We start from the raw sequence: 57,671 nt of genomic DNA on the forward strand, positions 1-57,671 counted from the left end.
GAGGGGGCTTGCCCCCGTTGGAGCGCGAAGCGGTCCCCTACATTTCCAGTCATACCGAGGCGGCAGGTTTTGGGGCTGCTTCGCAACCCGACGGGGCGATGCGGCGTTCCGACAAGCCCCCTCGCCACAGAAGCCCACTCACCACAGATTCCTACTCACCACAAAAGGATCAGACCACGCTGGAGCTTTCGCTGCGGAACGCACTCGGGCTCATGCCGGTCCAGCGCTTGAACGCCCGGCGAAAGCTGCGTACGTCGCTGTAGCCGACTTCCTCGGTGATGCGTTCGATGGACATGTCCGGGTTGGCCAGCAGGCTCATGGTGCGGGCCTGGCGCACTTGTTCCAGCAGCGCTTCGAACGTCAGCGCGTGTTCGGTGAGGCGGCGACGCAAGGTGCGGCTGCTCATGTTCAGGTCGCTGGCGATTTTCTCGATGTGGCTGCCCTCGGTCAGGTCCCGGGCAATCGCCCGTTCCACCGCCTGGATCAGGTCCATTTTCTGGTGCACCTGCGCGGCTTCCAGTTCGAGCAGTTTCACGGCCTGACGCAGGGCCAGGGAATGGTGATTGGGCAATTGGACGTCCAACCAATGCCCATCGATCACCATGCGGTTTTGCAGGCAACCGAAACGCACATCCGGCCCCAACAGGCGCGAATATTCGCCGAGATAGTCCGGCGCCGCATGGATGAATTCCACGGCCATCGGCTTGAAATCCGCGCCGACCAGGGCCCGGCCGTACACCAGCAGGCTGGCGAAAAACTCCTCGACCGCGAACAACTGCACATCGGCGAACGGCAAGCGGCATTCGACGTCGACAAACACCCGGTCACCCGCCTCCTCCACACTGGACACGACAATGCCGCCCGAGGTGTGTTGATGGCGGATGCCCAGTTCAAAGGCATCGCGCAGGGTCTTGCACAGCGACAATACATGCCCCAACAGCCCCAGCGTGCCGAGCACGTTCTGCGCGCCGACCCACAGGCCCAGCCCCTGATTGGGCAAGGCCTTGAGCGCACGCTGAATCATGGCCACGGCCTGGCGATAGGAAATGCGCTGCGCCGGATCCTGAAGGTCTTCAAAGTCAAACCCCAACCCCCGGCACAGGCTCTGGGGGTTGATGCCTTTCTGCTCGGCGACTTCGGCCAGGGTTTGCAGGAGAAACGGCGACACCAGCGCCAGTTCAAAGGTGGGATCGATCACTATCATTTGCATGGGGCCATACATTCCGGGACGAGCATCATTCTTATTTTTGTAACCGGTTATGTCGAAGGAAGTTAGCACAGCGTTTAAAGGCTGTCCGCAGAAGTCCCCCTAAATGGCCGCCAATACCCTGCCTTGCAGGGCGCGGACAGCTTATTTCTATGGGGCGGCCCTCGTAGGGATGCCGGACAGCCCGCTAACAATAATAATGAGTACACCCATGATCGCGACTCGCACGACACTTCCCCTGATGGTCATCAGCCTGGCCGGCGTCTGCGCCCTGCAACCGGCCCTGGCCACCGAGGCTGGCGTGGACAACATCGGCCCCGGCACCGACGGCTTTTTCATGTTGCCGCTGTCGCCCGACAGCCTTCCGGACAACATGGTTGCGTTCAACCTCTACTACAACCACTACAAGGCCACGAAACTGAACATCAGCTCCCTCGGCGGCAAGGTGCCGAACGTCGAGATCGAATCCACGGCCGTCATCCCGCGCCTGGATTACCTCAGCCCGGTGCGGGTGTTTGGCGGCCGGCTGGCCGGCTACATCGCGCAGCCTTGGCTCAAGCAGGAAGTCTCGGTGTTCGGCCTGCCGCAGGACACCCGCGAAGGCATGGGCGACACCACCATCGCGCCGATCATTCTCTGGGACATGGGCCCGAACCTGACCCTCGGCGCCGCCATTGAAGTCACGGTGCCGACCGGCGAATACAGCGTCGATCGCCTGGCCAACACCAGCAACAACTTCTACACCTACAAACCGCTGTTCTCCTTCACCTGGCTGCCGACGGACAGAACCGAGGTGTCGATGAAGACCACCTACAGTTTCAACGAGAAAAACAAAGACACCGATTACAAGTCGGGGCAGATTTTCCACATCGACTATTCCGCCAGTTTCAAGATCACCGACGACCTGATGTTCGGGCTGAACGGCTACTACCTCAAGCAAACCACCGATGACAAACAGTTCGGCCACACCGTGCAGTTCAACGGCCAGGACGTGAACGACGGGGTGCGCGGCCAGGTGTTTGCGATTGGCCCGGCGCTGCACTGGACCTTTCTCAAGTACGCCAGCGCGGAGATTCGCTGGGCCAAGGAATTCGACGTGGAAAACCGGCCTGAAGGGGAAATGCTTTGGGCCAAGGTCAGTATTCCTTATGCGTTCTGACTGACCCCTTCGCGAGCAGGCTCGCTCCCACAGGGGAATGCATTTCCCTGTTGAAATGCATTCCCCTGTGGGAGCGAGCCTGCTCGCGAAGGCGCCGGAACAGTCACCCAACAAACATCAGGAATACACCGGCCAGCTATCCACAATCTTCCCACCCCGAACCGCCAGCAAATCCCCAAACTGCAACAACACCGCCTCCGTCTGGGCAGGCCGCAAGAACACCTGGTCCTCAACCCCAAGCCCCACCGCCGCCGAACCATTGACCATCTCCTGGTTCGAACTGCGGCCATACACACCATTGCTCTGCAACCCCGCTGGCGATTCGAGCTCCGCCATCCAGTTGCCGCCGTAGATAAAAAACGTCTCGCGCTGATTGGTGTCCCACCAGGAAAACAGCCTGGACTGGTCATCCAGCGCCGGAATGTTCACCGCCCCGGTGCTTTTCAGCACCGGCGTGGCGATGTAAGCGGCCGGCACATGCTCCACCAGTGACGGCAAGTCATAGTGAGTGGGCTTGAGCATCGCCGTCCCCACCGACACTTCGCTGCTGAGTTGCTCTTGCTCATGCAGGCGATAGCTCGGGCTGCCGGCCGTATTGAGGGTCAATCCTTCTCGCCATAAACCGGGATATTGCTCACGGGTGAAATCGACGCAGCGCTGGTAGATCACCATCACCTTGGCGAACAGCTCCTCGGGCGAGCCCAGAATCCCCGGCACGCCCATGCCCACGAACGGGTCGTAGCCCATGAACCCGGCGAACTCCAGATGCTGCGGGTGCTGGCTGATCAGCGTCAGCATCTGCCCAAGCACGCCAAGGTCGCTGATACCGCCGCGATGCAGCCCGACATCCAGTTCGATGTTCACCCGCACTCGCGTGCCCAGCCCCTGAGCCAGGGCGAGGTATTGCTGCAAACGCTCTGGCGTATCGAGCAGCCATTGAAGTTGCTTCGAAGGGTCGAAAGGCCCCTTGTGCGACTGATAGAACAACTGCGCCGAACGCACCGGCAGCGGCTTGCCCAACAGAATATCGGCCTCGGGAAACTGCATGGCGTCATGATTGAGAAAGGGTTGGTGAAACGACATCAGGCGTTGCGTGCCGGCGCGCTGGGCGATGTAGGCCAGGAGCCCCGGCGCCGACAGCGACTTTTCCACCAGCCGCAGGTGTTTGCCGCCACGCCTGACCGATTGCATCACCACGTCGATGTTGTGATCCAGCCGATCAAGGTCGATCAGCATCACCGGACGCATCGGCCCGTGGTCCTTGAGCTCGCGGTTGAGCAGGCGGAAATAGTCGCTGTAGGGCGCACCTCGGTCACCCGGCCGCAGCCACGCCCCGACACCCGCCAACAAGGCGCCGACGCCTGCGATGCCCAGTAGAAAACCACGTCGATTGACGGCCATCAGCTCACCCCCAGGATCGATGACAAATGCGCATTGAGGAATTTGCCGCTGGGGTCGAGTGCTTGCCGCACCTGGATGAACTCCTGCCAACGCGGGTACAGCGGCTGCAGGTTTTTCGCGTTCAGCGTGTGCAACTTGCCCCAATGCGGCCGGCCGTTGTACTTCCAGAAAATCGGCTCGATGGCGGCGAAGAAGTTGTGATGATCCATCTGGTAATGCTGGTGGACCGAAATCGAACAGCTGTCGCGGCCTTCGAACATGCTCAGGGGAATGTCATCGGCCTTGACGTAACGGTATTCGATCGGAAACCAGGTGCGCAGGTCTTTGTCCTGGATCAGCTTGAGGATCTCGCGCAAACAGGCCGGGCCGTATTCGGCCGGCACGGAGTATTCCATCTCGTTGAAGCGCACCGTGCGCACGTTGGCGTAGATGTCGAACGAGTCGCCCACCCGGTCATCGAAGCTGGCCAGGTGGCGCAGGTTATTGAGCATCGTGCGGCGCAGGTCCGGGAAGTCGCTGGCGTACTTGTCGATCTTCTCGATCAAGGTGACAAACTCGTTGCCGCCCTCCTCATCCGCCGGGACCGGCGGTGTGGCCGGGTCGGTGGTTTCGTTCAGGGCGATCGACAAGGCGTAGTCGGAATGGGTCACCACGAGCATTTCCCAGTGCTGGTTTTCCCGGGTGTTCTTGTCCAGGTCTTCGAGCAACTCTTCGGTTTTGGCGATCCACTGCCGCTCCCGTAAGCGATACGCCGGGCGGTTTTGCAGGCGCACCCGGGTCGCCACGCCCAACGCCCCCAGGGACACCCTGGCGGTGCTGAACACCTCGGGATGACGATTGGCATCGCAATCCAGCACCTCGCCGCCGGCGGTCACCAACTGCAAGCCGCAGACATGCGCCGAATAGGATTGAAAGTGCTTGCCGGTACCGTGGGTCGAGGTCGAGATCGCGCCGGCGAGGGTCTGGTAATCGATATCGGCCATGTTTTGCAGGGCCTGGCCGATATCCTTGAGCGGCGTGCCCATGCGCGACATCGGCGTGCCGGCGGCGAACTCGGCTTGCAGGGTTTTCGGATCGTGATCGAGCAACCCCGAGAAATAGCTCAGCGACAGCAAGGTGCCGTCGGTGGGCACCAGTGCGCTGAAGGAATGCGCCGACCCCACCGGACGGATCTTTCCGGGGGCCTGACGCACCACTTGGGTCAACTCATCCAGGTTCTTCGGCGCCAGCCGCGCCGCCGGCAGGCAGCTCTGGCCGCCCGACCAGTTGCGCCAGGGAATCAACCGTGGCGCGCGCAGCAACTCGGCCAGCGCCGGGGCTGAGCCGAGCGCGGTAAAGGCGCCGATGACGCTCGCCCGTTGCAACAACTGACGCCGTGTCAGGTCCATCGTCATGAATCGCACCCTGCCGTTCTTGTTATTGGATTTGCTGGCCGGACATAAAGGCAATCAGCGCCAGGAACTGTTCCTGCGAACACTGCATGCACATGCCCATTGGCGGCATGCCGTTGTAGCCGTTGATCGCGTGATCGAGCAGCGTGTCGGCGCCCTGCAGCACCCGTGGCGCCCAGGCCTTGATGTCGCCGGTCAGCGGCGCCCCGGCCGCCGGGTTGGCGTGGCAAAGCTTGCAGCTGTTGTCGTAGACCTGCGCCAGCTCGGCGTCGGCGGGCCTCGCGGCGCCTGCTTCGCTGCGGGTCGGCGGGTTGTTCGGCTCTTCGCACCCTGCAAGCAACGCAAAGGCACACCCCGCCAAGGCCAAACAAAGGCTAGGCTTTTCAGTTAATCGGCTTGCCCGCATGGCTGTCCTCTCATTGGCTGCCCGGTCGGCCGGGTGCAGCTTTTTTGTTGTGCTCAAGGAGAGCTCAACACTAAGGCACTCCACGCGGGCGGGTTGAGGGCATTGGGGGCCAACAAGGGGCGCTTCTGAGGCCATGACGGAGGGCGTCGATAAACCCGCGAACGGCAAAACGCTGAGATGAGTCATGACAAGGGTTGCTGAGGTCTGCTAAAACGATTCATCAGTGCATCACCCAATCCAGAGGGGTAGCGACATGACCACAGCCAATATTCTCCAGAACCTGTTCCCGAGCCCCGCCGACATCCCGGAAAAGTACCGCCTCGACGGCCAGACCGAACAGCGTGAGTACCTGGTCGATGGCGTACTGAGAACCTGGAACGGACCACTGGCCCAGGTCCGCAGCCCGGTGTACCTGACCGGTGCCGATGGCGACGAGCAAGTGATCCTCGGCAGCACGCCGCTGCTTGATGCCGATACCGCATTGACCGCCCTCGACGCTGCCGTGCGCGCCTACGACCGCGGCCAGGGTTTGTGGCCGACCATGCGCGTGGCCGAGCGCATCCAGCACGTCGAAACCTTCCTCGGGCGCATGCGCGAGCAGCGCGACGCCGTGGTCAAGCTACTGATGTGGGAAATCGGCAAGAACCTCAAGGACTCGGAAAAGGAATTCGACCGCACCTGCGACTACATCGTCGACACCATCAACGCGCTGAAAGAGCTCGATCGTCGCTCCAGCCGTTTCGAACTGGAACAGGACACCCTCGGCCAGATCCGCCGCGTGCCGCTGGGCGTCGCCCTGTGCATGGGGCCTTACAACTATCCGTTGAACGAAACCTTCACCACGCTGATCCCGGCGCTGATCATGGGCAACACCGTGGTGTTCAAACCGGCGAAACTCGGCGTGCTGCTGATTCGCCCGTTGCTGGAAGCCTTCCGCGACAGCTTCCCGGCCGGGGTGATCAACGTCATCTATGGCAGCGGCCGCGAGACGGTCAGTGCGCTGATGGCCAGCGGCAAGATCGACATCTTCGCCTTCATCGGCACCAACAAGGCCGCCAGCGACCTGAAAAAACTCCATCCCAAACCCCACCGCTTGCGCGCGGCGCTGGGCCTGGACGCGAAAAACCCGGGCATCGTCCTGCCGGAAGTGGACCTGGACAATGCGGTCAGTGAAGCGGTGACCGGGTCGCTGTCCTTCAATGGCCAGCGCTGTACGGCCCTGAAGATCCTGTTTGTCCACGAGGACGTGGTCGAGTCCTTCATCGACAAATTCAATGCCAGGCTCGCCAACCTCAAGCCCGGCATGCCCTGGGAAAGTGGCGTCGCCCTGACGCCCCTGCCGGAATCGGGCAAGGTCGACTACCTGCATGCACTGGTGGCGGATGCCGAGAGCAAAGGCGCCAGGGTGGTCAACCCCAACGGTGGCGAGGCCCGGGCGTCGTTCTTCTACCCGGCAGTGCTGTACCCGGTCACACCGCAGATGCGGGTTTATCAGGAAGAGCAGTTCGGCCCGGTCATCCCGATCGTGCCGTACCGTCATCTGGATACCGTGATCGACTACGTGCTGGAGTCGGATTTCGGCCAGCAGTTGAGCATCTTCGGCACCAATCCGGTGGCGGTCGGCCGGCTGGTGGACACCTTTGCCAACCAGGTCGGACGCATCAATCTCAATGCCCAATGCCAGCGTGGCCCCGACACCTACCCCTTCAATGGTCGCAAGAACTCGGCCGAAGGCACCCTGTCGGTGCATGACGCACTGCGGGTGTTTTCGATCCGCACGCTGGTGGCCACCAAGTTCCAGGAGACCAACAAGGACCTGATCAGCGAGATCATCAGTGGCCGCAGTTCGAGCTTCCTGACCACCGACTACATTTTCTGAGGAGAGCCAGCCTGAGTACATCCAGAGCCGATCGACTGCCACCGCTGCTGCGCCGATTGCTGCGTCCGTTGCTGGACCCGTACCGGCGCTACCGCCATGCGCGGGTGATCCATGCGGTGCGGGTGTCGCTCGGCTTGCTGGCGACGATCCTGCTGACCACCGGGATCAAACTGCCCCACGGTGAATGGGCGTCGGTGACCATGCTGGTGGTGATCGGCGGCTTGCAGCACCACGGCAACATCGGCAAGAAAGCCGCCGAACGTGCCATCGGCACCTTGATCGGCGCCGGTGTCGGCCTGGCGCTGGTGGCACAACAGGCCTGGCTCGGAATGCCCTGGCTGACCTATTTCGCAATGTCGGTGGTCTGCGGGTTCTTCTCGTATCACGCCATCGGCAAGGGCGGCTACACCGCGCTGCTGTCGGCGATTACCGTGTTCATCGTCGCGGGGCATGGCGACAACCCGGTCACCGATGGCTTGTGGCGCGGGGTGGATATCCTGATCGGTATTGCCCTGGCCCTGGCGTTTTCCTTCGCCCTGCCGCTGTACGCGGTGTATTCCTGGCGCTACAACCTGGCCGATGCCCTGCGTGATTGCGCAAAAATCTACGGGCGCATCATTGACGGCCAGGCCATCACCGCCGACGAACACCTCAAGCTCATGACGCGCCTGAATTCGGCGATGGTGCAACTGCGCTCACTGATGCCGTCGGTGTCCAAGGAAGTGAAGATTTCCATGACCGAGCTCGATGCCATCCAGCGCAACCTGCGCATGTGCGTCAGCACCCTGGAAATCCTTGGCAATACCCGACCGGACGCCAATGACCCCGATGCCATGACGCTCCTGCAAACGGCATTGAAAGCCGAACATCGACAGATCCGCGTGCAATTGATCGGCATGGCCCGGGCGTTGAAATCAGGCGCCGCCCAGCGCCTCGATCGGCCCATGGAGGTGCCGCTGGTCAGCCTCGATGCACCGGTCTACAACACACTGGACGGCTATCACTTGCTGACTCAACAACTGGCCGCCAACATCGGCGAGATGCGCCAGCGCCTGGCCAGGAACGCGCCGCGCTGGAACATCTGACGCCGGCGACGCGGGTTACGGCGTCACCGTGCGCCGAAACTTGAGTGACCAGCCTTGCTGCATACCGGCGGCGGCCAGCAGGATTGCCGCGACGCCGATCCATTGCAGCGGCTCCAGACGATGGCCGAAGGCAAACCAGTCGACGAAAATCGCCGCAATCGGATAGATGAAGGACAGCGCCCCCGTCAGCGCAGTCGGCAGTTTTTGAATGGCGCCGTACAGCAACACATACATTACACCGGTGTGCACCATGCCCAGTGTCACCAGGCTGGCCCACGCGCTCGGCGCCTGCGGCAGTACCGAAAGATTCGCGAATGGCGCGAGCAACAACACGCCGGTGCTGACCTGGATCAGCGCAATCAGGTGCGGTGGCGTACCCGTCAAACGCTTGATGATCAGCGCGGCAATCGCATAGAGAAACGCCGCGCCCAATGCCAGGGCAATGCCCGTCAGGTAATCGCTGCCGCTCTCGCCCTGGCTGCCATGGGCACTGACGATGGCCAGCATCCCGAGAAACGACACGCCCAGCCAGAGCATTTTCTGCGTGGTGATCTTTTCGTTGAGAAACAGCGCCGCCAGCCCGACCAGCATGAACGGCTGAACGTTATAGACGGCGGTGCCGATGGCAATCGACGCCCGGGAATAGGACGCGAACAACAACACCCAGTTGCCGACGATCGCCACCCCGCTGAGCACGGCGAGCAAAAACGTGGTGCGGGTCAGAATACCGGGGCGCAGAAAGCCGAAGGCGGCGCAAATCAGCAGCAAGGTGCCGGCACCGAACAGGCAGCGCCAGAACACCACATCCAGCACCGGTTGCCCGGACACCAGCACGAACCAACCGATGGTGCCGGAGATCAGCATGGCGGCCGTCATTTCAAACGAACCGCGGCGTAGGGATTTGTCCATCATCAGACTCCTGTGTTTGTGGCCAAAGTATGCCAATGCACCACAGCGCCACTCCATAGCAAAAAGCAGGCTAAACTCTGAATCAGCCTTTTTTATGAAGGCAGTTTTGAAAAAATGCCTAACAGAGGGTTTCGCCATGACCGATGACATCGACCAGGTACTGATCACGGCCCTGATGGAAGACTCGCGACGCTCGCTCAAGGCCCTGGCGCAAATCAGCGGCCTGTCCTCCCCCAGTGTTGCCGAGCGCCTGCGCCGCCTGGAAGAGCGTGGCGTGCTCAAGGGCTACACCGTTGAAATCGACCCAAAAAGCTTCGGTTATCAACTCCAGGCCATCGTGCGTATTCGCCCGTTGCCGGGCCAGTTGCAAGAGGTGGAACGGCAAATCATGGCCATTCCCGAATTCACCGAGTGCGACAAGGTGACCGGCGACGACTGTTTCATCGCACGCCTGCACGTGCGCTCGATGGAACAACTGGACACCCTGCTCGACCGCCTCAACACCCACGCTGAAACCAACACGGCCATCGTCAAGAAAACCCCGGTCAAGCGCCGATTGCCGCCCATGGCGTGAGTGATATTTGCTTCAGACTGAAGTAGATTGATGGTTTCCGGCGAAGGATTGACGGTATGAAAACTCAGGCAATGCTACTGGTGGCAATGATGCTTGCGGGTTGCGGCACGATTCAGACGGTTGTGCGCAGTGACGAAGTGGCCTCGAAAAGTCTCAAGGAACAAAAGAGTTACTGCGGTGCGGTACCGCGAATCTACAGCGGTGTGACCTACGACTTTTGCATGCTGAATGCCCCCCTCGAAGAGGGTCGGGATGCGCAGGTACATGGCCCCGCCCCCGCCGTCGTGCTGCTCGATGTGGTCGTCTCCGGCGCGATGGACACCTTACTGCTGCCCTACACCGTCTACCGCCAGCAAGCTGACGGCAGCATTGTCATTACCGAGTAGCCCTGGATTCCAGGCAATAAAAAACCCGCCTGAGCGGGTTTTTTACTTCAAGGCCGACGATCAGTCATCACGGCTCATGATGCCGAACAGCTGCAACAGGCTGACGAACAGGTTGTAGATCGATACATACAGGCTGATGGTGGCCATGATGTAGTTGCGCTCACCGCCATGAATGATGGCGCTGGTCTGGAACAGAATGCAGACCGAGGAGAACAGCACGAAACCTGCGCTGATCGCCAGTTGCAGACCGCTGATCTGGAAGAAGAAGCTCGCCAGCGTCGCACCCAGCAGCACAAAGAAGCCTGCCGTGATGAAACCGCCGAGGAAGCTCATGTCCTTGCGGGTGATCAGCACATAGGCCGACAGGCCGCCGAACACCAGCGCAGTCATCGCGAAGGCCGAGCTGACCACTTCAGCGCCGCCCTGCATACCCAGGTAACGGTTGAGGATCGGACCGAGCAGGAACCCCATGAAACCGGTCAGGGCAAATGCCGACACCAGGCCCCAGGCGGAATCACGGAGTTTGTTGGTGAGGAAGAAAAGACCGTAGAAGCCGATCAGCACCACGAAGATATTCGGGTAGCCAACACGCATCTGCTGGGCAACGTAGGCCGTCACACCGCTGAATGCGAGGGTCAGGGCGAGCAAGCCGTATGTGTTGCGCAGGACGCGGCTAACCTCTAGCTGCTCAGCCTGCACGCTGTTATTAACTGCGTAATCCTGTTCGCGCATGGCGACACTCCTGTTGGTTTGAAACGTTCAGTCGCAAAGATCATAACAGACGCTCTGTAACTAGCTATGCAGAGAGTTTGACAGTGTGTTTCATTCAGGTATTATGGCGCCCGCAACGCAAACGGAGGTGTGGCCGAGTGGTTTAAGGCAACGGTCTTGAAAACCGTCGACTGTAACAGGTCCATGAGTTCGAATCCCATCGCCTCCGCCATCTTTATACGACAAAGCCCTGATTATTCAGGGCTTTGTCGTTTCTGGAGCCTGTGAATCGGTGCAGCCTCTGGAGGTCGTTACAAAACTATTTGATAACCGTTACAAAACTTTCCTGATTTTCCCTCTCCCGGCGTCCTGCCAACGGTTAAAAATCCTTCATGAAACGCAGTGCTACGCTGACCTCATAACCGAGGATTCTCGATGCCAAACTCAGGCCTGCTCCCTTCCCTGCTCTTCAAAATCAACGAAAACCAGCTCGCCCTGTAAGCCGCCATCATGGAGCTTTCGAATTGGATCGAGCAGCGCGGATCGGCTGACGTCTCCGACAGCGTGCGCGGTGCCCTAGAAGCAATCGATAAGAATGAAGAGCTCATCAAAATGACGCTCGCGGTGATGATGGCACCGGAATGACTGCAATCGGCCAGAAGCGGCCGATCAGCAGCAAATAGATATTTCCCCTTTTCTGTCAGTCCAGCACTACTCACTGACCAGCCAGTAGGCTTTAGCTGCTCCGCCTTGCCGAGCGTAACCGATACAGAAAGCCATCAGGTCGCTAAGCCGCTCATCAACCATAGATCGGCGAATACCGGGCGCAGGTCAGCATCTGGCGCCACGCTTACTCGCAGCCTTCGGAGAACAACGTGAGCGTTTCCATGGCGCGGACGAACTGCAAAAGTACTCCGGCATTGCCCCGGTGACGGAACGGAGTGGTAAGAAGAGCTGGGTGCATTGGCGCTGGCAATGTCCGACGTTTCTTCGTCAGACCTTCGTGGAATGGGCGGGTCAGACCATTAATAAATCCTTTTGGGCTGGAGCTTACTACCGGCAGCAACGCGCCAAAGGGAGTACCTACCAGGCTGCGGTACGCGCACTCGCGTTTAAGTGGATTCGGATTCTGTACCGGTGCTGGCAGACCAGGACACTCTACGATGAAACCACCTATTTGAATGCCTTGAGGAAGCGTGGTTCACCGCTCCTCAAGAACCTCGATTTTGGTTGACTGACTTCCTCAGGGCGTGAAGCAGCAAGTCGCGAGTGATTGGGAAATTGCACTCCACTTGACCACCCATTTGCATTCGACTTGACCAGGCATTTGCGTTCGACTTGACCACTCGCCTAGCGAATGATGGGAAGGCTACAGCAGCGCTACGGGGGGCACTACCTGGGGTGTGCCATCAGCGATACACATCCAACCCCAAGTTCTGAGTGCTGACGTCTTCTTAAACTCCTCGACCAGCTCGGCCGAAATTTCCCCTAAGTCCGTCCGTAACTCGAACTGCGGGCGCATTGCGTGCAAAACGTCAATTCCCATATCCCCCGCAAGAAGCTTGCACATCAGCCTGGTACGAAGCTTCCAAGGCAAGGTTTTTTTACGCCTTTCCGGATGCTGGTAAACCATGGTGTTCAAATGGGCGGACGCGTGGATGAGGGCCTGTGAGAACTTGGCCCATCACTGCAAGCGCGGCGTCTGTTGCCCAAGGTGCACTTAGAGTGGAACGATACCCACGAGACGTGTACTCGTGCAGTGCCCAGTTGGGCAGGCAGCTGACGCCTCTGCCGGACGCCACCAATTGCATCATCACCGTCATCTCTGAGGTTCGGACGTTGAGTGGCTCGACGTCGGCTGGTCAAGGAAACAGGTGAAGATATTCAACCTGCCTCGTTCGATGGGATATTAAATCAACGCTAACTTACGGGTCATGAGATGCCTGTCTTGCGGATGTTATTTGACGTTTAAAGCCCTAACCAATATCCAGCGACCCTTAATCCCATCATAGCTACAAAAAGAAAAATACCTATAAGCATAGGAATTATTAATAACCGCTTATAACGAGCAGGTAATCTACGCATCTCATCGATATCGACAATGCCTTTTTTTGCGCAGAGATTTGGCATCATCATCACTATCGCAATTACGCCGCCTCGAATTACTTTCCCGAGCAAACCGCCACCGGACCATGCTTCTCTAATGGTTACTACAGAAGAACAATTTGGAAGCCGACCTTCGATAACCTCAACGTAGTTATGAGCAATTATAGCAATCGCAATCAAATTGACAATCATGGGAACCATTATAAAAATACCCAATAACCCTATAGGGATACTTGTCATTTTGTAACTGCCCCATAAATATATTCTCCAATTTTTTCACCGACCCACTGGCCTCCTTCCCCGCCCACCCATCCGCCAGCGGCACCTCCTATTACAGTGCAGGCCAATGCACCTGGGCCGGTTGTAACTCCTAGCGCTACCAAACATATTCCGCCCGCTATAGGGCCGCCTAAAGCCCCGCCTCCACTGGCCCCGGTTAAACTACCCACCAGGGAACTTCCCTCAACATACTTTGCCCTTCGACACTGCTCCTCGCGTCCCACAGCACAGGCGTTTCGAATTGAAAGTGCGGTGGAGCCTACTTCAAGCGCGGTCCCAATATAAGTTCCTCTTTTTATCCAGTTAGAAGCCTTAGCCACGCCAGATACCTTGTCGGCGTATCCCGCGATTTCTCCAGCATGCATATAGCTGTTGGTTGAGAGCCCGAGCATTCTTTTCATTGAACCTTCGTTGCGCAGTCCGGCCCCGTAGGACAGAAAATTACCCAATAATTTGTCAAGTTTCATGAACAATTCAGTTCGCTTGGCATAGAAAGCATCGCGCTGGGTCATGGTGCCAGAGCCCATGTGCTCTCGATATAATTTTTCAATGTCTTGAAGCGTTTTCTTGATCTCTTCCATATGCTTGGCCCAGCCATCACTTGCTGCACCTATACCCATGGACGTGTAGGATATCGCCTGTTTGAGCAGCTCAAAATTATCAAGAAAAAAATCATCAGCTTCCACCCCGTTAGCAAGCAACGCCGTATGCACCTCGGCAGCCTTTGCCATCAGGAAAGCTTCTTGAGCTGTAGACGACGGGGTTGAAGAATCCCCCACAATCACCAGTTCACCAGCAAGAACAACTGAGCCCGAAATGTGGGAGTTGAGGGCAACAAACTTGGCTTTGACATTCTTTGGCAGCGCAAGATTGGCTTTCAGAGAGTCGAAAGTCTGCGTTCTGGAATTGATAAAGGATCGTGCTTCGGGCATGGTCTTGCCTCATGAATACTTTTTATTATTGATGCGGTCCCAACCGCCAGCCACGTTACCGCCTGCGCTGCCATCGACACGTTTCTGCAGGGTGTAAGTGGTTTTAATGCGGCCGTAATTGAGCTGTACGATTTCGATGGGTATGCCTGCGCTGGCGCTTTGTGAGTAGTCGGCGATGATGACTTCCTCGAGCACCACTTCGTAGTATTTGAGCTTGTCAGCGCCGGCGCGGCACAGCACTAGCTTCACTTCCTTGAGGTGCTGGCCCGCGCAACTGGCTTCCATCAGCTTACAGCTGGCACTGTCGAGGTATTTGGTGAAGGTGAAGTTGGTCAGGGTGGTGCGACCGGATGAAGCACCGCCCGAGGAACTAGCGGTGGCGGAGGTGCTTTGGCTAACGCCGAAGTTGTAGCCGGTGATTTCGATCCACTTGCTGTACTTCTCGTCCAGCGCTTCGCCTGGGATGTCTGCTATTTGAATGAAAGCGTCGAACGCCATATGAACCCCTCCTTGGTAATAAGTGATGCTGCCTAGAAATTTTGCGATGAATGGTTGTGACAGCAAATTTTTACGTTAGTTTCAATGGCCGAACAGTGGTTTGAAACGCAACGTCGCTGCTGAAGTGACTTTATCCTGTGGGCCTACGCAGCGCTGATCCACTTGTGCGTGGAATGGGTGCTTCCTAGCCGCAGGGAAGTAGTAAATCAGTTTGAACAGCGAAGTTATCGTATTCATCCGGCCATCACGCCTTGCGTGATTAAACCGGCCGCCAATTTTGCGGCAGCAACTGATCGGTTTCGCTCGCCCGGTTCGTGAACTGGAAAACGAGCATTGTCCTGGGGCGCGCTCACCAGCGTGGCCGATGTTTCGACATGCGCTTTGAACGTACTGCCCTGTATGCCTTTGAACATGGTTTTAGCGTGATCACCAGCTCACTGGGTATTTCCCGTTGGAAAGACATGAAGCAGATCAGCGATAGAGGCAGTCGCAGCGCGCAAAAATATCCTGGCGTCAGCTATTGGGATTACAACTGGCGCAAAGGCGGCGGTTCGGCACGGATGATCGAGATCAGCAAGCGCGAACGTTTCTGTCAGCAAGAGTACTGCCGCTGTATCTACTCACTGCGAGACACCAATCATCATCGCAAGGATCAAGGCCGAGACATCATCCGTACGGTCATTGGCTTGAGATCCTAGTAGCCACCTGGCCGATTTTCGACGATTTCAGTTTGCCTTGACCGGCTGCAAAGGGTCGAATGCAGCCGCTGAATTACCTTTGCGAAGCCCACATAGGGGTAGGAATTCGAACGCCTTTTCGCATCCTCGAGGGATTTTAAGTCCCGAAGGAAAATCAATCAGACCGCGCCTTCTAATAGATTTTTCGAGCCACAATCATCTCCTCAGCAGTCGAGGCCACGTTCGCACTATCGCAATGTGTACAGTGCGCAGCCCTTACGAAGACTATGCCCGCAGGTCTTGAAAAACGTCGACTGTAACAGGTCCATGAGTTCGAATCCCATCGCCTCCGCCATCTTTATACGACAAAGCCCTGATTATTCAGGGCTTTGTCGTTTCTGGGGTTTGGCTTACTGAACACTGCGGTGATGCCAGCATTTCCGCATCTTTTCGACGATTTCCGCCACCCGTCAACTGAAACCTGATCGCTTCCTTGCTGCTCAAAATCAATGAACATCAGCTCCCGCAAGAAGCAGCCATCGAGTGGCAACCGTTTTTATCATTCATCTTCCATGAGCGCTTTGATCCGCCCGGATCTTTCCGCAGCCAGCAACACGGCATAATCTCTCGCATTTTGATCGGCATAGATCATGGCAAATTGGCCGAGTGCCTGGTCGAAGGTGTCCGATTTACCCAGGTAGCCGCTTATGAGAGCAGCGTCCCCTGACTTGGCGTGGGCACGGGCCAGAGTAAGACCGCACCATTGGGCATACAACTTCATGCGCGGCGCCGATATGCCTTCGATCGGCACTGACATTTTCATGTCGCGCAACTGGCGAACAAAGTAATCCCGACCGTTATCGCCGCGCGTCCAGCCAAGAAAGATGTCACTCGAGGACTGCATCAGTCGCTGCCCGGTGACCACGCGCTGCCCCTGATTCTCGTAGTCGCTCTTGCCCGCATAGGGCGCCAGTACCGAGGGGCAGGCTTCCTTGAACTGCAGGAGCAACGGATGGTTTTCTGCAGAAAAGAACAGGCCGACGAAGCAGTAGGTACCGACGCTACCGATCCCGACTGCCTTTATGGCAATGTCTTCAAGGCGATAACGATCGAAGAGCACACGTCGTTCATGGGGGAGTGACAGTCGATAATCCTGCAGCGCCTGACGGGCTCGCTGCAAAAAATCCTTCTCATCCGAGTGATAAAGTATGGGGGGCTGATCGACCAAGCGCCTGCGCCCGGCCACTTCGCTGCTGATTTTGGGGTAGAGGTAATCGCCGACACGCCCCTTTGCCTTGGCAACCACTTGCTCCCGAAATTTTTTGATCTCTGCCGTGGGCGCCATGTCGATAATCGTTTGGGCATCCAGACGGTCATACCAGACATTCAGCGGGCTCATCTTCGACAGTTTGCGCAGGCGCTCACGGTAAGCACGAATGCATTCGACAGCGATCGATTCAGCCGCCTTGTCGCTATGCCGGTTATCGCGTGACGCCACGACGAAACTGATCGCCAGACGTTTAACGTCCCACTCCCAGGGAGCGGGAAGCGTTTCGTCGAAATCGTTGATGTCAAAAATCAGATTGCGCTCAGGCGTCGCGAACAACCCGAAGTTCAACAGGTGGCAATCCCCGCAGGCTTGCACCTCAATACCAGTGGTTGGGGTTGTAGCCAAGTCATGCGCCATCAAGCCCGCAGAGCCGCGTAAAAATGTGAAGGGGCTACGCAGCATGCGCCCATAGCGCACAGGGACCAGATTGGGTAACCGGTAGCGGTTTGACTCTTCCAGCAGTTCAATGGGGTCACGATGTTTACGCGGCGGTTTCCAAACGGCGTGTAACGAATGCGGCAGGCTCTCTCTCAATCGCTCACCCGCGCTCATACGCTCCTTACGCGAGCGAAAAACGGGTTCATCCATTGTGGCGGTGAGTTTGTTACCTGTTACGTTGGCTGGCTTTTTCTTACGGGGCGACATATCCACTCCTTTGCAGCAGCAAACTGGCAGATGCCCAAGCGTATCGATACAAGCGTAGCACCCCTGACTCCCCCCCAAAAAAAGACGGCCCGAAGGCCGCCAAAGTACTGCATGGAGTTAGTTTGCGGATGGCTGCGCAGGTTGCTTGCCGGCGTGCACCGGCGGTAGCAGCCATGCCGCCAGTGCCGGTAGCAACAGGATGGCGCCCCAGACGTTGACCAGGAACATGAACGCCAACAGCACGCCCATGTCGGCCTGGAACTTGAGGGTGGAAAACACCCATGTGGACACGGACACCGTCATTGTTATTGCGGTGAACAACGAGGCAGTGCCACGCTGCTTCAGCGCTTCGACAAACGCCTGACGCAGGTCTGAATGACGTGAATGCATTTCGTGCTTGATCCGCTCGAACAGGTAAATGCCGTAATCCACGCCGACCCCGACGCCCAGTGCCACCACCGGTAGCGTGTTGACCTTGAGACCAATGCCCAGCCATGCCATCAACCCGTTGCACAGCACCGTGACCAGCGCCAGTGGAAGGATGATGCACAGGGTGATACGCAGCGAGCGAAAGCTCAGCAGGCAGAGTAAGGTCACCGAGCCGAAAAGCGCGAGATTCACCCACTTGTCCGCCGCCTCGACCGCCTCATTGGTCGCGGCCATTACCCCGACATTGCCACTGGCCAGTTGAAAACGAAGGTCATCGCCGTCGTGGGTTACCTTGAACGCCTTGATCCGTTCGATGATGTTGCTGATAGTCGAGGCCTGGTGATCTTCGGTATACAGCGAGATCGGCATCGCACTGCAGGTGGAGTTCATCAGTTCATTGCCAAGACGCGTGGCGAAACCCACGCCTTGGGCAATTTGCGCCTGCTCCTCGGGAATGGTGCGCCATTTGATGAAGGTTTCCGCGTAGCCCTGGGTGATCTGCCCGACATAACCCGCCAGCCCTCGCACCGTACCGACGCCCGGGGTCTGCTTCATCTCGAATTCGAAATCTTCGACTTTGCCCAGAATGTTGCGATCAACACAGGGCGACTCGTTGCCCTTTGCCTCAACCACCACCTGCAACAGATCAACGCCGATGGCGAAGTTACGGGTGACCATCGCCACGTCCTGGTTATAACGCGAATCGGCACGCAGCTCCGGGACACCCTGCCCCGTGTCTCCCACCTTCAACTTTCCCGCCTGCCACATGCCGACACCGAGCAGAACCACCGCAATCAGGATGACCGGCACACTGCCCTTGCGGGTTGCCAATCCCCCCAGGTGCTCCCACAACCAGTCCCCAGAGGTTTCCTTGCCCCGCAGGCGCTCGGCATCCTTGGCCGAAATACGCATGTAAGACAGCAGGATCGGCAACAGCAGTTTGTTGGTGAGGATCATCAGGCTGACCCCCAACGTCGCAGTGATGGCCAGTTCCCGCACCATCTCGATCTGCACGAAGGCGATTACCAGAAACCCCAGTGCATTGGCCAGCAGCGCCATGGCACCTGGAATGAAGAGTTTCTGGAAGCAATTGCGCGAAGCGGTAATGCTGTCGTGACCATGCAACACTTCCAGTTTCCAGGCGTTGGTCATCTGCACCGCATGGGAAACACCAATGGAGAAAATCAGGAACGGCACCAAAATCGACATCGGGTCGAGCGCCAACCCCAACAGCGGCAGAAGACCCAGTAGCCATACCACCGGGACCATGGCGCAAACCAACGCCCAGGACGTCAACATCAGCGAGCCGCAATACCAATAAAGCAACAGTGCGGTGATCACGAAGGCCACGGCGAAGAACAGCAGGACCCCGGCGGCACCGTCTGCGATATCCCCGGTCGACTTGGCGAAGCCAATGATGTGCACACTGACGCCATCTTTTTCGTGCTTGGCGCGAATCGCCTCCAGGGACTGGCTGACCGCTTGCAGATCCAGGCGCAAACCGGTCTCCGGGTCCACTTCCTGCAAGTTCGCCACCACCATGGCGGCGCTCAAGTCATTGGAGACGATACGGCCGACCCAATCGGACTTCAGCACATTTTCGCGCACCGCCTTCAGTTGATCTGGAGTACCGGAGAAGTCGGCCGCAACAATATTGCCGCCCCTGAAGCCGTCTTCTACGACCTCGTTGTAGCGTACATTGGAGGTGAACAGCGAAGTGACCGAGCTACGCTCGACGCCCTTGATGTAGAAAACTTCCTCGGTGACCTGATGCAAGCTCTCCATGAATCCGGGGTCGAAGATCTCGCCCTTTTCGTTCTTCAACGCCAGCAATACTTTGTTGGCGCCGCCGAAAACCGACTGATACTTGAGAAAGGACTGCATGTACTCATGCTGCAGCGGGATCATCTTGGAAAAGCCCGCCTCCACACGCAGCCGTGTGGCGGTGAAGGTAAACAGCAGCGTCAATAGAATGAAAAAAATCAGAAGCGGGCGACGCAAGTGAAAAATCCACCAGGACACCCGACCGACCAGACTACGGGAGAAGTGGTGGCGGTCGAGCACCTGAACGTCGCCCACAAGCTCGAGCCCCTGATTGTCGTGGTACTTACTCATAGAAACCTCAATTGGCTGTCGCTTGCGTCAAGCTCAGAGACTGAACACCGGCATCGCCCACGGCCAGGGCACCGCCGGTCACCGCAACTATCTGCGAGAGCCCGCCACGGGCGGCGTGACTCAGCTCAAAGCTTTTGCCATCGTCGTTACTCAGTGCCAGCAGTCCGGCATTGCCGACCAGGGCGATACGCCCGTCAGGCAAAACCTGCCCCCCTTGCAGTGCAACCTTGGCGTCCAGGGGAATCAGCTGCCAGGTATCTCCCCGGTCGTTTGAGCGATACAGATTGCCGCGCATGCCGAAAGCCAACAGCGCACCACTTGGCGTCTGCAGTCCGCCAAAAAAAGAACCCTCGTAAGGGGATTGCAACGCTTCCCAGTTCAGCCCCAGGTCACGCGAGCGCAGCAGGGTGCCGGATTCGCCGAAAAGGAACAGGTCACCATCGACCTTCAGCACTTTGGCGATGTGCCGATCAAAGTCCTCCCCCATCACCGTTTTCTTGCTCCAGCTCAAGCCAGCGTCGACGGATTCCAGATAGTGACCGAATGCGCCATAGGCGACGAAATGCTGGCCGCCCAGGTAGGTGACACCGAGCAGCGAATCATGACCGATACCGTCCACCCCTACGGCTGTCCATTGCTGACCGCCGTCGGTGGTGCGCAACAGGGTCGCGCCATGTCCAACGGCGATACCCAGTCGGTCGTTGGCGAAAGCAAGCCCGGTCAGCGTTCGATCGGCTGGCGTATGAATGCCCTGCCAATGTTGCCCATCATCCGCGGAACGAAGGATCCAGCCGCGCTCGCCGGCACTGAACAGTTGACTGCCCACACGCTGGATATCGAGCAGGATGATTCGCTGTGAATTGATCCCGGTCTGGATCGAGCCAGGCGTCTCGGCATGTACAGCAGATGCCGCGATGAGTGCCGCCCACAACACCCTGTGAACGGACTTGCCCAAAATAGCCATTGGCCGCTCCTCTCTTGTATTTGTAATCGACGACCCGCAATCGGGTCGCCTTGAGACTGCCTGAGGGCTTAGTGACCAGCGCGACGCAGGGCATCCGGTTGGAAGTCGGCCTGACGCCCCTTGACGCCGAACTTCCAGGGTTGCTTGACCTCATTGTCCAGGCCCGAGACCATGTAGTTGCCGTTGCTCAGGTCATGGAAGATGTTGGCGCGGTACCACGGCACACCGACGTCATAGAACTGGATCGTCGGGTGCACGCCAATGCGCCATAGCTGGCCGCGAGTGTCGTAGGCGTCTTCGAGCAACACGGTCCAGCTGTCCTCGTCGAGATACATCACGCGCTTGCCGTAGATATGCTTCTGCCCGGCCTTGAGCGTGCCCTCGACGACCCACGTACGGTGGAGTTCGTAGCGCATCAGGTCGGCATTGACGGTGCCTTTTTGCAGGATGTTTTCGTATTTCAGCGACTTATCGGACAGCTTGTAGTCGTTGTACGGAACATAGATTTCCTGCTTGCCGACCAGTTTCCAGTCATAGCGGTCCGGTGCGCCGTTATAGCCGTCGTACTGGTCGGTCACCCGCATGCTCTCGGTGCCATCGCTGACGTTGTCATACGCCAGGTCCGGCGCGCGGCGCACACGACGTGCACCGGCGTTGTAGATCCAGGCCGAGCGCGCTTCCTTGACCTGGTCCACCGGTTCACGCACCAGGTAGACCGTGCCCTGCAACGTGGCCGGTTCGAGGAAGTAGCCCAGGAAGGAAAACAGGTGGTTGTCCATACTGCGATCCATGTTCTGGTCGAACACGCGGTTCTCGCGGAAACCAACCTTGTAGAACTCGCCGCTGCTACGTACCGGGAACCAGTGATAGGTCCGCTCGAAGCCACCACCCAAGTAGCGAACCAAGTGGTTCCAGATTGCTTCCTGACCGTTCTTCGGGATCGGGAACGGTATGTTAGAGCCATTGAGGTTGCTCAGACCGAAACCCTGCAACTCGACCTGAGTGGACTGAGTCTTGGCTTTGGCGGTGACTTCAGTCGGCAGTGCGGCGGTGCGCCGGGTCTGGTAGATCGGCATCTTGAAGTTGTCATACTTCTTCAACAAAGCCAGGGTGCCGGGCGACAGCTTGTCTTTGTATTGATCGGCATTGGCCGCGGTGATCACCATCTGCGGCTTGTCTTGCGGGAACGGATCAACGTAGCCCTTCTCCGGACTCCAGCCTGCCGGAGGCGCCGTCAGGCCGCCCTGCCAGGCTGGAATGCTGCCATCGGCATTGCCGGCCTTCTCGGCGCCAACCGGAGTGAGGTCGCTACCAAGGCGCGCCGCCTCTGCATCGGTCAATTTGGCGAAAGCGTCGTTCCCGCCAAGCAACAGTGCGATGGCAATAGCCAGGGCACGCGGGGTGTGGCAAGTCTTTATTGTTTTCATGCCTTGTTCCTCATCAGAACTTGTAGCTGTAATTCATCGAGTAGTAGTCCCGGTCACGCAACGGGTCGTACTTGGCGTCGTTGTTGTACGTCACATAGTTGAACTCCAGGCTGTGGGCCTTCAGGTAGTCGAAACGAACGCCGGCACCGACGGTAAACCGGCCTTCGTTGAACTGACCGTCCATCGAAACCCCTTCCACGTCCTGCCCCAGAAACAAACTCGGGTAAGTGCTGACGCCTACGCCCAACAGGTCCGGGTACTCCAGTTGCCCTCGCAATCTGTAGCCCCAGGCGAAGTCGGTGATGTAACCGTCGTTCTTGCAGCCGTCGGGTTGCGGGTTGGTCGCAGTGCCGCAGAGGTTCCCGCCATAGCTGGGCGCCGAACCCGGGCCAAAGATGAAACCGCGACCGTAACGAATGTCGCTGTCACCCTGAGGGATGTCGTTCCACTGGAAGGCAACTTCACCGGCCACCTGCAGGCTCGATGCGCCCAGAACGTTGGGGAACAGGTTGATGCCGTTGATCTGCAGCTGGGTTTTATCGAAGCGGTCATACCCGGTGATATAGGCGTTCGGGCCAGCGGCTCGCGCGCCCGCGCCTTGCGGTCCCACCCCTTGGGCAGCGGCGGCAAGCAGGTCGTTGCCGTTACGTTGTACCGGCGTGTTTGGCGAGTAGCTCAGTTCCGCACCGACCGACCAACTGGCCAGCGTAGTAGCGGCGCTCAGGCCATACAGGTGGATGTCTTCGGGATACTCCCAGAAGGCAGTCGTCGAGGTCGCACCGAACGGCAGATTTTCATGGACCTGCACCGGGTTGAGGAAGGGTGCTCGCGCCCCGGCGGGAATTCGGCCCCAATCGCCGCTTTGGGCGGAAATGATCGGCGTACGCGAGTGGATGGTCATGGCGTAGGCACCGAGCTCGGTGTCTATCGATTCGACCAGATAGTGCAGCGCCACACCCCATTGCCCCGAATCCCGGGCTTCATCGCCAGTGCTCAGGGGGACGTTCATGCCATTGCGAAAGCCGACCGGGTTGCTGACGTTAGGCAGCGACGTGGCCATGGTGCAACCACCCGGATGAGTCGAAATGATGGTTTCGGTGGTCGACCAGTAGTTGCCACAGCCCTCAACGGCAGTAGGCTCCCACTTGAACTGGTAGAACGCTTCCAGCGACAGCCCGTCACTCAAGCCGAAGCTGCTGGAAATCATCCACACCGGCAGCAACGCTTCCTTGACCTCGGTGCCCGGACGGCGCAGTGAAGGAACGTCGATCGGGTTGATCTGGTTGAGCCCCTGAACAAAGATGCTCTCGCCCCAATTCAGCACCTGGCGACCCAGGCGCACCTGCAGCGGGTGATCGTCCAGGTGGTAGGTGTCGTAGACGTAGGCGTCGAGCAGGTAAACGCCTTTGTTCCTTTGCAGGTCGTCAAAGCCGTTATCGGACAATGGCTTTTTCTGGTAACCATTGGCCTGGTTGCCGAAATGCACGTCTTCGTCTTCCAGCGCCTGGTCGTACCAGCCCTTCACGCGCAGCATGCCGCCCATGTCGCCGTTGTGCAGGTTCAGTTCGGTGAGGAACTTGCCGATGGTAGAAAACCGGTCGCCGCGATCGTAGTTGAGGTTGCCGCCATCGGTATTGGAACCGCCCAGGCCGTCGGTCTTGCCGATCACCTGTCCGTCGAGTCGACTGTACAACTCGTTATCACGCCCTTCGGCGCGCCAGCTGCTGCCAACGGAAAGTGTGGTGTCGAGGCTCCCCGACCAACCGCTCTCGGTATCAAAATTGAATGCCTGGGCATTGCCGGCGCCCACTCCGAGAATTCCAAGCACGACTGCCTGACCAAGCTGATGCCGGACAAAGCCTGTTTGTGGCGAACTTATTCTTATCATTGTTCACATTCCTAAATAATCCCGACGCTACGGTTCAACCCACCACTCTTTGGCTCCTGGATTCCCTGTGAAAAAACCTCCCTCCCCAACCACCCGGCCGCCAGAGACTGGCCGGACAAGTAAACATTGACTGCGCAGCGCTTAACCCTCCCGAGATGGGAGGGGGTTGGGAGGGAGGCAGGAAAGGAGGTCACACAGCACTGGCGATTGGGAAATGCAGGCGCACGCCGCTGCCGGCTGTTGCGCACAACAGCCGGGGCGAATCAAGCAGGAAGGGAGAAACAGCCGGGTCGCAAAGGCTGTCCACAAGAGCTCATCGATGACTTGGCAGTTGCCGGCTCAAGTCATCCATGGTCGATTGCGCCCGGAGATGGGTCGCTCAACCAACACGCCGCGAACTGCCCTGCCAGAACGGTTCACGCAGTTCGCTCTTGAGCACCTTGCCAGCGCCCGAGAGCGGTAACGCAGCACGGAACTCCACGCTTTTCGGCGCTTTGTAGCCAGCAATCTGACGCTTGCAATGGGCGATCAATTCTTCGCCATTCGGTTCAGTGCCAGGCTTGAGTACCACCACGGCATGCACCGCCTCGCCCCATTGCTCGCTAGGGATCCCGATCACCGCACACATGGCGATATCCGGATGGCTGCACAAGGCATTCTCGACCTCCGCCGAGAACACGTTTTCGCCACCGGTGACAATCATGTCCTTAAGGCGGTCGACAATGAAGATGTAGCCATTTTCGTCCATCCTGGCCCCGTCCCCCGTACGCAACCAGCCATCGCCAGGCAGAGCCGCCAGGGTTTGCTCGGGTTTGTTCAGGTACCCGCTCATTGCATTCGGGCCCCGAACGACGATTTCACCGATGCTGCCACGTGGCACCTCACAGCCATCGTCGTCGACGATCTTGACTTCCACCGCCCGGGTGGCACGACCACAGGAGCGCAGCATGCCGGCAGCGGCGGCCGCCGCGGTGTGCTGAGCCGGGCCGAGCAGCGAAACGATGGGCGACATCTCCGTCTGGCCATAAGCCTGGAACAGCTGCAGTTGCGGCAGCATGGCCTGCAGGCTCCACAGCGTCTGCTCCTGAATGGGCGAAGCGCCGTACACCAGGTGCTGCAACGAGGACAGGTCGTAATTGTCCACCTCGGGATGATTGATCAACAACTGAATCATGGTCGGCACCAGCATGGCCACCTGAATGCCGTGACGCTGAATCGCCGCCATCGCTTCGGCCGGCTGGAACGCCGGCAGAATGACGTGAGTCGCGCCTTCGAGCACACCGACATAACCGGTGGACATGTCCGCCAGATGGAACATCGGTGCTGCGCGCAGCATGACCGAATCAGGCGGTACCAGGCCCTCGACATCCAGCGCAATCTGGCTGCTCCAGAAGGCCGTATGACTGATCATCACGCCCTTGGGGAAACCCGTGGTGCCGCCGGTATAGAACACACCAAGGAGTGAATCGCCGCCACGGCGGGCATCCTCCATGGGCGAGGCCCGGGCAATCAGCGTTTCGTAATCCAGCATCCCATCCGGCGTGGTGCCGTCACCGACGTAGATGACATGACGCAACGAAGGAACCTGCCTGGATAAGCGCAGACCGATGTCCTTGAAGGTCTCGTCAACCAACAGTACCGAGGTTTGCGAATCGGTCAGGGCATAAGCGTTCTCCTCCGCACTCCAGCGTGTGTTGCAAAGATTGAGAACGGCATCGGCCCAAGGTACGGCGAAGCAATATTCGAGGTAACGATCAGAGTTCAAACCCAGCATGGCGACGCAATCGCCGCTCTGTACGCCAAGCTCACGCAACGCCCCGGCCAGTCTCGCAACACGCTCGACAAACTGCTGCAGAGTACGACTGCGATCGCCGTAGATCGTCATTAATCGCTCGGGCGCGCACTGTAGATTACGGTGCAAGGGCTGAGTGAAGTACATGGTCTCTCCTGATATTGCAGCTATTGTTATTGTCCGTGCCTTGACGGCAGGAGACGGCAATGCCGGGCGCTCACCGCTTGGGGGCAGGAGCATTGCAGGTCTGGAGCCATCAGCGCTCACATGAACCCTGCATGCACGGTTTCACCACCGTTACCCGGCACCCTACCCCAAGGTGAAAACTGGTAACCCTCCCATCTAGGGAGGGGTGGTGGCGCGGTTCAACGGTTCAATACCTGGACTTTTGCAAGGATGCCAAGACTATGCTGCGCTAGTTAAGCAACCCGACTTGCCGCGCCTTGCTCACTGCATCCTCGCGAGAAAAGGCACCCAACTTGCCGAAGATATTCTTCAGGTGCCACTTGATGGTTCCAGGCGAAAGATCGAGGGCCTTGGCGATGCTCTTGGTTGACAGCCCACGGGCCAGATGTTCGACCACTTCAAGCTCACGGGGCGAGAGGATATCGCTGCCAGGCGCAGGCGCTCGACCACCCTCACCTGTCCCGCTCGAGACGCTCTGCGCATCGGCGCCGTGCATCAGACAGTGTTGAATGTAGTCACGCTCCAGCGCTGTCAGCGCATCGACACTCAGCGATTGCAGCAGGCGCAGCCCCGCCGCTCCTTCGTCAAGAAACACCCGGAACATCCCGTATTCGCAGGCATTGCGCAGTGCCGTGGACAGGTGGCGCTGGGCCTCCTGTGGTTCATGGAGCGCTGTCCTGGCAATAGCGACACGGATTCGCAGCACGGTGGCTGGTTGTAACTGCCCCCACTCCTGACAGACCAGTGCCCAGCTTTCTCCTACTTCGACCGCGCATCGATAGTCGCCTTCGGCCAGGGCCAAGGCCGTGTGTGCCATTGCGCTGGCCAGGGGGATCTCCGCCCAGGCACAACCGCGCTTGTCCAGGTAAGGCATGGCCAGCGCGCGCAGTCTGCGAAACAGCTCGCGCGCGCGGGCCAGATCGTGCTGATGGCAGGCGATACGTATCTGCTCGGCAAAACGCCACGCCTGCAGGCGATCAAGGCCAATGCTTTCGGCGATCTCGCCCAATCGATCGAGGGTGGCGTGGGCCGCCTCCAGCCTGCCCGCAGCACACTGCAAATGCGCCTGGGCAAGGTAGGTATACAAAATGCAGTCAGAGGTCCCCAAGACCTCGGCGACCCCGAAGCAGCCTTCAACGTAATCCCCGGCGGCTTCCAGGCTGTTCAAGTGATAGCAGGTCAACGCCAGGGTGGACTTGATGAAGATGGCGACATCCTGCGCCAGTGACTCGTTGCGCGTCACTTGCACCAGGACACCTTCGAGATCGCGGCGGGCCTGGTTCATATCGCCCTGGACAAAAAAACTGAGGCCACACAGCGCATCGAAAAACGGCCGGGCCCGAGGGCCTTGCGCGCGCCGGAGCAGACCTCGCGTGCTGTAGACCAGATCCCGTACAAACACTGTTCGACCCGCCTTGAGCAATGCCACGCCGCCAAGGGTATAGAGCATCAGCAGGTGAAAGTGGCGCTGGCTGGGCGGCTGCGCCATCAAGGGCTCGAGCAGCGCCAGTACAGCTGTCGTATCGTCCCTCCTGAGCAGGAACATGGCCCTCAGCAATTGCAATTCAGTGTCTATTTTCTGCCGGCTGACTTCCGGGTGAGCTTCGATCGAGGCGAGTGTGAGCTCGAATCTCTCCATGCGATTGCAGGTGAGTTCTGCCCAGGCAACCGCCAGGAGCAGGTCAATCTGCTTGGACCAGGCTTCACGCGGCAACTCGTCGGCCAACTGCAGCAGTTGTGCAAAATGCGCGTCACCGATCAGCGACCTCGCCGCCCGTGCCAGCAACTGCACGCTGCCCTCAAGATCCCGGGCTGCCTGAGCATGACGAATCGCCTCGACGTACAAACCATGGTCAGCAAACCATTGGCTGGCGGCGTGATTGACCCGAATCACCTCCACAACCGGCAGCTCATTGCGACGCCGCTGCAGATACCCGGAAAACATCTGGTGGAAACGGAACCACTGCAGGCGACCCTCGAGGTCGATCGGCAACAGGAACAGGTTCTGCTCGAGCAATATGTCAAGCACCGCTGCGTTCTCCGGGCTGCCTGTCAATGCGACGCACAGCTCGCGATTGAATCGTCGGCAGGTCGAAACCTGGACCATGGCAGCGATTTGCCCGACAGAAAGCACACGACTGATGCAGTCATCCAGATAGGCATCGAGACCTGATTCATCGATCGCCATGACCATGCCGCCACAGGCTCGCAGGCTCTGTTCAAAATTACCGCTGTGGCGAAGTGACAGGACACCGATCTGCAGGCCCGCGGCCCAACCGTCCGTCAGCTCATACAGACGTTGTTGCTGCTCGCCGGACAGCTTTTCGAGACCATTGAGCTCAAGCAGACTGAACTGTTCCTCGGCCGTCAGGCGCAAGTCGGCAAAATCAATCTGGGTCAACTGCCCCTTGATGCCGATCGCCAACAGATTGAGCGCCGGACGCTGGCGTGTGGTGATCACCAGATGGAAATTGTCCGGTGCCAGATCGATCAGGCGCTGGATCATCGCCAATGCCGGCTGCGCAGTGAGGAAATGCAGGTCTTCGAGGAAGAGATAAATCGATCGAGGATGCTCGTAGAGCGCATTGACCAGCAGTGACAGCAACACCTCCAGCGAACGCTGGTCAGTGCGCTCGCTCAGGCCAATGATGTCGTCGCCGACAGCCAGGCCCGCGGCCCCCAGACTGGCGACCAGATACGCCGCCCAGAGCGTCTCGTCGTCGGCCCCCAGGTTGAACCAGGCGACGTCCAGCCCCGCACCGATCAAGCGCTGGCGCCATTGCGCCGCCAGCGTGCTCTTGCCACTGCCCGCAGGTCCCAGGATCAAGGTCAACTTGCGCTCGCGCCCTGCCTCGATCAGTTCCAGCAGACGCTCGCGCGGCAGCGACCGGGGATCGATTCGGGGCGGCGACCATTTGGTGCGGATGAGTATCGTGTTGGAGGATTTCATAAGGCTAGCGAACCAATGAACTGCTCATGTCACGCTTGATGAATTCTAGCGCGCTGCCGTTCCTGCGCGAGGAAGGACGAGATGATCGGTGCAACGGTTTGCGCCCGGGCCACCAGGAACAGATGGCCATCGCCGATCACATGCAATTGCGAATTGGGAATGCGCCTGGCCAGCAGGCGCATGTTGGGCAGCGGAATGATCGGGTCGTCATCGCCGGCCAGAATCAGGGTCGGCTGATGGATCCGATGCAGCCAGTGGATGCTGGTCCAGCCCAGGCCCGCCAACAGTTGCAGGTAGTAACCGCGCCTGCCGCCGGAGCGCACCTTGCTGGCGAACGCTTGTGCCAGTGCCGGGTCATGGCGAAAAGCGCCGCCATAGATGTCCGGCGCGATCCGCGCGCCGTAGGACGGCTGGATGTAACGGCGCGGAGTGGCCATCCTCCAGAGCACTTTGGGTTTGGCCGGCAGCATCACCATGCCTGCACACGTGGCGGCCAGGATCAGTTTCTTGCAACGCTGCGGAAAATCGTGGGCGAACTGTTGTGCCAGCGCTCCGCCCCAGGACACGCCGATCACGTTGACCTGGCCAACGTCCAGATAATCGAGCATGCGCGAAACCCGTTTCGCCAGGTCAGAAAACCGGTAAGGCAAGCTCGGCAGGGAGGAGCCGCCGACGCCGGGCACGTCGAAGGCGATCACTTCCATGTCCGGATCAAGCGCCCGGACGAATGGAAACAAAAGCTCCAGGTTGGCGCCAATGCCATTGAAGACTAGCAACGGCGGCAGATCGGCCTTGCCTGGACGAATGGCAACGCGCAGATGCCCCCCCTCCAGTTCGATGGTGCGATAGACAAAGGGCTGTGACATGTTACGGAGGTTCCTTCTGCGGCGCCGGGCCAAGGGATCTGGAACGTGGACAGGACGGGACGCAAGCGCCCGTCCGGCTACAGCGAGTCAGCGCACGTGCACGTAGGTGCCAGGAGCCGCTTCAGCAGCGACGTAAGCCTTGTTGCCCAGCTTGATGGGGGCCTTCCTGCTCTGACCGGAGCGTGCTTGCAACCAGGCCAACCAGTGAGTCCACCAGGAGCCGGTCTCTTTACTGGAACCTTCCAGCCAATCCTGGGCATCAACCGGCAGGTTGCTGCCGGTCATGAAGCGGGCCTTGGGGTTACCCGGCGGGTTGAGGATGCTCTGGATATGCCCGCTGTTGGACACCACGAACTCACCCTGGCCGCCGAACAGGTGCATCGAGCGGTAGCACGCATCCCATGGGGTGATGTGGTCGGTCAGACCCGCCATGCAATAGAAATCGCTGGTGACCTGCTTGAGATCTATTGGAGTGCCGCAGACCTCCAGGGCGCCGGCACGGGCCAACGGGTTGGTCTGGTACATCTCGATGAATTCGCCGTGCAGCGCGGCCGGCAGGTTGGTGGTGTCGTTGTTCCAGTAGAGGACATCGAATGCCGGCGGCTCGTTACCGAGCAGGTAGTTGTTGATCCAGTAGCTCCATATCAGGTCGTTGGGGCGCATCCAGGCGAAGACTTTTGCCAGCTCACGACCTTCCAGCACACCCGCTTGATAGGAACGGCGCTTGGCCGCCTCCAGGGTTTTCTCATCAGCGAACAGCGAGACCTGGGTGTCGGGGCGAATATCGAGCATGCTGACCACCAGGGTGAAGGCATTCACCTTGCTCTCGCCCAGTGCCGCATAGTGGCCCAAAAGCGACGACATGGTGCTGCCTCCGGAGCACGCGCCAAAGGTGTTCAGATCAGTGCTGCCGGTAATTGCCAGCACTGCGTCGACCGCCTCTTTCAGGGCTTCGACATAGGTGGACAAGCCCCACTCGCGCTGCGCCTTGCCCGGATTGCGCCAACTGACGGCAAAGGTCTGGATGCCACTGTCGAGAAGGAAACCAATCAGGCTCTTCTCTGGCGCCAGATCAAACAGGTAGAACTTGTTGATCTGGGGCGGCACCACCAGCAACGGGCGCTCCAGCACCTGCTCGCTTCGAGGTTTGTACTGAATCAGCTCCAGCACCTCGTTTCGAAACACCACCGCGCCAGGCGTCGTGCCCAGATTGCCGCCCACCTCGAAAGCCGTCTTGTCCACCTGGCTGGGCATGCCACCGTTTTCAATCAGATCGCGGGTCAAGTGCGCGAATCCATCCAGAATGCTCTTGCCACCGGTTTCAAAGAAACGCTTGAGGGCCGCTGGGTTAGCCAGGGTGTTGGTCGGCGCCATCGCCTCGGCCAGCAGGTTGATGACGAACTGGCCACGGCTGGCATCCTGATCGCTGAGGTTGCTGCTACTGATCCAGTCGTTCATTTCCCGGCACCAGGCCAAGTAGGCCCGCATATAGCGACGATACAGCGGGTTGCCCTGCCAGGCTGGCTCATCGAAACGCTTGTCCCCCGCCGCCGGCTTGAGGTCCGAACGGTCGAGCAGGATGTTTTTCAGTTCCATGCCGAACGCAGCCATGTGCCGGGCGCTGTGCACGGGTTGCTTCAACACTTGTTGCAGGACCATGCGAGCGCTGCTGAGTATGTCGCGCCCGCGAGGGCCGAACGCTGGATTCAGGCTAAGCGTGTGCTTGGCGGCTTGCAGGGAGAGCTCTTTATCATTTTTGTCCATTGTGACACCCCATGCTTGACACTAGGTCCCTTGTTGGCTCGGGGCCTTGATCGCTTCGTGGAAGTAACTCGAATCACAGACAGGCTCACAGGTGACGCGCGTCTTCCTTGAGCATGGCGGCAGCCTTTTCACCGATCATGATGGTCGGCGCGTTGGTATTGCCCCCGGGAATGGTCGGCATGATCGAGGCGTCGGCAATCCGCAGGCCTTCGACACCGCGCACCCGCAGACGCGCATCGACCACGGCCAGCGGGTCACTGTCAGGGCCCATCTTGCAGCTGCCTACCGGGTGATACTGGGTATCCGCGCGACGGCGTATGTCCTGCTCGATCTGCCGGTCGTCATTCCAGTCGACGGGATAGATCAGTTGCGGCCCGAAACGGGCGAAATGGGTGGACTCGAGGATCCGGGCCTGGGTCTTCGCCGCCTGGATCAGCAACTCGATGTCTTCCCGTCGATCGAAAAAGCGTGGGTCGATGACCGGCGCGTCGAGCGGATTGCGGCTGCGCAGGGTCACGGTGCCTGTGCTTTTCGGGCGCAGTACCTCGATATGGCAGCTGTAGCCATAACCCCAATGCAGGTGACGACCATGGTCGTCGACCACGGCGGTGACGAAGACCATCTGCAGGTCCGGTTTGTCCAGCGCCGGATCGGAACGCAGGAAGGCGCCGGCCTCGGCGAAATTGGTGGTCAGCATGCCGCTGCGCTTGCTCGCCCACTCCACGGCGGCGGCGGCCAGCTTGACGCTGGAACCCACGGTGAGACCCAGGCAACCCTCCGGATGACTGACCTTGTACGGCACCGTGTAGTCGATGTGATCCTGCAGGTTCTGGCCTACGCCTGGCAGGTCCACCAGCACCGGGATACCCAGCCGCGTCAACTCCTCGGCCGGCCCGATGCCCGACAGCATCAAGGCCTGTGGAGTACCAAAGGCGCCAGCGGCGAGAATCACTTCACGGCGGGCACGCACTTCCTGCACATCCTTGCCGTTGTGGTAACGCACACCCACGCAGCGCTTGCCCTCGAAGATCAGGCTGTGAAACGGTGCATTGAGGAAAAGCTGCAAATTTTTCCGATCAAGGATCGGCCACAGGTAGCCCTTGGCCGCGCTGCAGCGTTCTCCGTCCTTCTGGGTCACCTGGTAGCGGAAGCAACCGTCCTGCTGGCGACCGTTGTAGTCGTCAGTACGGGCGATGCCCTGCTCCTCGGCGGCGCTCATGAAGACTTCGCACAGCGGGCTCGGCGACTTCAGTTCAGCGACATTCAGCGGGCCGCCAGCGCCATGGAACTCGGTCTCGCCAAAGCGCTCGTTGTGTTCCGACTTCTTGAAATACGGAAGAACCTCCTCATAACTCCAGCCGGCGTTGCCGAGGTTCTCCCAATGGTCATAGTCCCAGCGATGGCCGCGGACGTAGACCATGCCGTTGATCGAACTGGACCCGCCCAACGCCTTGCCACGCGGCTGGTAACCCTTGCGCCCGTTGAGCCCCGGCTGGGGCACGGTTTCGTAGGACCAGTTATGGAAACCTTCGCGCATCATCACCACTACGCCCGGTGGTGCCTGAATCAAGACTTTCTTGTCACTGCCGCCGGCTTCGAGCAGGCAAACACTGACCTGAGGATCTTCACTGAGGCGCGCCGCCACCGGACAGCCACCCGAGCCACCACCCACCACCACGTAATCGAACACACTCTGACTCATATCAATCTTCCTCAAGACTTCACATCCGCATCCGGCTTGCCCAGGTAAAACGCCAGCGCCAGGCTCTGAAGCCGGCCGCCAAAGGGTGGATGGAAGAGATGGGTGGGAAACCAGGTACGCCTCTTGAACACAGTGCGTGCGTGACTGAGCTCGCGAAACCCTTCTTCTGCGTGATAGTTGCCCATACCGGAATTTCCCGTGCCACCGAAAGGAGCACCGTGGTTGAAAGCGTGCCAGCCCCAATCGTTGATGGTCACGCCACCGGAATGGGTCCGTTTGAGCAATCGATCGATGCTCGTCGTGTCGGTTGAAAAAATGTACAGCGCCAGGGGACGTTGCCCGCTGTTGATGTGGGCCACTACACCGGTGAGGCTGTCATAACCCAATACCGGCAGCAGCGGACCGAAAATTTCTTCCTGCATCACCCGCATTTCCGGCGTCACACCCGTCAGGATGTGCAACGGCATCCTGCGCCCCGGGGCAACCTCGCCACAGACAATGATCCGGGCGCCCTTGGCCCGCGCATCTTCAAGCAGGCCCTGGAGGCGCTGAAACTGACGATCATCGATGATCGAACTGTAGTCATCGTTAGCGGCCGGCTGCGCACCGTACAGCGCCTGGAACTGACCACGGACTTCGCCGACGAAGCGCTCGATATCGTCCTGGGGAACCAGGGCGTAGTCCGGTGCAATGCAGATCTGCCCGCCATTGGTGCCCTTGCCGTGAACGATACGTCGCGCGGCATCGCTCAGGTTGTAGTCCGCCAGCACCACCGCAGGTGACTTGCCACCCAACTCCAGTGTTACCGGTGTCAGGTTGGCTGCGGCGGCACGCATGACCAGACGCCCGACCCCAGGGGACCCGGTGAAGATGATGTGGTCGAATGGCAGCGAAGAGAAAAAACCCGGGTCTTCAAGCTCACCACCGACCAAGGCCACTTGCGAGTCGTCGAACACCTCTGCCAGCAAACGCTTGAGGACCTCGTTGGTGTGCGGGTTGAACTCGGACATCTTGAGCATCACCCGATTGCCTGCGGCGAGCGCACTGACCAGACCCGCAACGGCAATGTAAATCGGGAAATTCCATGCCGATATGACCCCCACCACGCCTTTCGCCTGATACTCCACCCACAACTGATTGCCCTTGAACAGCAGCTCTGTGGGGCGTCGGCTTGGCTTCATCCAGCTCCCCAGATGCTTGAGGGTGTGATTGATGTGCAAGATGCAACCCATCAGGTCAAGGAACTTGGTGTCGACGGCGGAGCGATGGCCAAAATCGGCGCTCATCGCCGCGACAATGGCGTCCTGGTAACGCCGTAGCTGGGTGCGCAGTGCGATCAGATTGGCCTGGCGCTCAGCCAGCGAGGAATGAGGTTGAGCACGGAAAGCCTCACGCTGGGTATTGAACACGCGGGCCACTCGCTGAACCGCCATTTCCTGGATCATGCCTTGATTCCTCTGAACTGAAGACCACCAACACCCACTGTCGCGTTCAACCATGCAGGTATCGCTGCGTGAGCAGAGGGTATGGCCGTCACTGTGGACTTCAAATAGCCGAAGACATCAAAGCTATTGCACTTGACCTCAGTTGCCGGCCGCCTTGCCTGGCACGACACTCGGGTGAAATCTTCGTCGCGCAAACAAAGATGCCACCCGGAGGTGGCATCGATGGGTTACTGCTGCTTCTGCTGCCGCGCGTTTTCTTCGATCTGCGCATCCACCCGCTTGCGTACCTGGTCGATACTGAAGCTGGCCGGTTTCTGGCTGGGCGGGTACTCGACGAAAGTTTGCAGGAACTTCGCGGCTTTCATCGTGGCCACACCAAGCAGGTAGGCGTTCTTGATTATCCAGTCGTAGTACTGATTGGAAACAACGTCCGCCCGTTCATAGGGGTCCATGCGCAAGTTGAAGATCTTCGGCGCCCGCAGACAGACGAAAGGTTCGCTCCAGACCTCAAAACCTCCTGGCTTGCGCTGCTCGCAGAACACCGCCTTCCAGTCACCGAAACGCGACGCGACCAGCACGCCGTCGTCGTTGAAGTAGTAGAACTCCTTGCGCGCACCGCTCTTGGCCTTGCCGGTCAGATAGTCGAGCTGGTTGTAGCCGTCCAGGTGCACCTTGAAATTCTTGCCCGCAAAATTCGCCCCCTTGAGCAGGCGTTCCTTGACGTCGGTATCACCCGCTACCGCCAGCAAGGTCGGGAACCAGTCGAGACCGGAGAACATTTCAGTGGACACTTCACCAGCCTTGATCTTGCCCGGCCAACGAACCATCGCCGGCACACGGAACCCGCCTTCCCAGTTGGAGTTTTTTTCGTTGCGGAACGGTGTGGTTGCCGCGTCCGGCCAGGAAAACTGATTCGGACCATTGTCGGTGGTGTAGACGACGATGGTGTTGTCGGCGATCTTCAGGTCGTCGAGGGTTTTCAGCAGTTTGCCGACGTCACCGTCGTGCTCGAGCATGCCGTCCGCGTACTCGTTGCCGGGCATGCCACTCTGGCCTTTCATCGAGTCGCGCACATGGGTAAACAGGTGCATGCGGGTGGTGTTCATCCACACGAAAAACGGTTTGTCTGCCTTGGCTTGTCTCTCCATGAACGCTTGAGCAGCGGCGGTGGTTTCGTCGTCGATGGTTTCCATGCGCTTGGCGGTCAGTGCGCCGGTGTCTTCAATCTTGCCATCGGCATAGGAATGGATGACCCCACGCGGTGTGGCGGCCTTGACAAAGTCCGGATCATCTTTAGGCCAATTGGCACGCTCGGGCTCTTCTTCGGCGTTGAGGTGATACAAATTACCGAAGAACTCGTCAAAACCGTGATTGCTCGGCAGGAACTCATCGCGGTCACCCAGGTGGTTCTTGCCGAACTGACCGGTCGAATAGCCCCGAGCCTTGAGTGCCTGCGCAATGGTAATGTCGCGCGCCTGCAGGCCGACTGGCGCACCGGGCATTCCGACTTTGGTCAGGCCAGTACGCAACGGCGTCTGGCCGGTGATGAACGAAGAACGTCCTGCGGTGCAACTGTTCTCCGCGTAGTAGTCAGTGAACATCATGCCTTCATTGGCAATGCGATCGATGTTCGGTGTTTTGTAGCCGACCACGCCATGGCTATAGGCACTGATGTTGGTCTGGCCGATATCGTCGCCGAAGATCACCAGAATATTGGGTTTATCCGCCGCCCCGGCTGTCGCCGAAAGGCCTATCAACGAGACGCCCACCAGGGCCATCCGCGACAACCACGCGCGCTTGTCTTTCATGATTTGTCCTTGTTGTTTTGACTGAATGCTTCGGATTGCCCGGACAGCGGTGGCGCTTAGATTCCGGTCAGACCGCCGCTACAGATCAACGTCTGGCCACTGACATAGTCGGACTCGGGAATGCAGAACATGTACACCGAGCCGGCAGCTTCTTGCGGGGTGCCGGCACGCCCCAACGGAATGCTGCGCTCGAGCATGGTCATCAGGTCAGGGTTGATGCCGACCTTGATCTCGCGACCTTCGATCTCGGCGGTGGCGTTACCGTCGGCGGTGGCTTCGGTCAGACGAGTCTTGATAAAGCCGTAGGCCACGCAGTTGACGGTGGTGTTCAGGCGCCCCCACTCCTTGGCCAGCGTCATGGTCATGCCGGTGATACCGGCCTTGGCGGTGGAATAGTTGGCCTGACCGGCATTACCGAACAACCCGGCAACGGAGGAAATGTTCACCACTTTGCGAATGTTACGCAGACCGGCGTCCTGTTCAGCCTTGACCAGGTTGCGGATGACCGGCTGCGCCGCGCGCAGGATGCGAAATGGCGCGGTAAGGTGCACATCGAGCATGGCGTACCACTGCTCGTCAGTCATCTTCTGGATCACGCTGTCCCAGGTGTAGCCCGCGTTGTTGACGATGATGTCCAGACCCTTGTAATGCTCGATCGCGGTGCCGACGAAGCGCTCGGCGAAGTCAGGCGCTGAAACGCTGCCGATACAGGCGACGGCTTCACCGCCCATGGCCTTGATGGCCTCGACCACTTCCTGAGCCGGCTCGGCGTCAAGGTCATTGACCACCACGCGGGCACCATCGGCTGCCAGCTTCAGGGCGATGGCACGGCCGATTCCACGACCGGAACCGGTAATCAGGGCAACTTTACCTTCGAGTTTCTTGCTCATCTGTCTCTTCCGCAAAAGGTTGAAAAAAGGGGTTAGCCTATGGCGATGGCGATCAACGCGTCGCCGACGATCTTGACCTGGCCGTACTGGTTGACCGTGGCCACCTCGACCCTGGCGCAACGTTCGCCGTTGACTTCGACGATCTCGGTTACCTGGCCCTTGCAGGTGATGACGTGCCCCAGGTGAGTGATGCCCTGGAAGCGCACGCCAAAGCTGCGCAGCCGGCTTTGCGGCACCCACTGGGTCAGCAGGCGACCCAGCCAGGCCATACTCAACATGCCGTGGGCAAACACGTCCGGCATGCCGGCCTTGCGGGCGAAATCCACGTCGATATGAATCGGGTTGAGGTCGCCCGAGGCGCAACCGAACCGCGCCAGCGTGGTGCGGTCGACCGCCGCCAGCGTCAGGGGTGGCAGCCGGTCACCGACCTTCACGTGTTGCAGTGAATGACTCATGGTCGGGACTCCTCAGTTGCGGACCACGAGCACGGTGCGCAACTCGGCGACCAGCTCGTTTTTGTCGTTGTGGACTTGCGAGGTCTTGACCAGGAACTCCAGCGCGCCGTTTTTCTTGTCGAAAATATCGGCGATCCGCGACTTCACCGTGACCGTTTCCCCGGCGCACACCGGCTTGTGATAGGTGAAGCTCTGTTCACCGTGAAGAATCTTCGCGATCGGGATTTCCAGATCCGCCAGCATGCTGTCCACGGTGCCGGCATCCAGCTCGGCACCGAACAGGAATGTCGGCGGGACCAGCACGTCGCAGAAGCCGGCTCCTTGGGCGGCAGCGAGATCGGTGTACAACGGGTCGGTCTCGCCAATGGTCCGGGCGAATGCGCAAAGACGCCCGCGCTCAAGCGTCATCGTGGTGGCGGCCAGTTCGTGGCCGATCCACTTCTTGTCGATCATCCGTCGCCCCTCAGACTTTTTCGTAGAGGGTGACGACGCAGGCGCCGCCCAACCCGAGATTGTGTTGCAGAGCCAGACGCGCGCCGTCTACCTGGCGTGGACCCGCCTCGCCACGCAACTGCTGGACCAGCTCGGTGCACTGGGCCAGGCCGGTGGCGCCCAGTGGATGGCCCTTGGAGAGCAACCCGCCGGAAGGATTGGTGACGAATTTGCCGCCATAAGTGTTATCGCCGTCCTCGACAAAGCGCTCCGCCCCGCCGATCGGGCACAGGCCCAGCGACTCGTAGGAGAGCAGCTCGTTCTGTGCGAAACAGTCGTGCAACTCGACCACCTGGATATCTTGCGGACCGACTCCGGCCGCCTCGTAGACCTTCTGCGCGGCCGTGCGGGTCATGCTGAAACCGACCACTTCGCGCATGTCTCTCGCATCGAACGTCCTGGACGTGTCGGTGGTCATGGATTGCGCACGAATGCGCACTGCGCCCTTCAGGCCGTGGCGCTTGAGGAAATCCTCCGAACAGAGGATCGCCGCCCCGGCGCCGCAGGTCGGCGGGCAAGCCATCAGGCGCGTCAGCACGCCGGGCCAGACGGCGGGCGAGTTCATCACGTCTTCGGCGCTGACTACGTTACGGAACAACGCCATCGGGTTGTTGGCGGCATGGCGACTGGCTTTGGCGCGGATCTTGGCAAAGGTTTCCAGGCGGGTGCCGAACTCCTGCATGTGCGCCAGGCCAGCGCCACCGAAGTAGCGCAGCGCGAGCGGGATGCCGGCGTGCCCGACCAACTCATCGGTGGCCAGGTCGAAGCGCTCGAAGGGGCTGGGGCGGTCGCCAAAGAGCGTGCCCAGCGCACCCGGGCTCATTTGCTCAAAACCCAGCGCCAGGGCACATTCCGCCGCACCGCCGCTGACTGCCTGATTGGCCAGGAACAGCGCGCTGGAACCGGTGGAGCAGTTGTTGTTGACGTTGACCACCGGGATACCGGTCATGCCGACTTCGTATAGCGCGCGCTGGCCTGCAGTGGAGTCACCATAGACGTAACCGACGTACGCCTGCTCTACCTGCGCGTAACCCACGCCGGCATCGACCATCGCGGCACGCAAGGCGGCAGCGGCCATTTGCGGATAGGGCGCGTTGGCGCCCGGCTTGACGAAAGGGATCATGCCGACCCCAATCACATAGACATTGCGACTCATAGCGGCTTTCCTGAATTTAAGTTGCGGCACGGTGTGACTTTGTGGGCTTAATGTGATGGCCGTGCGCAAAACCGCCAATGTCATGGCACCGCAAATGACTTGCAGAATCCACCAATGTCGAATCCAACCCCCGTTACCTTCGCCTCCGTTTTCGTCTCCTCCCTGCTCGCCGCAGCCCGTGATCGCGGCTACGAGATCGAGGGCTTTCTACGCGACGCAGGGATCGATCCACAGCAGCCTCAGGACTTGGACCACCACGTCACCGTCGACCAGTACGTTGCCCTGCTGCGCAAGACCATCAAGGGTCTCGATGACGAAGGCATCGCGCTGTTTTCGCGAAAATTGCGCCGCGGCAGCTTCATGCTGATGATGCGTTCAGCCCTGACCGGCGACACCCTGTTCGGCGCCCTGCGGGAATTCACCCACACCCTGCGGCTACTGCAAGACGACCTTGACCCGGTGCTGCTGGACGACGGTCGGCACGTACGGGTCGAACTGCACTTCCTCACCACCCAGGTCGAGTCCCGCGATTTCGCCCACGTGCTGTTTCTGCGACTGATCTGGCGCGTCATGGCCTGGCTGGAAGGCGGGAGCCTGCGCCCCGCCGGTATCGACGTGGCATTCACACAACCTGAATCGGTTGGCGACTACCGCAAGCTCTTCCCTACGGAACTGCGCTTCGGCACAGCCTTCTCGACTATCTGGTTCGACTCCCAGGCACTGCAGGCCCCCGTGCGCCGTGACAGTTCCCATCTGCATGAATACCTGGCCAAGGCCCTGCTCGACCTTCTGGTGCCCGCCATACCCGCACGCGTCAGCGACCGGGTGCGGGTCTATCTGCGTGAAGAACGCGCGCGCCATAGCGGCTGGCCAGACCTTGAACAGACCAGTGCCGCCTTGCACTGTTCGGCCAGTTCATTGCAACGTCACCTGGCTCAGGAAGGCGCCTCTTTCCAGAACATCCGCGATAGCCTGCGCCGCGACTGGGCGATCTACCGACTGAAAACCAGCAAGCTGCCGACACCGGTGCTGGCCGAGGAACTTGGCTTCGCCGACAGCGCCAGCTTCCAGCGCGCCTTCAAGCGCTGGACCGGCCAGACCCCGGGCCAGGTTCGCAAGGGCAACTGACAGATTGAGGCCAAGTGCAACAGCTTTGGGGCCAGCGGCTATGTGCGCGCACGGCCCCTCGTTCTAGGCTCGCATTTCGCACGCTGCCATCGGTGGCGAAGCCCAAAATTGCGGAGACCGAGCTTATGCTGCCCCAACTGCACCAACATTCCTGGATGGATAGCGACATCGAGGCCTATCGCGACCAGGTACGTCGCTACATCGCCAATGAGATGACACCGCACAACGATGCCTGGCGCGAACAGGGCTACGTGCCGCGCGAGATCTGGCAGGGCTTTGGCGAGATGGGTTTTCTGCTGCCGGAGATCAGTGAGGAATACGGCGGTGCCGGCGCGCCGCTGTCCTATCAACTGGTCGCCCTGGATGAACTGGCTCGCGCCGGAATGCCGCCCAGTACTGCGGTGCACTCCATCGCCACCCACTACATCCTCGACTACGGTACCGAAGAGCAGAAGCAAAAATGGATTCCCCGCCTGGCCAGCGGCGAGCTCTTCGCCGCCATCGCCATGACCGAACCCGATTGCGGCTCCGACCTCAAGACCCTGCGCACACGCGCCCGCCGTGATGGTGACGAGTACGTGATCGATGGTTCCAAGACCTTCATCACCAACGGCTACAGCGGCAACCTGGTGGTGATCGCCGTGCGCACTTCCGACGATGGCGCCAAGGGTATTTCACTGGTGGTGATCGAGACCGGGAATCTCAAGGGCTATAGCGTCAACAAGCTGAAAAAGATCGGCCTGCATGGTTCGGACACATGCGAAATGTTTTTCGACAGCGTGCGCGTACCGGTCGCCAATCTGCTCGGCCCGGTCGAAGGCAACGGGTTTATCCAGCTGATGAGCCAACTTTGCTATGAACGCATGTTGCTGGCTGTGCCCGCCGTGGCGGTCATGGAGCGTGCGCTGGAGCTAGCCACAGACTACGCCAAGGAACGCCGGATGTTCGGCCAGAAACTGTTCGACCTGCAGAACACCAAGTTCAAGCTGGCCGAGTGTGCCACCATCACCCACATCGCCCGCACATTCGTCAACGACTGTACCCAGCGCTTGCTCGACGGCAAGCTCGATCCTCAGGCCGCCTACATGGCCAAGTTGTGGTGCAGCGACATGCAGTGCAAGGTCACCGACGAACTGCTGCAACTGTTCGGTGGTTACGGGTATATGGACGAATACCCTATCGCCCGGATGTTTGTCGATTCGCGCGTACAAAAGATCTATGGCGGCGCCAATGAAGTCATGAAGGACCTGATCGCTCGTCAGCTGTAGGTCTGGGCTGCGCTTGTTTCCTTGGCAGCTCCCCTCCCTGGTGTCTGCTTATTTTGTTAGATGAAAAGCCCGCTCTTCGAAGCGGGCATTTACTGTTGTTGCCTCCCTCCTCCTGCTCCGCAAGCCAACACTCCCGACCGACGCAGTTGCTCCAGCCTCTCTTCAGCGGTTGTTTTACCGTTTAGCGTTTTCCAGGTACGGCAATTTATGCCACGGATAGCCCTTCGCGCTGAGTTGAAAGGCGTAATCGAATAAACGCTTCATGTACTCGCCATCGAATTTCCGATTGTGCGCAAAGGTGAAGTCGGAGCCAATGTACGCAAGGTTGAAATCCGCCCCATCCTGTTGCGCCATACGGTAGATACGCTCCAGGTCGCTGATTCCCTGGGTTTGAATCAAGGCACTGATGGCTCGACCGCCGATGCTCAATGTACGGCGCTTGGTCCCGGACCACTGCGGCTCCAGTGTCCCGTTACGAATGACATAGAAATGACGGTCGAATCGCAGCGGTGCTCCGGTGGATTTGCTCAGCGCCATCACGGTGCTGGGCGGGTAAAGAAACACTTGGGTGATGACCCCTCCGTCCACGTGCATTTCCTGGAACTGTTTGCCGTCAACGTCCACATCAATCATGACGGGTGAGACTGCACCGGGAATGCTCATTGACGCGAGCATGATGTTGCGAAAGAGGTCGAGCGCTCCCGGTGCCTGGCTTGCGGCAATCGCACCCATGTTCCAGGTGACGGGCCGTCCCGAATCGAGGTCTGTTGTGCCGATCAGCAGGATTCGTCCTTTGGCGTACTCCGTCGCAATGGCCTCAAGAGTCTGTGCAGTGACGTATTTTGCGATGAGCCGCGACAGTGGCTTGCTGTCCGCTATACCGTCGCTGGCAAAACGGGTTAATACGTTTCGCGAATGAAAAATGTCTTTGGGACCGATTGCGTTGGAGACATACCGAATCACGCTGTCGTAATCGGACCCCAGGTAAGCGAACGGGGCGACCAGGGCACCCGCGCTAATGCCGGTGACGACCTTGAACTGGGGGCGCGTCCCATGCGTCGTCCATCCCGCAATCAGTCCCGCTGCGAAGGCGCCCGCATCGCCGCCACCGGAAACCGCCAGCATATTGGCCAGCGGAAGGATATGGTTCGGCTTCCCGGCCTTGGCAAGCTCCTCGCTCTCACGCTTGTTGGACTGAACCGCATCCTCAATGAAAGGCGTCAGGTCGTGGTCCAGCCTGTAGCGAGCATTGGGGATGCCGGGGAGGACCGCTCTTTCCGTCAAGGTTGGCGGAACAGCGTCACGACGTGGCAGACACGCTTGAAGAAACATGTCCAGAGTTGAGGCGCCAGGTCTGAGCGGGAATGGTTTCAAAGCGCGTCTCCAGCCCTTGCCGTCGTCAGCAAGCGCTCATCATCGCCGAGAGAGTCCCTACCCCTGGTGCTCGAGATGACTACACGCCAGCCCCGCCAGCGGCACTTCATTCGAACGCCGGGCTGCTCATTCTGCGCTCCTTTACCTGATAAAAAAACTCATTGGCCGCGCGCACCAGGTTTTATGCGAAAGCCATTGGACTCACCAGATCAAGGGGCAGAGCGTAATATTCAACAAGCCGGGTTGGAGCGCCTGATGAAAGGGCATAATTTCAATAACCAGCAGAAGATGTATCAGAACCTCTGGCTCGCGAGTAACAACCCACTATTAGAACAGGACGTTGTATTTATTGTTGGCGATATTCAGTGTTGCCATAACCCTGACAGAACTATCAGCGTAGAACTTCTGGACAATACCGTCATATACACAGAGCACAACCCCTTCACCCGCCACATATGAACTACCGTTATCCACCAGCATCAAGTTGTGCACGCCGTAACTACGAGTGATATCCGGCTTGAGCTTGTTGCAAATGGCCAGATGATCAGGTTCGCCAGCAATGGCGATAAGGGGTGCAAGCAGGGTCAACAGGATGAGTGACTTTTTCACTTTGGCTCGCCTTAACGCACATTTAGTTTGAATCTGACAGGCTCGGCATTCAGCAACTCTGCAGACACAACAGGCTCATGACTATACATTTCCACCTGGGTGTCGGAGCAAATGCAAGATACCCGTGATTAGCTGCCTTAAAGTTCATGGCGCCGGATGGTAATTTTGGCTTGACTACCTGTCAATATGCGATATCTGCTAGCTTTTTATGCAGCATCGAATTCCATCAAACACAAAAATCGACTGTTTAACTATTGGAAAATCAATAATAAAACCGACAAGCCAACCAGGTTAATACTGATCTTCCATCGTTAAGATCAGCGATATGCAAGGCACCCAAGTTATCTCATGCTTCGAGAATCGTGCTGCCCGAGTTCCTGGGCAAGTCCGATGAGAATGCCTTCGGGCCCCCGGATGTAGCACAGACGATACATCTCCTCGTACCGGACCACTTTGCCGACGAGCTCTGCGCCATATTTGTGGAGCCTGGCGAGTGTGTCGTCGATGTCTTCCACGGTGAACATGACTCGCAGGTAACCGAGCGCGTTCACCGGGGCGCGGCGGTGATCGGCGACCACGGGGGGTGCGAGGAATCGGGAAATTTCGAGCCGGCTGTGACCGTCCGGCGTGCGCATCATGGCAATCTCGACGCGCATGCCGGGCAATCCCGTGACGCCATCTGCCCAGTCGCCCTCAATGGGGGCGCGCCCTTCGAGCTCAAGGCCCAGCTCGGTGAAAAACTCAATGGCAGTGTCGATGTCTTCTACAACGATGCCGATGTTGTCCATGCGCTTGACCGTCATGATGTCTCCCTGGCGCTTGAAGGAGCCCGACGCCCGGCCTGAGGCATGCTCACGCCCTCCCCAGGCGTGAGCATGCGTCGATCACTCAGGTAAAGGCGAAGTCCGACTCGGTGATGGCGGCCTGTGGCACGCCGCTCAAGGTGATGGTTCCTACCCCCGGTTGGCCCGTGACGCTGATGATGGCCTCGCCGAACTGTTCTCCAATGGTGAGGTTGGCGAAGGTCAGACCGCTGGTGCTCAGGTCGATCAGGTCAGTGCCGTCCTCGAAGTCGGCGATGGTGTCCGTTCCCCAGAGGGCGCCGAACTGGAACCTGTCCGCATCGAGGCCGGGTTCGAACTGGGCGCTGCCGACCATGAAGTCATCCGCCGCGCTGCCCACCAGCCGGTCGTCCCCCGTGCCACCAATCATGAAGGCGCCTGCGCTGCCCGATTGCAGAGTGTCGTTGCCTTCATTGCCCTCAAGGGTCGTCTGGAAGGCGAACTCGGCGCTGCTGCCGATCACCAGGTCGTTGCCGGCTCCACCGAAGGCACTGCCGAAATCCTCGATGGTGAGCGTGTCGTTACCCTCGCCGCCGAACAGATTATCCAGGCCTGTGCCGCTGAGGAGCACGTCGTCACCCGTACCGCCATCGAGCAGGTCCTCCCCTGCCTGGCCGAACAACTTATCGTTGCCGCCGAGGCCGAAGATCTTGTCGTCGCCATCGGTGCCGACGATGATGTCGTTGCCATCGGTGCCCGCCGTGACGAACTCGGTATTGTTACCGAAGTCGCCCACCGTGAAGTTCTTGACGCCGAGGAAGTTCGCCGTGAAGTCGGTGCTGTCGAGCCGGCCGTTGTCATCGTCGTCCGCTATCAGCCAGGTGTTGCCCTGGCGGACCGTGTAGAACAGATCGGTGATGCCGTTGCCGCCGCCGACCAGTACCGCGCCAAGCTGTGGATTGAGCGTGACCTGACCACGAAATACGAACTCATCGTTCAGCTCGAGCGTATCGCCCCCGGCCACACCTGCGCCCTGGAAGTCCTGGACCGTATCGAAGGTCGCGAAGGTCGAGCTCGGGTTGAACGAGCCGAGGAAGAACTCGAACTCGTCATTGCCGGCACCGCCGTTCAACTGGTCTGCCCCGGCGTCGCCTTCAAGCGCATCGTCACCATTGCCGCCGAACAACTGGTCGTTGCCGGCATCGCCGAACAGTTCGTCGTTGCCGTCTTCGCCGAAGATCTGGTCGTTACCCTCTCCGCCAAAGAAGTCGTCGTTACCGACACCGCCGAACAACTGGTCGTTGCCGGCATCGCCGTCGAGGGTATCGTTGCCGGCACCCCCATTGACGATGTCAACGCCGTTGCCGCCGGAAAGCGTCGTGTCATTGCCCGCGCCACCATCAATGATGTCGTTGCCGTCGCCCCCCGTGATGAGGTCGCGGTCATCGCCACCGTTGAGGATGTCATTGCCCAGCCCCCCGGTAAGCCGGTCGATTCCCGCGCCACCGTTGAGGATGTCGTTGCCGGCGCCGCCGTCGACGATGTCATTGCCGTTGCCGGCGTTGACCACGTCGTTGCCACCGAGCGCCAGGATCGTATCGGCGTCCGGGGTGCCGTTGATCACGTCATTGCCCTCGGTGCCACGCACGACGAAGGCTGTGGTGCCGAAATCGGCTCTGGTGAGGTTGTGCTGTCCCGTCAGCTGTACGGAGAAGTCACTGGCGTCGAGCACGCCATTGTCGTTGGAGTCCGCGAACAGCAACGTGCTGGCGGCGCCAACGGCATAGAACACTTCGGTAAAACCGTTGCCGCCGAAACCGAGCGAAGCGCCCAGCGTCGGCACCGTGGGGCGAGCCCCCTCGAAAACCAGGCGGTTGCTCGCGGAGAGAAGCAGGTTGTCACCACCGGCAACGCCGGCCCCCTGGAAGTCGGTCACTGTGTCGCGGGCCAGGGAAGTGGAATCCGCGCCACTGCCGACGAACCAGTTGAAAGAATCATTATCCGCGCCCCCGGTCAGGGTATCGGCACCGACATTGCCCGTGAGACTGTCGAGTCCGGCGCCACCGCGCAGGAGATCATCGCCGTCACCACCAACGATTTCATCGTTGCCGTCACCACCTTCTATCGTGTCGTTGCCTCCGTCACCCAGGATAAAGTCGTCGCCACCCAGGCCGAAGATCTGATCAGCCTCCGGGTTGCCAAATATGAAGTCGCCTTGTTCAGTCCCATTGATAACAGCCATGGTACTACCCTCCATTGAAGGAAATGGTAAGCGTTAACTGCGTTACAGCGGGTTGAGGAAAATTAGACAAGCCCAAGGGCTCACAAGTGCGCCATTTGGGCCTTACCGTTTATCGCGAGTGCAGACGGGTGTTCTGGAGCCTTCGCCAACCTTCCAACGTCGCCACATGGCTGGTTCGGGGGTTCCAGGTCAGGAGGGTTTGAAAAGCTGTCATCCTTCGGCGACTGGAGGAAACATTTGGCAATACTAAAGGCTTCCCCTGCGTGAACTTTTACAAAAGTTCTACCGCACACCTTTTTACTCGACAGATACCCAAAGAAAGGCCGGCCGAACGAACACCACCATTACGCAGTGGTCACAACATCTGATGGCAGCGCAAATGACAGGTGGTCAAGAACCTGCTTCATACAAAAGCGATGCTTGAATTCACACATTTCAGGGTGCGCCGGATAACCTCAGCGGATTCAGTTCCTGCCAAATGCAGGCGCCTACCGCTGCTCTCATCCAATGCTCCCTCAGCGGAGTATGCAAATGACTCAATCAATGCGGTTCTTCCTCTCGTTCTTCCTCGCCACTGCAACATTGGCATCGACCGGTTTCCTCAACAATGCAGGAGCGGCCACCGCCGAGGATCTGAATGCCGATGCCAAACAAGCCTTGCAATTGCTTTACAAGGCCCATCCTTTTGCCGAAAAAATCTCGCACGAAGCCAAAGCGGTGCTGGTTTTCCCGAAAATCATCAAGGCGGGCCTTGTGTTCGGTGGTAGCTACGGCGAAGGGGTCCTGATGAAAGGCAGCACAGTCGAGAATTACTACAACTCCGTCAGCGGTTCATGGGGGCTGCAGGCCGGCGCCCAGTCGTACGGCTATGCAGTTTTCCTGATGACCGATAAAGCCGTGAAATATGTCGCCGAAACCAAGGGCTGGGAAATCGGTGTGGGACCAACGGTTGTCGTGGTTGATGAAGGGGTGGCGAAGAACCTGTCCAGCTCGACGCTGAAGGACGACGCCTACGCGTTCATCTTCGACCAGCAAGGGTTGATGGCGGGGGTCAGTATCGAGGGAACGAAGATTTCCCTGATCAAGCGCTAGACTCAGCCGTTTGACTGGCTATCGGGAGCGTGATGGCGGCCTATGCCAATACTGGTGGGTTTTCCCATTCAGGCTAGGCTGTCCTCACTGCTGGCGCACAGACGTAGCTGATGATTGGACTTTCTGGACGAGCAAGGCTGGCAGTGGCTGTATCGACCATTCATTGATCCAGGTCTAAACATTGAATGATCGAATCCTGATAATGATTGATCAGTTTTTAGGTAGGCCTTAAATGACTTCACAGCTCTTCCAGGTTCACGGCCTCGTGAGTTTTACCCTTGCCATCCTCCTGCTTTTCCTCGGCAAAACCCTCGTCCAGCACAACGCCTTTCTCCGTCAATACTGCATCCCCGAATCGGTCGTCGGCGGCTTCGTCTGTGCGGCGGTGACGTCCTTGCTCTACTTCGGCCTGAATATCCAGGTCGAATTCGATCTGCAGGTTCGCGACACCCTGCTGCTCTATTTCTTCGCCGGCATTGGCTTGAAATCGGACATGCGCCAACTGCTCAAGGGTGGACGCCCGCTGCTGATCCTGCTGTTACTCGCCGCTGTGTTCATTCTCCTGCAGAACTCGTTGGGTATGGGTGTGGCCCAGGCGTTTGGACTTGATCCCAAGGCGGGCCTGATGGTGGGTTCCATCTCCCTCACGGGCGGAGTGGGCACCACTCTGGCCTGGGCACCGCTTTTCGTCGAGAAACTGGGAATCAGTAACGCCCATGAACTGGGCATCGCCAGCAACACCGTCGGCCTGATTGCCGCTTGCGTCATCGGCGGCCCTATCGCCAACCGACTGATAAGTCGTTATCGGCTGACGCCGTCCAGGGACGCGGAGCTGGAAGTCGGCATTCTCGAGCAACAACCGAGCAAGGCACTGGACTACTACGACGTGCTCTGGGCGTGGATGTGGCTCAACCTGACCCTGATGCTCGGCTATGGACTCAACCTGTTGCTGGTCGATGCCGGCGTCACCCTGCCCAAATTTGTCAGCTGCCTGTTCGCGGGCATCGTCATTCACCACCTTGTGCTGGCCTTTGTGGGTGATCAACGCCTGAAAAGCTGGAGCGGCGCCAGCCTGGGTCTGTCGCTGATCTCCGATATCTGCCTGGGCATGTTTTTGACCATGGCCCTGATGGGGCTCCAGCTATGGCAGCTCAGCGGCGCGCTGTTGTTCATTCTGTGTGCGTTGACCCTGCAAATTCTGCTGACGGTCGCCTATACGTATTTTGTGGTCTTCCGCTTCATGGGGCGCGATTACGAAGCCAGCGTGATCGCTTCCGGATTCGGCGGGATCGCCCTCGGTTCCACGGCGACAGCCATCGTCAACATGTCGACCGTGACACAGAAGTACGGCGCGGCGCACCAGGCCTTCCTGATCGTGCCACTGGTGTGTGGTTTTTTCATTGACCTGGTCAATGCCGTGATCATCAGCCTGTTCAGTGGTCTTTAGCGACCGCCCCTTCGCTTCTCGTACGGCCAGGCACACGTCAGGTTTATTTGAAAACCGGCACGCTGCCTGAGCCGTCGGGCTTTTTCAGATACTCACGCAACCGGGCGCCAATCTCGGCGATTTTCGCCTCCCCCGCCCGCAAGGCTTGCGGGTTGGTATGCACCGAGTAGTTCCCCAGTGCCAGTTCATGGGGATGGGGTAACGCCGAGCCGATCACGAAGACCGTATCCTTGTGCATGGCCTTGAGCGTGACGGCACCGCTACCGGGTTCGAAGATCACCATTTCTCCAGCCATGACCACCCCGGGCGCGCCAAGGGCTCCGCGGCTGACGCTCAACCACAACGACTCATGACCATCGGGCGGCACATAACTCCAGGATTCCCCGGCACGCAGCGTGACCAGCAGATAATTCATGCCGGCGGGAGCGCGGACCGGACTCTGAACGCCCTGATAGGTGCCGAGAATCACCCGCGCCGGCCCCACTTCGGGCATCGCGCTGGACTCCAGGTACTGGCTATCGACACTGGCGTTTTCCAACGCCGGCGGCAGTGCCACCCACAATTGAAAGCCCTGGATCCGTTTCGATGTCCCCATCGACATTTCCTTGCCGTGCCAGACCCCGCCTCCGGCCCGCATCCACTCGACACCACCGTAATCGATCATGCCCTTGCCCGAATCCGCATCCTCGAAGCGCAAGTTGCCTTCGGTGATGACGGTGACAGTGGCGATGCCCGAGTGCGGGTGCATGGGCATGCCGTTGATGAACGAGCTCTCACCTTCGAACAGGTCAAGGAACACAAAGGGCTTGATCAGGTGGCCGAGATCACCGGGGCTCATCAACCGGACGATGGCGCCATGCCCGCTGCCTGTGGTGCGGTAGCTGATTGCCCGATAAGAGTCGGTTTCACGCGCAGTGCCCGGAGCAACCGCGTTGTAAGGCTGTGGCTGAACGTTCATCTGGATCACTCTAAGCAGGAGGCCTCGCGGCCCGATACCCCAGACAATAGAGCGAGGTCGATTACTTGATTAGCCGGTACAATTGGATTGCACTCGTCCACCCATGTCAGGAATGACCGGCCATGCTCGACCTCAATGACATCGCGATGTTTGTCCAGGTGGTCCGCTGCGGCAGCTTTGCCGAGGCGGCGCGCCGGCTGGGCATGCCGCCCAATACCCTGAGTCGCCGCATCCAGCAGCTCGAAGCGCACCTCGGCACGCGGCTGCTGCAACGGTCCACCCGCAAGCTCACGCTCACCAGTGCCGGCCAAGGCTTTCACGAGCGTTGCGTGGGAGCCGTCGATGGTCTGCTCGAAGCCGGACAAGCGCTGATGACCGGCAGCAACGAGCCCAGCGGGCTGGTGCGCGTGGCGGCTCCCGCCGACTTTTTCGACTTTTTCCAGATGGAGTGGGTGAGCGGGTTTCTGGCCGAGCACCCGCGCGTGCGGCTCGATTTCGTGCTCAGCGACGCGAAGGCCGACCTGATCGCAGAACAGATCGACGTCGCCTTTCGCGGCGGCCCCTTGCGCGATTCCGGCTTTGTCGGCCGGCAGATTCTTGATCCGCGCAGCGTCGGCATGGTGGCCAGCCCGGCCTACATCGCGGCGCGTGGCGCCCCCCGCACCTTGCAGGACCTGGCGGACCACGACTGTGTGATCTCCGCGCAGCCGGGCGGTCACGCTACCTGGCGCCTGGTCGGTCCCGATGGCGAGGAAGAAGTACAGGTTGCCGGGCGCTTCAGCGGCAATACCGCACAGGCATTGCGCAAGGCCGCCGTGGCCGGGCTCGGCATCGCGCTGCTGCCGCCCGTGATGGCCAGGCTAGAGGTAGAGACCGGCGCGCTGATCCCGGTACTGCCGCAATACCAACCCAAAGGCTATGGCCTGAACGTGCTGTATCCGAGCCGCCGGCAGCTGCCTTTGGCGGTATCGGCATTCATCGGGCTGGTGATCCGGAAGATGAATACGGCAGACTCACTGCAGGTGCCTTAGTAACCCCCGTTACTGGCACCCCATGGATCTGAACCGCGTGAGCACCTAAACTTTGGGCACCCCTGCCCTCCTCGCCGATTGTTGAACGGGTCCCATGACTGAGCATGCCAAGTACCATCACGTGTCCGAAGTACCAGGCCTGGTCTTGGGTTCCGCACGTTTTGCGGATGTCGGCTTCGATAGCCATTACCACCTCGATTTCCACATCGGCTTTGTCACCGAAGGCATCCAGCGTCATCGTTCGAAAGGCGAGTCGTTTCTTTTGGGGCCGGGCCGTATTGCCCTGATGCCGCCGGGTGAAATTCACGATGGTGCGTCCGAAGGCGGCGGCGCCTATACGCTCAAGACGTTCCGTCTGTCGCAGGCACTGATCGCGGACATGACCGAGGAGATCAGCGGTCAACCGAGAGAGCTTGAGTTGAGCAGTGTGTTGCTCGAAGACCCGCGGCTTGTCGGCAACCTGCGCGGTCTGCACGAAGCGATGCAGCAGGCCGTTGGACTTGGCAGCCTCGCGGTGCAGACACAATGGATCACCCTGCTTGAACACCTGTTGCGCCAGTCACGGGCAATCACGCCCGAAAGCATTCCCGGATCGCTCTCGGCCCTGCAATGGTCGCGCGTCAGGGACTATTGTTTCAGCCACATCGATCAGCGCATCACGCTCGATGATCTTGCCGGACTGTGCGGTCTGGGCCGATTCCCGTTCCTCAAGCAGTTCAAGCGGACCATCGGCATGACGCCACACGCGTGGCTGCTTCGGCTGCGTCTTGAACGGGCATGTGGCCTGCTATCGCGCAGCGGCCAACCGATCGTCGATGTCGCCCACGCCGTCGGCTTTTACGATCAGAGCCATTTCAACCGCGCCTTTCGCCAGGCATTCGGCGTCGCACCCTCGCGCTACAGGACTTAGGGTGTCGCACAGGCCAGCGTCAATTTTTTACAAGCGCGACAACCGTCCCTCTCCTTAGGATGCGCCAATCCAGGCGAAACACCTTCGCCTGCGCAGCCGAGAATTCGATGATGAACGGTGAAACTAACAGACCGCCCGCCCTGGGTTTTTCAAGTGACAACATCGCCGGCGCATCGCCGGAGGTGGCACACGCCCTCGTGAGGCACAGCACGGGCCAGGCGGGCCCCTATGGCAGCGACGAGTTGACGGCGCAGGTCCAGCGCAAATTCAGCGAGATCTTCGAGCGCGACGTGGAGGTCCTTCTCGTGCCCACCGGCACCGCCGCCAACGGCCTGTGCCTGAGCGCGATGACACCACCCTGGGGCAATATCTATTGCCATCCCGCCAGTCACATCAACAACGACGAATGTGGCGCGCCCGAGTTCTTCTCCAACGGCGCGAAGCTGATGACCATCGACGGCCCCTCGGCCAAGCTGGACATCAACCGACTGCGTGAGCGCACCCGCGAAAAACTGGGTGACGTGCACACGACCCAGCCCGCCTGCGTCAGCATCACCCAGGCCACCGAAGTCGGCAGCCTCTACACCCTGGACGACATCAAGGCCATCGGTGAGGTCTGCAAGTCAGCCTCCCTCGGGTTTCATATGGATGGGTCCCGATTCGCCAACGCCCTGGTGTCCTTGGGATGCTCGGCGGCAGAGATGACCTGGAAGGCCGGCGTGGATGCCCTGTCGTTTGGCGCCACCAAGAATGGCGTGCTGGCAGCGGAAGCCATCATCCTGTTCAACTCATCACTCGCGACCGAGTTGAACTACCGTCGCAAGCGCGCAGGTCATCTCTTCTCCAAAATGCGTTTTCTTTCGGCGCAGATCGATGCGTACCTGACCGATGATCTCTGGCTGCGCAATGCCCGCCAAGCCAACGATGCCGCCCAGCGCCTGGCGCAGGGGCTTGCCGGGCTGAACGGCGTTGAAGTGCTGGGCGGCACCGAGGCGAATATCCTGTTCTGTCGGCTGGACTCTGCCGTGATCGATGCACTGTTGAAGGCCGGGTTCGTCTTCTACCATGATCGCTGGGGCCCCAACATCGTGCGTTTTGTCACCTCGTTCGCCACCACCGCCGAGGATGTCGATCACCTGTTGAGCCATGTGAGGCGAGTGGTGAGGTCGGTACACGCATAACGGGCGCAATGCGCGATGACGGATGGCGGCGGTGCTCACGCCATGTCGAATGAGCACCCGCCACTGCGGCGTCAGGTGTCTACATCTGGCGATAAAGAATCATGCCCGCGTGATACAGGATCCCGTCGCGGAACTCCCCGTCAGCCGTGAAGCCGGTGTCATCGACGTACTCGATGTGGTCACCCTCCAGCCAATACTGGCCCTGATAGGCACTCGTCTTGCGGCCCCGGGCTTCATCGTACCGGCCACCCGGTAACAGCTCATGGCGGATGAGCCCGTCTGCCGTGACCCACAGACCGACGTACTTATCCTGATCAGCGGATTTTTTCCTCGTCATGTTCAGGTCCTCCGTTCAGAACGCGCTGGCGGTCGGGCGGACAATCAGCTCACTGACGTCCACATCGGCAGGTTGTTCAATGGCGTAAGCGATCGCACGAGCAACCGCCATGGCAGGGATGGCGATCTTGCGGAACTCGCGCATCTCGGCCCGTCCGCCTTCATCGGAAATGCTCTCGGCCAATTCGGACTCGGTAACCCCTGGGGAAATCACCGTGACACGAATGTCCCCGCCGACCTCCTGGCGCAACCCTTCCGAGATGGCGCGCACGGCAAACTTGGTCGCACAGTAGACCGCCGCCGTCGGGCTGACGGTGTAGGCACCGATCGAGGCGATATTGATGAACTGGCCTGATTGCTGTTTTTGCATCAGCGGCAAACCGGCCGCGATACCGTGCAAGACCCCGCGAATATTGACGTCGATCATCTGGTCCCACTCGGAGACTTTGAGCGCCTCGAGTTTCGACAGCGGCATCACCCCGGCATTGTTGACGATCACATCGACCCGACCATGCAGCTTCAACGCAAAGTCCACGAACGCTTGTACGTCGTCTCGGCGGGTGACATCCAAGGCCTGGAAGTGAGCGACTCCACCGCTCGCGTTGATCTCGCCACAGAGTATTTCGAGGCGCTCGGTACGACGTGCCCCGAGCACGACATGCGCCCCCTTGCTGGCTAACAGGCGCGCTGTCGCCTCGCCTATGCCACTGCTCGCGCCCGTGATCAGAACGACTTTTTTCGAGATGTTCGACATGACCCTAATCCCTCACTTGAGTGTCTGGTGACGCGAGAGCGGTGTCTCGCTGCCAGTCCAGATTAGGGATAACGGTGGTCGGCCAGTTAGTCAGATCCTTCTGACAACTTGCCTGATCCTGTCGGGGAACACCTTACTTCGTTGCGTCCAGGACAAGCCTGCCCTGTAAATGCCGGCCCATGCTTTTCTCGATCGCCACTTTCGCCTCACTCAACGGGAATGCCTCGACGTCGACGGAGAGGTGTCCCTTGTCGAACAGTTCGGCAATCAGCGAAAGCTGCCGGCCATCGGAGCGGGTGGCAAAGTTGGCGGGGGTCACACCGTAGTCGTTGGCCAGCGACATGTTCGGCAGGCTCACGGGCGATACCAGCACGCCGTGTTTTTTCAGCACCGCAAAGGAACGGGTCTGTGTGTCGCCGCCCACCAGGTCCAGTACCACATCGACACCGGACACCAGCTCTTCGAATGCCTGGGTCCTGTAGTCGATGGTGTAATCCGCGCCGAGGTCTTTCAGGTAAGCGTGATTATGCGCGGAGGCCGTTGCGTAGACTTCGGCGCCCAGGTACTTGGCAATCTGCACGGCCATGCTGCCCACACCACCGGCCGCGGCATGGATCAACACTTTCTGCCGACGTTGCACACCCGCGTGTTCGGTCAGGGCCTGCCAGGCCGTCAGGGCTGTTGCGGGGACAGCGCTGGCCTGCAAGGCACTGAGTGATGTGGGTTTCAGCGCCAGTTTTGCAACCTGGGCGACAGCTTTGGTCGCATAACCTCCGACGATGTTGATGAAGCCAAACACTTCATCGCCGAGGCTGAACTCAGTGACGCCCTGCCCCAGCGCGATCACGGTACCGGCCACTTCAACCCCCGGGGTAAAGGGCAGCGGCAAAGGGATGAACGCTTTCATGGCACCGGAGAGGATCTTCCAGTCAATCGGGTTCACCCCGGCTCCGGCGACATCGATCAGCACTTCACCGACACCGGCCACCGGGTCGGCAATGTCTTCCAGACGTAAAACTTCAGGGCTGCCGTATTCGTACACGCGTATGGCTTTCATGGAGGCCTCGACTATCGAAAAAGAAGGGAGAAGAACATTGCGCTGCGAGGGGCTGGCCTTCGCAGCGCGGGGGTATCAACGACGGCGGGCGTCGAGGCTGAAACGACCGGCACCGAAGGCCACGACCTGCAACAGGCCACCCGCCATTGCGATGTTCTTGAAGAAGTGGATGAACTGGTTTTGATCGCCCAGGGCGTTATGGAAAGCCAGTGCGGTAAACACACTGAACACAGCCAGCACAGCGGCAACGGTGCGGGTGCGGTAACCGGCGATCAGTGCCAGGCCACCACCGACTTCAACGATGATCGCCAGCGCCAGCGCCAGTTGTGGAAGCGGAAGACCCACAGAGCTGATGTAGCCGACCATCATGGCCGGAGCGGCCAGTTTCGAAAAACCGGAGAGGATGAAGATTGCGCTGAGCAGTACGCGGCCGATCAACGAGGCCGTGGCTTGGGTGACATCGGAGCGGCTCTGTTCAGCGGTGGCGGAATGAGCGATGTTTGCGGAAGTCGTCATGAGGCATTTCCTTCAATGGGGTGCGATTCGACATGAACCGCCCTGTTGAGGAAATGTTGCTCCTGGACAGCTCATCTGAATAGCCGACTAATTTAGATCATTAGATTCGATAAAATAGACAAGCGAATCACCCCCATCGAAAGGGAGCTCAATCGTGCAAACCGCTGAGCGAACGTCTGCAACAGGCCTGGAAGCCCACATTCGCGGTCAGCGCCTGGCCGCCTCCGACGAAGTTTTTTCCAACGATGTGCTGGTGCAGATCTTTACCCGCGAGCGGATCGAGCAAAGCGTTATCGTTCCTGCCGTGGCTGAGCCGCTGATTGTCTGGGTACTTTCCGGGAGCGCCACCATCGAGGAACGGGAGGCTGGCGAAGCGTGGCGGGCGAGTGAAGTGACAAAGGGGGATTTTTTCCTCACCACCAGCGCCGTGCCCTACGAAATGCGCTGGCAAGTGACCAGTGCGGAGCCCTTTGTGGTGATGCACATTTACCTCGGCCTGCCCCTGCTTGAACGTGCAGTCCAGGAAACCCGCAAACACGTCACTGGTTCGATTTGTCTGCGTGAGATATCCGGTGGTCGAGATGCAGCGCTGTCGGTGCTGTTCGAACAGTTCAGAGTTGAACTGACCACCCAGGGAGAAACCAGCCCACTGCTGATGCAAGGCATCGCCCAGTGCATCGCCGTGCACCTGGCGCGCCACTATCTGGATGCGCAAGCCGATAACATCGTTCAGCGCAACGCCCTGCCGGCCTTCAAGCTCAGGCGTGTGGTGAGTGCGATGGAGAAGTCGCTGGCTGAGACGTTTTGCCTGGGGGATCTGGCCGCCGCAGCCGGGATGAGCGAGTACCACTTCAGCCGCCTGTTCAAACGCGCCACGGGGCTTTCACCCTCGCGCTACTTCATCAGGCTGAGAATGACCAAGGCCAGGCAACTGCTGATTGAAACCGACATGAGCATCATCGATGCCGGACTTGAGGTCGGGTACAGCAGCGCCAGCCATTTTTCCCAGGCATTCAAACGGGAGGTCGGCGTCCTGCCCAGTCATTACCGCAAATGAAAACGCGGCACGACGCTCGCCATGC

The 57,671-nt window shown here is 59.4% G+C and carries 48 protein-coding genes, 1 tRNA gene and 3 pseudogenes; 17 read left to right on the top strand and 35 right to left on the bottom strand.

Going from position 1 to position 57,671, the window contains the following annotated elements; all coding sequences use genetic code 11:
- Positions 1-169: 169 nt before the first annotated feature.
- Complete coding sequence (locus AC3WJW_RS24190; protein ID WP_493727684.1) at positions 170-1,210, bottom strand: AraC family transcriptional regulator; 1,041 nt, start codon at positions 1,208-1,210, stop codon at positions 170-172.
- A gap of 238 nt (positions 1,211-1,448) precedes the next feature.
- On the opposite strand from AC3WJW_RS24190, the gene AC3WJW_RS24195 reads away from it, so the two are divergent.
- The gene (locus AC3WJW_RS24195) at positions 1,449-2,366 is read left to right on the top strand and encodes a SphA family protein (protein WP_238540807.1); all 918 of its coding nucleotides are present in this window, start codon (positions 1,449-1,451) and stop codon (positions 2,364-2,366) included.
- 117 nt (positions 2,367-2,483) lie between these two features.
- Here AC3WJW_RS24195 and AC3WJW_RS24200 read toward each other — a convergent pair whose 3' ends face one another.
- The 3 genes from AC3WJW_RS24200 to AC3WJW_RS24210 form a co-directional block, all read right to left on the bottom strand.
- A complete protein-coding gene (locus AC3WJW_RS24200; protein WP_493727771.1) occupies positions 2,484-3,692 on the bottom strand; it encodes a DSD1 family PLP-dependent enzyme in 1,209 nt (402 codons plus the stop codon).
- Positions 3,693-3,766: 74 nt separating this feature from the next.
- The gene (locus AC3WJW_RS24205; RefSeq protein WP_493727685.1) at positions 3,767-5,161 is read right to left on the bottom strand and encodes a D-arabinono-1,4-lactone oxidase; all 1,395 of its coding nucleotides are present in this window, start codon (positions 5,159-5,161) and stop codon (positions 3,767-3,769) included.
- A gap of 22 nt (positions 5,162-5,183) precedes the next feature.
- On the bottom strand, positions 5,184-5,564 hold the full coding sequence (locus AC3WJW_RS24210; RefSeq protein WP_493727686.1) for a c-type cytochrome: 381 nt from the start codon (positions 5,562-5,564) through the stop codon (positions 5,184-5,186).
- Positions 5,565-5,817: 253 nt separating this feature from the next.
- On the opposite strand from AC3WJW_RS24210, the gene AC3WJW_RS24215 reads away from it, so the two are divergent.
- Entirely contained in the window at positions 5,818-7,443 is a 1,626-nt protein-coding gene (locus AC3WJW_RS24215; RefSeq protein WP_218481871.1) for an NADP-dependent glyceraldehyde-3-phosphate dehydrogenase, read from the top strand.
- Positions 7,444-7,487: 44 nt separating this feature from the next.
- The gene (locus tag AC3WJW_RS24220) at positions 7,488-8,528 is read left to right on the top strand and encodes an FUSC family protein (RefSeq protein WP_493727772.1); all 1,041 of its coding nucleotides are present in this window, start codon (positions 7,488-7,490) and stop codon (positions 8,526-8,528) included.
- A gap of 15 nt (positions 8,529-8,543) precedes the next feature.
- Here the strand turns inward: AC3WJW_RS24220 and AC3WJW_RS24225 are convergent, their stop codons facing one another.
- Positions 8,544-9,437: a DMT family transporter gene (locus tag AC3WJW_RS24225; RefSeq protein ID WP_493727687.1), complete on the bottom strand. Its 894-nt coding sequence runs from the start codon at positions 9,435-9,437 to the stop codon at positions 8,544-8,546.
- Between the two features lie 136 nt (positions 9,438-9,573).
- Between AC3WJW_RS24225 and AC3WJW_RS24230 the strand changes: the two genes are divergently transcribed.
- Complete coding sequence (locus tag AC3WJW_RS24230; protein ID WP_007973356.1) at positions 9,574-10,011, top strand: Lrp/AsnC family transcriptional regulator; 438 nt, start codon at positions 9,574-9,576, stop codon at positions 10,009-10,011.
- Between the two features lie 56 nt (positions 10,012-10,067).
- Positions 10,068-10,397 carry a YceK/YidQ family lipoprotein gene (locus AC3WJW_RS24235; protein ID WP_493727688.1) on the top strand — a complete coding sequence of 110 codons (330 nt, stop codon included), beginning with the start codon at positions 10,068-10,070 and terminating at the stop codon, positions 10,395-10,397.
- A gap of 60 nt (positions 10,398-10,457) precedes the next feature.
- Here AC3WJW_RS24235 and AC3WJW_RS24240 read toward each other — a convergent pair whose 3' ends face one another.
- Complete coding sequence (locus AC3WJW_RS24240; protein ID WP_102699713.1) at positions 10,458-11,129, bottom strand: Bax inhibitor-1/YccA family protein; 672 nt, start codon at positions 11,127-11,129, stop codon at positions 10,458-10,460.
- 123 nt (positions 11,130-11,252) lie between these two features.
- On the opposite strand from AC3WJW_RS24240, the gene AC3WJW_RS24245 reads away from it, so the two are divergent.
- The 3 genes and pseudogenes from AC3WJW_RS24245 to AC3WJW_RS24255 form a co-directional block, all read left to right on the top strand.
- Positions 11,253-11,340: transfer RNA gene (locus tag AC3WJW_RS24245), tRNA-Ser, on the top strand.
- A gap of 203 nt (positions 11,341-11,543) precedes the next feature.
- A pseudogene (locus tag AC3WJW_RS24250) lies at positions 11,544-11,753 on the top strand (hypothetical protein).
- A gap of 166 nt (positions 11,754-11,919) precedes the next feature.
- A pseudogene (locus tag AC3WJW_RS24255) lies at positions 11,920-12,342 on the top strand (transposase); the annotation flags it as partial.
- A gap of 499 nt (positions 12,343-12,841) precedes the next feature.
- On the opposite strand, the pseudogene AC3WJW_RS24260 reads toward AC3WJW_RS24255, so the two are convergent.
- From AC3WJW_RS24260 to AC3WJW_RS24275, 4 genes and pseudogenes are all read right to left on the bottom strand, one after another.
- A pseudogene (locus AC3WJW_RS24260) lies at positions 12,842-13,017 on the bottom strand (LysR family transcriptional regulator); the annotation flags it as partial.
- A gap of 59 nt (positions 13,018-13,076) precedes the next feature.
- Entirely contained in the window at positions 13,077-13,454 is a 378-nt protein-coding gene (locus tag AC3WJW_RS24265) for a hypothetical protein (RefSeq protein ID WP_493727689.1), read from the bottom strand.
- Positions 13,451-14,425 carry a hypothetical protein gene (locus AC3WJW_RS24270; RefSeq protein WP_493727690.1) on the bottom strand — a complete coding sequence of 325 codons (975 nt, stop codon included), beginning with the start codon at positions 14,423-14,425 and terminating at the stop codon, positions 13,451-13,453. Before AC3WJW_RS24270 ends, AC3WJW_RS24265 begins: the two co-directional genes overlap by 4 nt.
- 9 nt (positions 14,426-14,434) lie before the next feature.
- The gene (locus AC3WJW_RS24275; protein WP_493727691.1) at positions 14,435-14,923 is read right to left on the bottom strand and encodes an Hcp family type VI secretion system effector; all 489 of its coding nucleotides are present in this window, start codon (positions 14,921-14,923) and stop codon (positions 14,435-14,437) included.
- A gap of 314 nt (positions 14,924-15,237) precedes the next feature.
- Here AC3WJW_RS24275 and AC3WJW_RS24280 point away from each other — a divergent pair, with 314 nt between their 5' ends.
- Positions 15,238-15,621: an epoxyqueuosine reductase QueH gene (locus AC3WJW_RS24280; RefSeq protein ID WP_493727692.1), complete on the top strand. Its 384-nt coding sequence runs from the start codon at positions 15,238-15,240 to the stop codon at positions 15,619-15,621.
- Between the two features lie 538 nt (positions 15,622-16,159).
- Here AC3WJW_RS24280 and AC3WJW_RS24285 read toward each other — a convergent pair.
- From AC3WJW_RS24285 to AC3WJW_RS24360, 16 genes are all read right to left on the bottom strand, one after another.
- A complete protein-coding gene (locus tag AC3WJW_RS24285) occupies positions 16,160-17,575 on the bottom strand; it encodes a DUF2252 domain-containing protein (protein ID WP_256358693.1) in 1,416 nt (471 codons plus the stop codon).
- Positions 17,576-17,692: 117 nt separating this feature from the next.
- The gene (locus AC3WJW_RS24290) at positions 17,693-20,119 is read right to left on the bottom strand and encodes an efflux RND transporter permease subunit (RefSeq protein WP_493727693.1); all 2,427 of its coding nucleotides are present in this window, start codon (positions 20,117-20,119) and stop codon (positions 17,693-17,695) included.
- Between the two features lie 7 nt (positions 20,120-20,126).
- A complete protein-coding gene (locus AC3WJW_RS24295) occupies positions 20,127-21,083 on the bottom strand; it encodes a WD40/YVTN/BNR-like repeat-containing protein (protein ID WP_493727694.1) in 957 nt (318 codons plus the stop codon).
- A gap of 68 nt (positions 21,084-21,151) precedes the next feature.
- Positions 21,152-22,510 carry a DUF1329 domain-containing protein gene (locus tag AC3WJW_RS24300; protein ID WP_493727695.1) on the bottom strand — a complete coding sequence of 453 codons (1,359 nt, stop codon included), beginning with the start codon at positions 22,508-22,510 and terminating at the stop codon, positions 21,152-21,154.
- 13 nt (positions 22,511-22,523) lie between these two features.
- Positions 22,524-24,338: a DUF1302 domain-containing protein gene (locus tag AC3WJW_RS24305; RefSeq protein WP_371317808.1), complete on the bottom strand. Its 1,815-nt coding sequence runs from the start codon at positions 24,336-24,338 to the stop codon at positions 22,524-22,526.
- Between the two features lie 439 nt (positions 24,339-24,777).
- Entirely contained in the window at positions 24,778-26,337 is a 1,560-nt protein-coding gene (locus AC3WJW_RS24310) for an acyl-CoA synthetase (protein WP_493727696.1), read from the bottom strand.
- Between the two features lie 268 nt (positions 26,338-26,605).
- The gene (locus AC3WJW_RS24315; protein WP_493727697.1) at positions 26,606-29,326 is read right to left on the bottom strand and encodes a LuxR C-terminal-related transcriptional regulator; all 2,721 of its coding nucleotides are present in this window, start codon (positions 29,324-29,326) and stop codon (positions 26,606-26,608) included.
- Between the two features lie 29 nt (positions 29,327-29,355).
- The gene (gene phaZ, locus AC3WJW_RS24320; RefSeq protein ID WP_218500156.1) at positions 29,356-30,192 is read right to left on the bottom strand and encodes a poly(3-hydroxyalkanoate) depolymerase; all 837 of its coding nucleotides are present in this window, start codon (positions 30,190-30,192) and stop codon (positions 29,356-29,358) included.
- A gap of 87 nt (positions 30,193-30,279) precedes the next feature.
- Positions 30,280-31,956: a class II poly(R)-hydroxyalkanoic acid synthase gene (gene phaC, locus AC3WJW_RS24325; RefSeq protein ID WP_493727698.1), complete on the bottom strand. Its 1,677-nt coding sequence runs from the start codon at positions 31,954-31,956 to the stop codon at positions 30,280-30,282.
- 85 nt (positions 31,957-32,041) lie between these two features.
- Positions 32,042-33,658, bottom strand: a complete 1,617-nt coding sequence (locus tag AC3WJW_RS24330; RefSeq protein WP_493727699.1) for a GMC family oxidoreductase — start codon at positions 33,656-33,658, stop codon at positions 32,042-32,044.
- A gap of 11 nt (positions 33,659-33,669) precedes the next feature.
- Positions 33,670-35,103 carry a coniferyl aldehyde dehydrogenase gene (locus AC3WJW_RS24335; protein ID WP_493727700.1) on the bottom strand — a complete coding sequence of 478 codons (1,434 nt, stop codon included), beginning with the start codon at positions 35,101-35,103 and terminating at the stop codon, positions 33,670-33,672.
- 227 nt (positions 35,104-35,330) lie between these two features.
- Positions 35,331-36,911 (bottom strand): arylsulfatase, encoded by a 1,581-nt coding sequence (locus tag AC3WJW_RS24340; protein WP_102674732.1) that lies wholly within the window; start codon positions 36,909-36,911, stop codon positions 35,331-35,333.
- A gap of 56 nt (positions 36,912-36,967) precedes the next feature.
- Entirely contained in the window at positions 36,968-37,801 is an 834-nt protein-coding gene (locus AC3WJW_RS24345; RefSeq protein WP_493727701.1) for an SDR family NAD(P)-dependent oxidoreductase, read from the bottom strand.
- A gap of 32 nt (positions 37,802-37,833) precedes the next feature.
- The gene (locus AC3WJW_RS24350; RefSeq protein WP_095967153.1) at positions 37,834-38,256 is read right to left on the bottom strand and encodes a MaoC family dehydratase; all 423 of its coding nucleotides are present in this window, start codon (positions 38,254-38,256) and stop codon (positions 37,834-37,836) included.
- Between the two features lie 12 nt (positions 38,257-38,268).
- The gene (locus tag AC3WJW_RS24355; RefSeq protein ID WP_095967154.1) at positions 38,269-38,709 is read right to left on the bottom strand and encodes a MaoC family dehydratase N-terminal domain-containing protein; all 441 of its coding nucleotides are present in this window, start codon (positions 38,707-38,709) and stop codon (positions 38,269-38,271) included.
- A gap of 10 nt (positions 38,710-38,719) precedes the next feature.
- A complete protein-coding gene (locus AC3WJW_RS24360) occupies positions 38,720-39,904 on the bottom strand; it encodes a lipid-transfer protein (protein WP_493727702.1) in 1,185 nt (394 codons plus the stop codon).
- 114 nt (positions 39,905-40,018) lie between these two features.
- Between AC3WJW_RS24360 and AC3WJW_RS24365 the strand changes: the two genes are divergently transcribed.
- Entirely contained in the window at positions 40,019-41,032 is a 1,014-nt protein-coding gene (locus AC3WJW_RS24365; protein ID WP_007973383.1) for an AraC family transcriptional regulator, read from the top strand.
- Between the two features lie 125 nt (positions 41,033-41,157).
- Positions 41,158-42,300, top strand: coding sequence for an acyl-CoA dehydrogenase family protein (locus AC3WJW_RS24370; RefSeq protein WP_007973384.1), 1,143 nt, complete (start codon positions 41,158-41,160; stop codon positions 42,298-42,300).
- 174 nt (positions 42,301-42,474) lie between these two features.
- Here the strand turns inward: AC3WJW_RS24370 and AC3WJW_RS24375 are convergent, their stop codons facing one another.
- From AC3WJW_RS24375 to AC3WJW_RS24390, 4 genes are all read right to left on the bottom strand, one after another.
- Positions 42,475-43,674, bottom strand: coding sequence for a patatin-like phospholipase family protein (locus AC3WJW_RS24375; RefSeq protein ID WP_493727703.1), 1,200 nt, complete (start codon positions 43,672-43,674; stop codon positions 42,475-42,477).
- 327 nt (positions 43,675-44,001) lie between these two features.
- The gene (locus AC3WJW_RS24380; protein ID WP_493727704.1) at positions 44,002-44,283 is read right to left on the bottom strand and encodes a hypothetical protein; all 282 of its coding nucleotides are present in this window, start codon (positions 44,281-44,283) and stop codon (positions 44,002-44,004) included.
- A gap of 341 nt (positions 44,284-44,624) precedes the next feature.
- Positions 44,625-45,086, bottom strand: coding sequence for a VOC family protein (locus AC3WJW_RS24385; RefSeq protein ID WP_493727705.1), 462 nt, complete (start codon positions 45,084-45,086; stop codon positions 44,625-44,627).
- An 85-nt stretch (positions 45,087-45,171) separates the two neighbouring features.
- Complete coding sequence (locus tag AC3WJW_RS24390) at positions 45,172-47,307, bottom strand: calcium-binding protein (RefSeq protein WP_493727706.1); 2,136 nt, start codon at positions 47,305-47,307, stop codon at positions 45,172-45,174.
- Between the two features lie 531 nt (positions 47,308-47,838).
- Between AC3WJW_RS24390 and AC3WJW_RS24395 the strand changes: the two genes are divergently transcribed.
- Together AC3WJW_RS24395 and gltS are read left to right on the top strand one after the other, a co-directional pair.
- On the top strand, positions 47,839-48,399 hold the full coding sequence (locus AC3WJW_RS24395; protein WP_493727707.1) for a lipid-binding SYLF domain-containing protein: 561 nt from the start codon (positions 47,839-47,841) through the stop codon (positions 48,397-48,399).
- A gap of 232 nt (positions 48,400-48,631) precedes the next feature.
- The gene (gltS, locus tag AC3WJW_RS24400; RefSeq protein ID WP_493727708.1) at positions 48,632-49,846 is read left to right on the top strand and encodes a sodium/glutamate symporter; all 1,215 of its coding nucleotides are present in this window, start codon (positions 48,632-48,634) and stop codon (positions 49,844-49,846) included.
- A 43-nt stretch (positions 49,847-49,889) separates the two neighbouring features.
- Here gltS and AC3WJW_RS24405 read toward each other — a convergent pair whose 3' ends face one another.
- Positions 49,890-50,804, bottom strand: a complete 915-nt coding sequence (locus AC3WJW_RS24405; RefSeq protein ID WP_493727709.1) for a pirin family protein — start codon at positions 50,802-50,804, stop codon at positions 49,890-49,892.
- Positions 50,805-50,926: 122 nt separating this feature from the next.
- Here AC3WJW_RS24405 and AC3WJW_RS24410 point away from each other — a divergent pair, with 122 nt between their 5' ends.
- From AC3WJW_RS24410 to AC3WJW_RS24420, 3 genes are all read left to right on the top strand, one after another.
- Positions 50,927-51,835, top strand: a complete 909-nt coding sequence (locus tag AC3WJW_RS24410; protein WP_493727710.1) for a LysR family transcriptional regulator — start codon at positions 50,927-50,929, stop codon at positions 51,833-51,835.
- Between the two features lie 94 nt (positions 51,836-51,929).
- Positions 51,930-52,745, top strand: a complete 816-nt coding sequence (locus AC3WJW_RS24415; protein WP_493727711.1) for an AraC family transcriptional regulator — start codon at positions 51,930-51,932, stop codon at positions 52,743-52,745.
- 107 nt (positions 52,746-52,852) lie between these two features.
- Entirely contained in the window at positions 52,853-53,926 is a 1,074-nt protein-coding gene (locus AC3WJW_RS24420; protein WP_493727712.1) for a threonine aldolase family protein, read from the top strand.
- Between the two features lie 79 nt (positions 53,927-54,005).
- Here the strand turns inward: AC3WJW_RS24420 and AC3WJW_RS24425 are convergent, their stop codons facing one another.
- The 4 genes from AC3WJW_RS24425 to AC3WJW_RS24440 all read right to left on the bottom strand — a co-directional run bounded on the left by AC3WJW_RS24425 (position 54,006) and on the right by AC3WJW_RS24440 (position 56,589).
- Positions 54,006-54,263: an Atu4866 domain-containing protein gene (locus AC3WJW_RS24425; protein ID WP_493727713.1), complete on the bottom strand. Its 258-nt coding sequence runs from the start codon at positions 54,261-54,263 to the stop codon at positions 54,006-54,008.
- Positions 54,264-54,278: 15 nt separating this feature from the next.
- A complete protein-coding gene (locus AC3WJW_RS24430) occupies positions 54,279-55,016 on the bottom strand; it encodes an SDR family oxidoreductase (protein ID WP_493727714.1) in 738 nt (245 codons plus the stop codon).
- Between the two features lie 133 nt (positions 55,017-55,149).
- A complete protein-coding gene (locus AC3WJW_RS24435; RefSeq protein WP_493727715.1) occupies positions 55,150-56,073 on the bottom strand; it encodes an NADP-dependent oxidoreductase in 924 nt (307 codons plus the stop codon).
- Between the two features lie 75 nt (positions 56,074-56,148).
- A complete protein-coding gene (locus tag AC3WJW_RS24440) occupies positions 56,149-56,589 on the bottom strand; it encodes a DoxX family protein (RefSeq protein WP_493727716.1) in 441 nt (146 codons plus the stop codon).
- Positions 56,590-56,743: 154 nt separating this feature from the next.
- On the opposite strand from AC3WJW_RS24440, the gene AC3WJW_RS24445 reads away from it, so the two are divergent.
- Positions 56,744-57,646: a helix-turn-helix domain-containing protein gene (locus AC3WJW_RS24445; protein ID WP_493727717.1), complete on the top strand. Its 903-nt coding sequence runs from the start codon at positions 56,744-56,746 to the stop codon at positions 57,644-57,646.
- The last annotated feature ends 25 nt before the right edge of the window (positions 57,647-57,671 follow it).

Source organism: Pseudomonas sp. GW821-FHT07G06, from assembly GCF_058986625.1.

What these genes read in the sequence shown, in the direction of transcription:
- AC3WJW_RS24440 (WP_493727716.1), bottom strand. Translation starts at nt 56,589, where the DNA reads ATGACGACTTCCGCAAACATCGCTCATTCCGCCACCGCTGAACAGAGC.
- AC3WJW_RS24425 (WP_493727713.1), bottom strand. Translation starts at nt 54,263, where the DNA reads ATGACGAGGAAAAAATCCGCTGATCAGGATAAGTACGTCGGTCTGTGG.
- AC3WJW_RS24395 (WP_493727707.1), top strand. Translation starts at nt 47,839, where the DNA reads ATGACTCAATCAATGCGGTTCTTCCTCTCGTTCTTCCTCGCCACTGCA.
- AC3WJW_RS24410 (WP_493727710.1), top strand. Translation starts at nt 50,927, where the DNA reads ATGCTCGACCTCAATGACATCGCGATGTTTGTCCAGGTGGTCCGCTGC.
- AC3WJW_RS24265 (WP_493727689.1), bottom strand. Translation starts at nt 13,454, where the DNA reads ATGACAAGTATCCCTATAGGGTTATTGGGTATTTTTATAATGGTTCCC.
- AC3WJW_RS24210 (WP_493727686.1), bottom strand. Translation starts at nt 5,564, where the DNA reads ATGCGGGCAAGCCGATTAACTGAAAAGCCTAGCCTTTGTTTGGCCTTG.
- AC3WJW_RS24235 (WP_493727688.1), top strand. Translation starts at nt 10,068, where the DNA reads ATGAAAACTCAGGCAATGCTACTGGTGGCAATGATGCTTGCGGGTTGC.
- AC3WJW_RS24335 (WP_493727700.1), bottom strand. Translation starts at nt 35,103, where the DNA reads ATGATCCAGGAAATGGCGGTTCAGCGAGTGGCCCGCGTGTTCAATACC.
- AC3WJW_RS24315 (WP_493727697.1), bottom strand. Translation starts at nt 29,326, where the DNA reads ATGAAATCCTCCAACACGATACTCATCCGCACCAAATGGTCGCCGCCC.
- AC3WJW_RS24360 (WP_493727702.1), bottom strand. Translation starts at nt 39,904, where the DNA reads ATGAGTCGCAATGTCTATGTGATTGGGGTCGGCATGATCCCTTTCGTC.
- AC3WJW_RS24405 (WP_493727709.1), bottom strand. Translation starts at nt 50,804, where the DNA reads ATGAACGTTCAGCCACAGCCTTACAACGCGGTTGCTCCGGGCACTGCG.
- AC3WJW_RS24215 (WP_218481871.1), top strand. Translation starts at nt 5,818, where the DNA reads ATGACCACAGCCAATATTCTCCAGAACCTGTTCCCGAGCCCCGCCGAC.
- AC3WJW_RS24225 (WP_493727687.1), bottom strand. Translation starts at nt 9,437, where the DNA reads ATGGACAAATCCCTACGCCGCGGTTCGTTTGAAATGACGGCCGCCATG.
- AC3WJW_RS24435 (WP_493727715.1), bottom strand. Translation starts at nt 56,073, where the DNA reads ATGAAAGCCATACGCGTGTACGAATACGGCAGCCCTGAAGTTTTACGT.
- AC3WJW_RS24365 (WP_007973383.1), top strand. Translation starts at nt 40,019, where the DNA reads ATGTCGAATCCAACCCCCGTTACCTTCGCCTCCGTTTTCGTCTCCTCC.
- AC3WJW_RS24205 (WP_493727685.1), bottom strand. Translation starts at nt 5,161, where the DNA reads ATGACGATGGACCTGACACGGCGTCAGTTGTTGCAACGGGCGAGCGTC.
- AC3WJW_RS24195 (WP_238540807.1), top strand. Translation starts at nt 1,449, where the DNA reads ATGGTCATCAGCCTGGCCGGCGTCTGCGCCCTGCAACCGGCCCTGGCC.
- AC3WJW_RS24270 (WP_493727690.1), bottom strand. Translation starts at nt 14,425, where the DNA reads ATGCCCGAAGCACGATCCTTTATCAATTCCAGAACGCAGACTTTCGAC.
- gltS (WP_493727708.1), top strand. Translation starts at nt 48,632, where the DNA reads ATGACTTCACAGCTCTTCCAGGTTCACGGCCTCGTGAGTTTTACCCTT.
- AC3WJW_RS24295 (WP_493727694.1), bottom strand. Translation starts at nt 21,083, where the DNA reads ATGGCTATTTTGGGCAAGTCCGTTCACAGGGTGTTGTGGGCGGCACTC.
- AC3WJW_RS24390 (WP_493727706.1), bottom strand. Translation starts at nt 47,307, where the DNA reads ATGGCTGTTATCAATGGGACTGAACAAGGCGACTTCATATTTGGCAAC.
- AC3WJW_RS24230 (WP_007973356.1), top strand. Translation starts at nt 9,574, where the DNA reads ATGACCGATGACATCGACCAGGTACTGATCACGGCCCTGATGGAAGAC.
- AC3WJW_RS24420 (WP_493727712.1), top strand. Translation starts at nt 52,853, where the DNA reads ATGATGAACGGTGAAACTAACAGACCGCCCGCCCTGGGTTTTTCAAGT.
- AC3WJW_RS24275 (WP_493727691.1), bottom strand. Translation starts at nt 14,923, where the DNA reads ATGGCGTTCGACGCTTTCATTCAAATAGCAGACATCCCAGGCGAAGCG.
- AC3WJW_RS24240 (WP_102699713.1), bottom strand. Translation starts at nt 11,129, where the DNA reads ATGCGCGAACAGGATTACGCAGTTAATAACAGCGTGCAGGCTGAGCAG.
- AC3WJW_RS24330 (WP_493727699.1), bottom strand. Translation starts at nt 33,658, where the DNA reads ATGAGTCAGAGTGTGTTCGATTACGTGGTGGTGGGTGGTGGCTCGGGT.
- AC3WJW_RS24385 (WP_493727705.1), bottom strand. Translation starts at nt 45,086, where the DNA reads ATGACGGTCAAGCGCATGGACAACATCGGCATCGTTGTAGAAGACATC.
- AC3WJW_RS24415 (WP_493727711.1), top strand. Translation starts at nt 51,930, where the DNA reads ATGACTGAGCATGCCAAGTACCATCACGTGTCCGAAGTACCAGGCCTG.
- AC3WJW_RS24430 (WP_493727714.1), bottom strand. Translation starts at nt 55,016, where the DNA reads ATGTCGAACATCTCGAAAAAAGTCGTTCTGATCACGGGCGCGAGCAGT.
- AC3WJW_RS24345 (WP_493727701.1), bottom strand. Translation starts at nt 37,801, where the DNA reads ATGAGCAAGAAACTCGAAGGTAAAGTTGCCCTGATTACCGGTTCCGGT.
- phaC (WP_493727698.1), bottom strand. Translation starts at nt 31,956, where the DNA reads ATGGACAAAAATGATAAAGAGCTCTCCCTGCAAGCCGCCAAGCACACG.
- AC3WJW_RS24285 (WP_256358693.1), bottom strand. Translation starts at nt 17,575, where the DNA reads ATGTCGCCCCGTAAGAAAAAGCCAGCCAACGTAACAGGTAACAAACTC.
- phaZ (WP_218500156.1), bottom strand. Translation starts at nt 30,192, where the DNA reads ATGTCACAGCCCTTTGTCTATCGCACCATCGAACTGGAGGGGGGGCAT.
- AC3WJW_RS24355 (WP_095967154.1), bottom strand. Translation starts at nt 38,709, where the DNA reads ATGATCGACAAGAAGTGGATCGGCCACGAACTGGCCGCCACCACGATG.
- AC3WJW_RS24190 (WP_493727684.1), bottom strand. Translation starts at nt 1,210, where the DNA reads ATGCAAATGATAGTGATCGATCCCACCTTTGAACTGGCGCTGGTGTCG.
- AC3WJW_RS24350 (WP_095967153.1), bottom strand. Translation starts at nt 38,256, where the DNA reads ATGAGTCATTCACTGCAACACGTGAAGGTCGGTGACCGGCTGCCACCC.
- AC3WJW_RS24310 (WP_493727696.1), bottom strand. Translation starts at nt 26,337, where the DNA reads ATGTACTTCACTCAGCCCTTGCACCGTAATCTACAGTGCGCGCCCGAG.
- AC3WJW_RS24290 (WP_493727693.1), bottom strand. Translation starts at nt 20,119, where the DNA reads ATGAGTAAGTACCACGACAATCAGGGGCTCGAGCTTGTGGGCGACGTT.
- AC3WJW_RS24370 (WP_007973384.1), top strand. Translation starts at nt 41,158, where the DNA reads ATGCTGCCCCAACTGCACCAACATTCCTGGATGGATAGCGACATCGAG.
- AC3WJW_RS24340 (WP_102674732.1), bottom strand. Translation starts at nt 36,911, where the DNA reads ATGAAAGACAAGCGCGCGTGGTTGTCGCGGATGGCCCTGGTGGGCGTC.
- AC3WJW_RS24300 (WP_493727695.1), bottom strand. Translation starts at nt 22,510, where the DNA reads ATGAAAACAATAAAGACTTGCCACACCCCGCGTGCCCTGGCTATTGCC.